Genomic DNA, 57,671 nt, shown 5'->3' with positions numbered 1-57,671 from the left:
TGGCATCTATTACTTTGGGTATTTTAATTTTATATTTAAAAAATTCGTTTTCTTCTTCTGCTAGAATTGATTGAATTATTATTTCATCTTTTTCGTTATAGAATGTGTCAATTTCATTAAAGCTTATTTTCTTTGTTTTTTTTGTACACCCTATAAAAATCATTATTAATGATGTTAAAATGAATAATTTTTGAACTGTTGACACTTTTACCATAAAGACATTTTTCTCCGTATATTAAGTTTATTCTACTATTATTATAATTATTATATAATATTTATGATAATAATTGATGTGATTTGTTTTTCATTTTATTTTATTTGACTTCAATTATTTTTAGTTAAATCTATGTGGGAGTTCTGTGATGCTTGACTTGAAGTTTATAAGAGATAATTTAGATCTTATTCAAAAAAATATTAAAGATAGAGGGCTTGAGTTAGATATAGATCTGCTAATTTCTCTTGATGATGAGCGCAAAAAACTTGTTACTAAGATAGGGGAGTTAAATGCTATAAGGAATGGGAATGCTAACGCTATGAAAGGAAAAATAGATGATTCCCATAGGCATTCTTTAATAGAGACTGGAAAGGTTTTAAAGTCTGAAATTGCTATATTGGAAGAAAAATTGAGTCATATAACATCTAAACTTTTAATTGAGCACAAGCGGATTCCAAACATTTCTGCTTCTGATGTTCCTGTTGGTGATGGTGAGAATGGAAATATTGTGTTAAAAGTGTCAGGAAGTATTCCAAATTTTGATTTTAAACCAAAAGATCATTTGGAAATTGGACTTGATTTGGATCTTTTTGATTTTAAAAGGGCATGTGAGGTTAGCGGTAATAAGTTTTATTATCTTAAAAATGAAGCTGTTTTTTTAGAGCTTGCACTTATTAATTTTGCTTTAAATAAACTTAAGCTTAAGGGTTTTGATTTATTTATCACACCTGATGTTGCAAGGGAATTTATAGTTGATGGAATTGGCTTTAATCCGCGTGGCACTGAAAGTAATTTTTATAAAATTGAGGATACAGATAAATATCTTATTGGTACAGCTGAGATTACTCTTGGTGGATATTATTATAATACTATATTAGATCTTAAGTCTCCACTAAAGATGGCAGGACTTTCTCATTGTTTTCGTAAAGAAGCAGGAGCAGCTGGACAATTTTCTAAGGGACTCTTTAGGGTGCATCAATTTAGTAAAGTTGAAATGTTTTGTTTTTGTAAGAGTGAAGATTCTGCTCGTATTCATAATGAGTTTTTGGCATTAGAAGAAGAAATTTTTACTGAACTTGAGATTCCGTATAGAGTCTTAAATGTTTGTTCTTTTGATCTTGGTGCACCAGCTTATAAAAAGTACGATATTGAAGCTTGGATGCCGGGTAGGGGAGATAAGGGCGAGTATGGAGAGATTACTTCAACTTCAAACTGTACAGATTATCAGTCAAGGCGCCTTAAAATTAGATATAAGGATGATGATCAGAGTAAGTTTGTACATATGGTAAATGGTACAGCCTTAGCCTCAACAAGAACAATCATTGCTATACTTGAGAACTTTCAGGATGCAAGAGGTGGCGTACGAATACCTAAGAATTTGGTCAACTATACAGGTTTTGATTATATATCTCCTAAGAATTAGATTTTAAAGTATCTTCTCTTAAGTGTTCAATTGCGTTTAAGAGTATTTCATGATTTTTAAGATTTCTAGGAAGAGGTGCACTTAAGATTTGTCTAAATTTGCGAGCATTTTCTTTTGCAAATACTATTTTCATTATGTGTTTTAGTACGATATTAATTGAAAGGTGTTCATTATATTCTTTGATATATTCTACCATTTTTAATAATACTTCTTCTCTTGTTGGAATTTTTTCCTTTTCTTCTAAGAATTCTCTTGAAATTTTGGCAATGAAATATGGATCTTTTGCTGCAGCTCTTCCAATCATGACAGAATCCACATAAGATAGATGTGTTTTTATGTTTTTACTACTGATAATTCCTCCATTTATTTCAATAAATATATTTTTATGATCTTGTTTCAATTGGTATACAAGTTCATGTCTGAGTTTTGGAATATTTTGATTATCTTTAGGAGAATATCCATTTAGTACAGCTACTCGTGCATGCACGATAAAATTTTTTATTTCATATTCTATAATTTTTTCTACAAATTGTTTAAGTTCTCTATAGTTTGTTTCATGATATTCTCTTTTATTGTATCTTATGCCTATTCTATGTTTGATTGAGATAGGTTTATTTGTGTTTTTTTTCATGGCTTGCAGGATTTTACCTACCTGGGTTGGAGTTTGCATTAAACAGGCCCCGTATTTTGCGTCTTGAATACGAGATGATGGGCAGCCAACGTTGAGATTATATTCATCAAAGTTAAATTTGTTTTCAAGGATTTCTATGGCTTTTGCGGCGTCGTTTTCACAGTTTGTTGCTATTTGAATTGCAATTGGTGAATCAGTGGGAGTTTGTTTTACAATTGTGTTTAACTTGCCCATAATAATTGATTTTGCAGAAATCATTGGGGTGTATAGAGTAACTTTTTTTGATAATAATCTTATTATATATCTAAAGTGTTCGTCAGTAATTGCTACCATTGGTGCTATTGCGATTTTTCGGTTTATTAACATGGCATAATATGTTAAAATAAATTGTTTAATTTGACAATATATTTGTTTATGGGTTTATAAAAAATTGGGAGTTGAAAATTATGTTGGCAAAAAAGTTATTATTTTTATTGCCATCTTTAGTTTTTGTGATAAATTCATTTATCATGTCTAGTGGTATAAAGAATATTGGGATAAAGAATGGAAATTACATTACTGTTAAGGGATTAAGTGAAAAAAGAGGTACTCTCAACTTCCTCAAGTTGGAATTTGTGGTATGAATTAGGTGGAAATATTATAGATGAGATTAATAAGTTAAATAATGCAAATTTTTTAGCGATAAGAGATTTTTTTGTTAGCTATGGGTTTCATGAAGATGAGATGAGCATGAAAAATATGGATTTTCATATTGCAAACTATAGTGATACTCTTTATAAGTACAATGCATATGTATCTTTAGGTATTTATACTAAAGATATTGATAAAATGGAGCAGGTAAGCAAAAATATTATTAAACTTTACAATAAAGGAGTACTCTTTACTGGTAATGGTGAACCAAGTTATTATTTTGATAAAATCAATGATGTTAAACCTGAAATGCTAGCAGATTCTATTAAAAATGTCTTGGGTGCGGCTTTGGAGTTTTTACATAATTCTGATGCTATTTTAGAAAAAATTAAGACCGTAAATCAAGGATACTTTGAATTTCTTTCAGTTGATAGAAGTTCCGAGAATCATGAGCGTTATTCAAATAAAATATTAAGGGTTGTTATTACAGTTTCTTATTATTTAGATTAAATTTGTTGAAAGGAATGGTGATGGAATTTTTGTGTTCTAATAAAGAGAGTGATTTAAAGAGAAATTTTTTTGATTTTTTTTTAAAAAATATTAGTCAAGATGATTTTACTAGTATTGGAGTTTGTGGTGGTCGAAATATTATTTCTTTTCTCAATGTCTTTGATGAACAAAATTATCCTCTTAAAAAATCTCATTTTTTTTTAGTAGATGAGCGTTGTGTTGCTTTAAATAGCGAGTACAGTAATTTTAGGCTTTTGAGAGAAGGATTTTTTTCTAAAATGATGAAGAAAAATTTAATCTGTGGTTCTAATTTTCATCCATTTATTTACAGTGAATTTGATGAAACATTGTCTATTTATAATTATAATGTTGAATTTAATTCTAGATTTACAAGATTGGATCTTAGCATTTTATCTGTTGGTGAAGATGGGCATGTTGCTTCTCTTTTTCCCTCAAGGAAACTTTTGTTTTCTGAGATGGAAGGATATCAATATGAATATGATGCACCAAAGCTTCCAAGTAAGCGAATGAGCTTAACCCCTAAGTCTTTACTTTTGTCTAAGGCTTCTGTTTTACTCTTTATTGGTTATGAAAAAAAAGGTGCTTTAGAAAATTTTTTAAGTTCGGAAGTTTCTCTAAGAGAATGTCCAGCTAAAATTTTCAAGGATCATGTTCGTTTATTGGTTCTTACAAATATTGAGGGAGTCTATGCAGGATCCTAGGCTTTCTAAATATCAGAATTCAAAAAATTTGGGAGGAAAGACCTTTAGAGAATTTGAAAAAAAAGAGTCACATAATGATTTGCCTGAAATACAAGGTTCTCTGCTTAAGTCATGGGTCAATCTGATTAAGAGGGGCAAAAAAGAGGGTTTCAGCAATTCAAGTTCTCTTAGCAAAGAAGTTGGGAAGCCAGGATTTATTCGCAAAGAGAGTAAAATATCAAAAATAGCAAAATATTTCTTAGCTATTGGTCTTGAAAAATCGTCAAAAATTATGGCTGAGCTTGATGATGCTGATATAATTGCAATTACTAGAGAAATTACGAAAATTAGATACATTACCCCTGATGATAAAAAACGAATTATTCAAGAATTTGAAAATTTAGTAAAAAGTGAGAAAAAATATTTAAAAATTGATGATAAATTTACTTATGAGTTATTAAATAAATCTTTAAGTAAGGCAAAAGCGAAAGAAATTTATAGAAAAGTTACAGGAATTGATCCGTTTTTGCCTTTTGATTACTTGTCTGGTATTGAGAATGAACAACTTTGGGTTTTAGTTAAAGATGAAAATATTCAAACACTTTTGATAATATATAATTATTTAACCAAAGAACAGAAAAAATATGTTTTTTCTATGTTGGAAAAAGATATTAAGAAACAGTTTGTTAAGGAACTTGCCAAGCCGAGACAGTTAAATATGGATATGATTGAGATTATCTCTGATAGACTCAAGAGTAGATTTGCAATACAGGGTAAACTTAAGACAGAAAAACTTGATGGTTCTAAGATACTTGTTGATATTTTGAGTTATATGGATTCTGAGGATGAAAAAAATCTTTTGAGTAATATTGATATGAAAGTTTTAAATCCTGTTAAAGATAGTGAGATTAAAGAAAAAATATTTGATATCAATGTAATACTTAGAATTACAGATAATGATATGCATAATATTTTAAGAGAATTTACAGATAACGATATTGCGATTATTATTAAAGATAAAAGTGATGAAATTAGAGATAAAATTCTTTTCAATGTTTCAAGAAGACGTAAAACTCTTATTTTAGAAGAAGAGTCTTTTTTGAAAGAGGTAAAAAAGAGAGATATAAAAGCAATGACTACGTCCTTTGTTAATTATATTAAGGAGTTAACTTTAAAGGGTGAGTTAATTATATATAGAAAAAATGAGGAGTTTGTTTAGTGAAACTTGATGAACTACGTAAAAAGTATATAGAATTTTTTAAGAGTAAGGGACATTGTGAGATTGCAGGCAAGTCTTTAATTCCTGATAATGATTCTACAGTCCTTTTTAATACAGCTGGCATGCAACCGCTTGTACCTTATCTTCTTGGAGAAATACATCCGTCTGGAGATATGTTAGTTGATGTTCAGAAATGTTTAAGAACAGGAGACATTGATGAGGTGGGAGATCTGAGTCATTTAACTTTTTTTGAAATGCTTGGAAATTGGTCTCTTGGTGCTTATTTTAAAGAACTTTCAGTAAAGTATAGTTTTGAGTTTTTAACTTCACCTGATTATTTAAATATTTCAAAAGATAGGCTTTATGTTAGTGTTTTTGAAGGTGATGAGAGTATTCCACGGGATACAAAGACAGCTAGTGTTTGGGAAAGTCTTGGAATTCCTAAAGATAGAATATTTTATCTCTCAAGAGAGCATAATTTTTGGGGACCTGTTGGAAATGTAGGGCCTTGTGGGCCGGATACTGAAATCTTTGTAGATACAGGCAAAGAGAAGTGTTCTAATGAATGTGATATTATATGTTCTTGTGGTAAATATTTTGAGATTTGGAATAATGTTTTTATGCAATATAAGAGGGATGAGAATGGAAATTATGAAGAGTTGGATCGGAAATGTGTGGATACAGGCATGGGTATTGAGAGAACAATTACATTTTTGCAGGGAAAGTCTTCAGTTTATGACACGGATGCATTTAGACCGATAATTGATAAGATTGAAAAATTTTCTGGCAAAATTTATGGACAAAATTTAGAGGATGATAAATCTATTCGAATAATTGCTGATCATATTAAGGCCAGTTGTTTTATTTTGGCTGATAATTTTGCAGTTCTTCCGTCTAATATAGGACAGGGATATGTTTTAAGGAGAATCATTAGGAGAGCTATTAGATATGCAAAAAAACTTGGGATGGAATCTCATGTTTTAGTAAATCTTGTTGATCCTGTTGAAGAGATTTATAAATCTTTTTATAAAGAATTAACAGAAAAGAAGGATTTTATTAAGGCTGAGTTAAATACAGAGGAAGAAAGATTTTTTAAAACTTTGCGTCATGGTGAACAAGAATTTATTAAATTAATTCAGCATTTATCATCGAAATTAATTCCTGGTGAGATTGCTTTTAAACTTTATGATACTTATGGTTTTCCTTATGAAATAACGGAAGAACTTGCAACTGAACATGGATTTAGTATAGATAAGACAGGCTTTGAAGAGCATTTTAGGAAGCATCAAAAGGTTTCTAAGAAAGGAGGTGATAAAGTCTTTAAAGGGGGACTTGCAGATTGTACATATGAGACTATCAAGTTACATACAGCCACTCATTTGCTTCATAAGGCACTTCAATTAGTCTTAGGTGATCATGTGAGGCAAAAAGGTAGTAATATTACTGCTGAGAGACTAAGGTTTGATTTTAGTCATCCTTATAAAATGATGGATGATGAGATAAAAAGAGTTGAAGATATGGTTAATTTACAGATAAAAAATAAATTATCTGTAAAGCGAACTGTAATGAGTCTGGATGATGCCTTGGCTAAGGGTGCTATGGCTCTATTTGGTGAGAAATATGAAGAGATTGTGAGTGTGTATGAAATTGATGGTTTTTCAATTGAAGTTTGTGGTGGTCCCCATGTTAAGAACACTGATGAACTTGGGATTTTTAAGATACAAAAGGAACAGGCTTCATCATCAGGGGTAAGGAGAATAAGAGGCATTTTGATCAATTAATATTGGAGGATACTTTATGTTTAAACATTTAGGCGATTATTTATTAACTTTACATCCTATTTTTTTAGGATTTTTAGGTTCTACTTTTACTTGGTTTACCACAGCTTTTGGGGCGGCTGCTGTTTTTTGTTTCAGAAAAGTAAACAATAAAATAATGGATGCCATGCTTGGCTTTTCAGCAGGAATTATGATTGCTGCTAGTTTTTTTTCGCTTATTAAACCAGCAATAGAGATGGCGGAAGAGCTTGGTTATATTGCATGGATGCCAGCAGTTTTTGGTTTCCTATTAGGAGCATTTTTTATATATATTGTGGATGTATTTGTGCCAGATCTTGATAAACTAGCATTTATTGATGAAGATTTAACAAGACATGGTAAAAAGGATTTTTTGCTTTTTACGGCTGTTACGTTGCATAATTTTCCGGAAGGACTTGCTGTTGGTGTTGCTTTTGGAGCTTTAGCTTCTTCTCCTGACATTCATACTTTAGTTGGAGCTATGATTCTTACATTAGGAATCGGTATTCAAAATATGCCAGAAGGTGCAGCAATTTCTTTGCCTTTAAGGAGAGGTAATGTTCCTTTATGGAAGTGTTTTAATTATGGTCAGATGTCAGGTTTGGTAGAAATTGTTGGAGGATTTTTAGGATCTTATGCAGTTTATACTTTTACTAGGATTTTACCTTTTGCTTTATCTTTTTCTGCAGGGGCAATGATTTATGTTTCAATTGAACAATTAATACCTGAAGCTAAGAGAAAAGATATTGACAATAAGATTCCAACCATATTTGGAGTTGTTGGATTTGCTTTAATGATGTTCCTTGATGTGTCTTTGGGGTAATTAGCCAAACTTGCCAGTAATATATTCTTCTGTCTTAATATTTTTAGGATTGAAAAATAATTCATCTGTTTGGCTTTCTTCTTCAATATAGCCATTTAGGAAGAATGCAGTTCGATCAGATATCCGTCCAGCTTGTTGCATATTATGAGTTACAATTATGATTGTGTAGCTTTCTTTTAAATTTATTATTAGTTCTTCAATTTTTCCTGTTGAGATTGGATCAAGAGCAGAAGTAGGCTCATCCATTAATATTACATTTGGTTCGATTGCAAGAGTTCTTGCAATGCAGAGTCTTTGTTGTTGTCCCCCTGAAAGGCTTAAGGCATTTCTGTTAAGTTTATCTTTTACTTCATTCCATAGTGCAGATTTTATTAGAGATTTTTCAACTATCTCATCAAGTTTTTTTTTATCTTTAATTCCATGAATTTTAGGTCCATAACTTATGTTGTCATAAACTGACATTAAAAATGGATTAGGAGTTTGAAAAACCATTCCAATTTTTCTCCTAAGTTCTAGTACATCAAAATTGTTTGAGTAAATACTTTTATCTTCATACATAACTTTTCCTTCTATTTTAACTCCTTCCACAAGATCATTCATTCTGTTAAGCGTTCTAAGAAATGTTGATTTTCCACAACCTGATGGACCTATTAAGGCTGTGATGCTATTTCTTAGTATTGATATGTTAATATTATTTAATGCTTTAAAATCTGTATAAAATAAGTTTAGATTTTCTGTTTTAATAATTGCTTTGTCTTGGCTCATTTACTTAATCCTATATAATTTATTGATTAGAAATTTTGATGTTAAATTCATTAAAAGTATCATTATTATAAGTATTGATGCTGTTGCAAAACCTTTGTCTAAATATCCTTCTTGAAATAATAATAGTAGATGTACAGTTAAACTTCTTGAAGGTTCATTTAGGGAACTTGCAAGTCCTAAATTTGTCCCCATTGTAAAAAGGAGTACAGCAGTTTCTCCAAGAGCACGTCCTATTGCAAGCACTATCCCTGTCAATATGCCTGGACTAGAAGCGGGTAGTAAAATTTTGATTATAGTTTCTGTTTTATTGGCACCTAGAGCAACTGAGGCATATTTGTATGATTTAGGAATTGATTTTAGTGCTTCCTCAGTTGTTTTAATAATCATTGGTAAGATCATTAAAGAACTTGTTATTGCTCCTGAGAGTATTCCCATGCCAAAGATTGGCACAAAAAAGATAAGTCCAAAGAGTCCAAAAATGATAGCAGGGATGGATGATAAGATATCAACACTCATGGATACTGTTTTATAAAATATTTTATTTGCAGTATATTCTGCAAGCATTATTCCCGTACCAATTCCTATTGAAATTGATATTATTGCTGTTAATATTATGACGTAAAATGTGTTGAGGATTAAATAAGAAATGCCCCCGTATTTTCCAGAATTTCTTGGAGTAGATAATATGAAATTTAAGTTTAAAGGCATTTCTTTTTTCATATAGTATAATTTGAGAAAAGGAGCATCACTTTTATAGAAAGAATGCCAAGGCACAACTGCAATTGTGCCTTCATGTTCTTCTACTGTTTTTATTGCATTTTGATCATAATCTGAGTATTTTATGATATTTAATTTAATATTTTTAGATATTAAGTCATTCCAGTCTTTCTTTTCTATGAGTAATTTTTTAATCTGATTAAGACTTAGTATGTTAATAATTTCATTTTCACTTTTTTGTAGTGTTTTTTTGCCTACTAAAATAGACATGGATTTGATTTTTAGGGATTTAATTTCTGAATATTTTTTAAAATCTAATTTTTCAAGCTCTTCTTTTGTTAAGTAACCAATAGCCCCTGTTGTTTTATTGACAGTTTCTATTATCTTTTCAGTTGATTCTACAAGCTTTATATACCTGTTATTAAATTTATTGTCTTTGGTAAAAGTTTGTAGCATGACTGTACTTGCAAGATTTGACTGTGAACTTGCAATTGGAACTATGTCAATACTTTGATCTGATATGCTTCCCCAATGTGAAATTTTATTATTGTATATATTGTAGATATCTTGCGTAGTAATTTCTTCCACTTTTATGCTTTTATTAATAATAAATGCAATTTTGATTATTTTGTTTTTCAATGTGGATGGTAAAAAGTGTTTTGTTTCATCTAAAAATAATGTTTGTTTTTTGCTTGTAAAGAATAGTGAATTGTATACTATATACGATATTAGAAAAAATAGTAGTGTTATTAAAAAATAAGAAATGAATCTGATTATGCAAAATGAAATTTTATTGAATAATTTATTTGTTTGAATTGTATTCACTTGATTTTTAGCCTTTTAGATGAAGATAAAATAAAGTGTTTAATTGAATTTATTATTATGACTAATAATAGCAAAACCAAAGCTGTAGAAAATAAGGCTTCTTTGTGTGTTCCAGATGCATATCCCATATCTATTGCAATGTTTACCGTTAGTGTTCTAATAGGTGAGAATATATTTTGTATAAATAGAGGTGAACCCCCACCAACCATTAAAACTGCTATTGTCTCACCAATAGCTCTTCCAATTGCTAGTATTACTCCTGCTAAAATTCCTTTTCCAGCTGAAGGAATCATCACTTTATATATTGTTTGCCAGTCTGTTGCAGCTAGTGCAAGAGATGCTAGTTTATATGATTTTGGAACAGCTTTAAGTGATGTGTATGAGACGCTAATTATTGTTGGGAGTATCATTATGCTTAGAACTATTACTGAGGTTATTAAATTATATCCTAAGTTATCTTCTCTTCTGAAAGTGTTCTTTATAAGGGTTGCTATAAATGTGCTTCCAAAAAACCCATATACTACGCTTGGTATTCCTGCTAAGAGTTCTATTATTGTTTGTAATGTTTTTTGGTAAATGCCTTTGGTTTTCTCAGACAGGTAAATTGCAAAACCAAGTCCAATTGGTAGTGCAATTAGAACTGAAAAAAATGTTGTTAAAGCTGAATTTATAATAAAAGATAAAATTCCGTAAGATTTTTGTAGTCTGCTAGTAGGATCCCAATTTGTGCTGAATAGAAAATTAAAAATTTTGATTTTATTATTAAGCAAGGGTGCTATTCCATTTTTAATTATAAATAAGATTAATAGTAATATTGTCAAGGTACTAATTGTTGCGGATGTAAAAATAAAACAGTTGAAAGCCAATCTAACAATATTTCTTTTTGTCTTTAAAGTTAATTTCATGCCTTAAAAGAGTTCCCCTATAGAAATCGAATTTTGTTAAATTTATATTTAACTTAAATTCTTAAGACAATTTTGTCATGGTTTTAGTTATTTTCAGTTGTATGAACCTTTATGAACCCTTGTTCTTCAACAATATCTTGTCCATTTGGACTTAGCATAAAGTTAATAAAATCAAGTATATTCTGATTCTCAGAAATACTGTTTGTGATCGCTATTAGCCTTCTTTTTATATTATATTTGTCCTTTGTTATTGTTTCTTTTGTAGGATATATGTTATTTATTGAGAGTGTATGTAGACCTTTTTCTATTGCACCTCTTGCATATCCAAAACTAATGTAACCAATTGAGTGGGGCGTGAGACTTATTTTTTCAATTACTTCACCATTGGATTTGACCATAATACTATCTTGTCTGAATTGAGCTTCCTCAGGATTTTTTAATATTTTATCAAGAACCAGTTCTCTTATAGATGAATGAGAGCCTGATGATGAATCTCGATTTATGAAATTAATTTTAGCATCATGTCCACCGACTTGTTGCCAATTTCTAATATTTCCGTTAAGTATTTTTACTAAGTTTTCTTCTGTAATATTTGTGATTTTGACATCAGGGCTTGTAATGAATATTAAAGCGTCATAAGCAATAATTGTGATTTTTGCTCCTTGAGCTATTTCTTCTTCAGTTGCGTCTCTTGAAGAAATTGCCATTTTATAAATACCATCGAATAATCCTTTAATGCCAACACTACTGCCTTGTGCATCATAAGTGACTTTGAGTTGATTATTTATTTTTTGGTATCGTAGGATCATTTCGTCCATAATAGAGGTTGTCGAGGTAGATCCACCAATTGCGATGACATTTTCTTTATCTTTGTTTGTACAATTGCTAAATAAAAAAGTTAGTGAGATAGCAAAGAGCACTTTGATAGCCTGCATTAAATTAACTCCTTTTACAACTATATATAATATCATTAATCTTAGATAAGTCAATGAATAGTAAATATTTTGATTTTTTGATATAAGTTATTATATACATTAAAAATTTGAGGTATTAGATGGGTACGATTAAATCGGGAGATATTGAAAAAGGTACTTTTTTGCTTTTTAAAGGCATGCCACATATTGTTCTTGAGAGAGAGTTTTCAAAAATGGGTAGGGGAGGTTCTATTGTAAGATTGAAGCTTAAAAATCTTAAAAACAAGTCTGTTGTTAAGGAAACTTTAAAGGGTGCTGATACAGTAGAAGAAATTGAAGTGTTAGAAGTTGGTTCTCAGTATCTTTATAAAGAGAATGAAAATCTTATTTTTATGGATCTAGAAACTTATGAGCAATTTGATGTGAACTTAAGAGGGATTTCGAACATTGAGGACAAGGTTCTGTTTTTGCAAGAAGCTGAGATTTATTCTCTTATTAAATGGGATAATGAAGTTATTGATCTTAAATTGCCTCCAAAAGTTGCCTTTGAGGTTGTAGATGCTGAGATTGCTGTGAAAGGAGATACTGTAACTAATGCAATGAAGAATGTTACCCTTCATACGGGATTGGTGGTAAAAGTACCTCTTTTTATTAATGTTGGAGATAAAATTTTAGTTAATTCCGAAACTAAAGAGTATGCTGAAAGAGTTAAAGAATAACATATTGTTATTATTTTTTATTTTTTTTTGTTCCTGTGAGATGAACTATCCTGATATAAGGGAAGTTGATTATGTGATTAATTATTATTTCGCTAAAGATAAATTCGATTATTTTATGACTTTTGATTTTGCCGTTAAAGTTTTAAATTCTAATGATGTGATCAAATTTTTTGTTGAAAACATGGATAGTAAGGAGTTTATTGAAGTAGCTAAGGATAAATATACTTCTTCTTTTATAGATTCTGTTCTTGGGAAAAACGTTCTTTATTGTAAAGATTTAAGGTTTAATGTTTTTGATAAGAGTTTTGAAAATTTTGTGGCACAAGTTCATCTTATTGATTCTGGAATGAGGGTATATAGTAGAGATATTGTCATAAGTTTAAGCTTGTCGGAAGAAGAATTGACTTTAATTCATTATTATATGTATAACTCAAAAGATAAGCTTAAGTTAAATGAAATTAGTGGTAATAATTTATATTTGATTAAGACTCCTAAGGATGAAATTGATTTTTTCTATTCAATTGTTAAGATCGAAGATTTAATGAACATTCAGCTAGATGATGATAACTTGGATGCTTATTTAGGGTTTTATTACTTGGGGAAGAATTCTAATTTATTTTTTAAATTAAACTAGTTTGGGCCTACCAGGACTTGAACCTGGGACCACCCGATTATGAGTCGGGTGCTCTAACCAACTGAGCTATAGGCCCCATATAAGTAAAGATAAGCTAAAAAAGTTCTTAAAAGTGATTAAACATTTTTAATGCCAATTAAAGCTTAGAAATACCTTAGATCATTATATTGATTTTTTATTGATTGTCAAGTTCGTCAATTTCATTTTGTATGATTTCTATTTTTGAATTTAATTCGTTTAATTTGGCCTCAATTGATTCTTTATTTTTGATGAGTTGTTGCATTTTTGATTTCACTTTTACAATTTCATCTATTTTTATTGCTTTTATCAAATCTGTGTTCAACTTGGATATCTGTTGATTTAGATTTTTTATTGTTTCTAACAATGAATTAATTGTTACGGTTTTATTTAATCCCTTTTCTGTTTTTGATATCTCAACAAATTCTTCGGCAATTTTTTTTAAAATTAATTCTTTATTTGTTTGAACAGCGTTAATAGTACATTCTATTTTATTTTTACTATTAATGTTATCTTTTATACTTTTATGTTTTATTTCATTGTTTATTTTTACGATTTCTGTTTGAATTTCATTCATTAACCTATATTCTTCAACGATTGCTTTGCTTAAGTCTTTGTTTCCTATAAATTCATCAATTAAATTTTCTAGATTGTCTGAAAATAAATGTTCTTTTAATATTTTTTTCTCGAATTCTTTTGATATTTTTTCTATGTTTATTTTATTTATGATGTCTTTTAGTATTAGTTTAATGTTTATGATAAGTTTTTTGAAGAAATTAATTTTTTCATTGAGTTTTGTTATTTCTGTTGTTTTATATTTATACTTTTCAAGTGTTGATTTGGTAAAATTCATTTTGTATTCTAAAATTGCTGAAAGATTATTTGGATATTTGTTTATTATTATTTCAGTAATTTTTTTAAGTTTTTTTTCATGTGCTTTGAAGATGTGTTTTTTGCTTTCTCTATAGTCTTTGACCTTTTTATATAATTCTTTTAGTTTACTCTCATTATCTTCTATTTTATTTAGGCTTGCTTTAAGCTGAGATATTTCTTTTTCAATTAATTTTAAAGATGTGTAAGATTTTAATTTTTTAAGTTCTATTACGTTGCTGTGTTTAAGTGCTTTGCCAAGTTCAACTAGTTTTTTATCTCTTTGTGTGATCATTTCTTGAATTTTGGATTTAATATCTTTTATCATAAGCGGCTTTCATGTTCATTTTATTTTCTGTTAACATTTTTTTCAAGCTCAAATTTGGAAATTTTATGGTAAATTTTTCTTCCATGTGGGCAGTATTTTAGTTTGAGATTGAAAAATTCATTTATTAAAAATTGACTAAATTCAGAACTTATTGTATCATTGCATTTAATAGCTTGTCTACATGCAATGGTTGCATATAAATCAGTTTGCAGCGAATCAATTGTTTTACTTTTTCTTGTTTTAAAAAATTGAATGATAAGATTTTCATATTTGTTGCAGATATTGGGAATTGATTCGAGTTGGTAGGTTTGTTCCTTTATTTTGGTAACTATGATATCTAATTTTTTATATTCTTCCAATTCACTTGCTAATATTTTATCTGTATCTTCACAGTCTACTTGAAATTCAATCGGTATTAGAAGTTTTTGAGTAATTTTTTCTGAATTTATTAAAGTTTGATATATGATTTTTTCGTGAAGTGCATGCTGATCTATGAAGAAAACCTCATTATCTTTTTCTACTATTAAAAATTCTGAAAATAGTTGTCCCCTATATTTAAATTTATGTTTTGTTATTGGTTTTTGAAAATCATTTGGCATTGTAGAAGTTTCTAGGAGAATATTTTGGATGTAGCTTTTGAATGATGGTTTATCTTTTTGAATTGGGTTTTGACTTTCAAATTTTACCTTATCTTCTATTATGTTTGTTATTTTATTGTTTTTAGGTTTATCTAGAATCAATGATTCGTTTTGTATGATTTCATAAGCTTGAAAATTTGAATTTGTTAGATCATCTTCAGGGTGTAATAGATGAGTGTCATTTGTTATTTGCCTTTTGATTATTATGTTATGGTAATCTTGTAAAATTTCTTTTCGTTCTCTGTCAAAAAATTCGTTAATATTGCTTGAAACTTGCTTAGGAAGAAATGGTAAGTTGAAAAATCTTACTTCTTTTTTTTGAGGATGTATATTAAAATCGACGTATCTGGGATCTATTTCTAGAAATAAATAACATATTGGGAAATTTCTATTAGTGAGTATTCTGCTATGTCCATCAATTATTGCTTCAGATAGATTGTGCTCTTCAACAGGTCTTCTATTTAGGAATATTTTTATGTTTCGTCTGTCTCTTCTTGAGAAGTTGGGTGGAGCAAAAAAGATTTTCATTTGTACATTTTCATATTCTGTTTCTATTTTCCCAAATTTATTGTTTTCTATTATTTCTCCATATACACTCTGAACTCTATTTATTAAGCTTTCTTTAAAGTAAACTTTTCTTAGTTCATTGTTTAGACTTAATTTAAAGTCAATGCCAGGATGAGTAACAGCCTTTTCTTCAAAGACTTTTAAACACATTTTTGTTTCGATAGAGTCTTTTTTTAAGAATCTTTTTCTTGCTGGGAAATTGTGGAATAGATTCGTAACATCTACTATTGTTCCATTTATTGCGGATTGTTTTTTAAAATATTTTTCAGTTCCGTTTTCAACTTCAATTTGGTAGCTGTCTTCTCCTGTAGTTGAACTTGTGATTGTTAAATTTGAACAGATGGCAATACTTGAGAGAGCTTCCCCTCTAAATCCTAGTGTTTGGATTTTTTCAAGGTCTTTCTCTTCATTTATTTTTGAAGTGGTATGGGATAGGTAACATATTTTTAAATCTTCTTTGCTTATTCCGCTACCATTGTCTGTTATTAGTATTCTTCGAATCCCACCTTCTTCAAGAAAAACCTCAATTTTATCTGCTCCGGAATCTATTGAATTGTCAAGTAATTCTCTTAAAATTGAACAAGGTCTATCTATTGCTTCTCCTGCTGCTATTTTTTGTACTAGACTTCTATCTAAAAATTTTATTTTATTCATTTGCCTATAATTTTTATTATTGTTTTATTTTGTTTGTAATTGGGAAATTTGTTGATAACTTCTTTAAGTATTTTATCATTCCCATTATCATTATATTCTATTATGCCTAATGCATGTAGAGCTTCTGGGTTGTTTGGATTTATTTTAATGTATTCTTTTAATTTTTCCATAGCTCTTTTATTATCTTTAATAGCAATCAAGGCAGTTGCAAGATTGTATTTTGCTTCAAGACTTGAGTGAGCTTCTGCTTTTTGAAAAATTTCTATTGCTTTTTGATAGTTTCCTTGATTTTTATAAAGTATGCCAAGATTGTTTAGTGCTAATAAATGATTTTTATTGCTAATTTTCTCAAGAGTTTCAATTGCTTTTGGTTCATTGCCTGATTTTTCGTATGCTCTTGCTAGATTGATATGAGCCGTAATATTTTCAGAATTTTTTAAAATTACACTATTGTAGAGTGGTATTGCTTCATTATAATTTTCTTTAGTCAAATAAATAGATGCTTTTAAATATAAGTACTCAGATTTTTCTGGATTTATGTCAAGGGCTTTATTGATACTTATTAGTGATTCATTAAGATTATCATTTTCAAATTTTGCTATTGCTAGATTATAAAACATAATATCGTTTTTTTCTTTTATCGAAGTACTTGCTTTGTCTAGATATTTTTCGCTGTTTTTAAAATCCCCAATATAGTTTGCAATAATTCCTGTTTTTAAAGCGTAATGAGGATTTTTTGTAATCTCATAAGCTTTTTTGAAACTTAAAAAAGCATTTTGTTTGTCATTGTTTTGTTCTTCTGCTATTCCTTTTTTATAGTAGGCAGTATCATAATTTGGGTCGATTGTAATTGCCTTTTTGAAAGCTTCAATTGCTTGTTTTGGTTTATTTGACAATATTAAGCTTGTTCCTTTATTTGTATATGCTTTTTTATGCTTTGGATTTAATGATATTGTTTTATCAAATGCTTTTATTGATTCTTCATATTTTTTAAGTTTAAATTTCATTATTCCGACTTTGTAGTGATCTTCTGCTTTGTTTGTAATATTTGCAATTTTTTCATAAATTTCTTCGGCTTTTTTGAAATCTTTTTGTTCTTCATTTGTTGATGCTAGCATTTTAAGAGATTGTAATTCTATTGAGGTTTGACTAATATGGTTTGCATGTATTTTAGGTTCTTCTTTCATTTTTATTTGATTATCTGTTAAGTGATCTTTTATAGGGAATTTTTCTTCTTTGGGTTGTTTTTGCTTTAAAAGCTCCTTTTTGGAAGGAGCTTTTTCTATACTTATTGAATTTGGCTCTATATCTTGTTTTATTAATCTAATTAAGAGATTGGCCGCTTCTTGGGTTTGTAGTTTATCAATTAAGTCATTAACTTTATTGAATTTGTAACTCAATCCTTTTTTAATAAGTTCATTAAGTCTTTCTTTGGCAAGTGAGGGATTCCCGGTATTAATGTTATCTAATATTTCATAGAGTACTTTTTTTATTACATAACTATAAGGTCTCTCTATTTTTTCGATTATTTGATTTTTATGAGCATCTTTTGTGTTTGGGGTCTCTTTTTTATTTTTTGGTTTGATAGAGGGAGAAATTTCTACAACTTTGTCAATTTGTTTTGTTTTATTTTCCCTAGAGCCATCTGTATTCTTTTTTATAGGTTTATCTTCATTTTGTTCGTGTGTTTTTATGACTTGTTTTGTAGTGTTGAACTGAGTGGGCTTGGTTTGATTTAATTCTTTGTTGAGATTTTCTTTTAGTTTTTTTAAGTTAAATAGATTTTTTTTATTCTCAATAGATTTATCGTTGTTTGGACTTGATTCTTGTTGTTTTGCTATTTTATTTATGTTTTTTCTTAAGTTCTCAGGTATTGTGTTTTGATTAAATTCTAAAATGTCTTCGTTTTCAATTCCAGTATCATCTTTCCTATCAGCGTAATTTTCTATTTTTGTAGTATCTTTTATATATCTATTGTTAAAAGCAATTTCAGAATTTTCATTGTTAATAGGTATTGATTGTTGTTTTCCTTGTATTTTATCTAATATTTGATTAGCCGTATCTTTTTGTAAATCTTTTGATTCAAAAGGACTGTTATTTGCAAGTTCGGAAAGAGTGTTTTCAAGCATTGCAATATCTGCATTGTGCGGGTATTTATCTTTTAGAATTTTTGTTATTGAGTGTGCTTTTTTATAATTTCTGTCCATAACGCTGTTTTTTACTTCATTTAGCATTATTTCTTGATTGTTTTTATTTAGGCGTTCTTTATATACGTAATAACCAAGTCCTCCAAATGAAGCAATAAGTAATATTATTAAAATTATTAGTATGGGTAAATTTTTTCTTTTATTCATCTATATTCAACTCCTCTTGCCAATTAATTTTGTCTAGTTCAATTAAAAAATCTGTTTTTAAATTATCTTCAAATTTGTTTTTTAACATTGTTTTTTTCTTTTCATGTTCTTGTTTGTTATCTTTATCATTTTTGCTCATATGTTCTTGTTTGTTATCTTTATCATTTTTACTCATATGTTCTTGTTTGTTATCTTTATCATTTTTACTCATATGTTCTTGTTTATTATCTTTATCATTTTTACTCATATGTTCTTGTTTATTATCTTTATCATTTTTACTCATATGTTCTTGTTTGTTATCTTTATCATTTTTACTCATATGTTCTTGTTTGTTATCTTTATCATTTTTGCTCATATGTTCTTGTTTGTTATCTTTATCATTTTTACTCATATGTTCTTGTTTGTTATCTTTATCATTTTTACTCATATGTTCTTGTTTGTTATCTTTATCATTTTTACTCATATGTTCTTGTTTATTATCTTTATCATTTTTACTCATATGTTCTTGTTTGTTATCTTTATCATTTTTGCTCATATGTTCTTGTTTGTTATCTTTATCATTTTTGCTCATATGTTCTTGTTTGTTATCTTTATCATTTTTGCTCATATGTTCTTGTTTGTTACCTTTATCGTTTTTACTCATATGTTCTTGTTTGTTATCTTTATCATTTTTGCTCATATGTTCTTGTTTGTTATCTTTATCATTTTTGCTCATATGTTCTTGTTTGTTATCTTTATCATTTTTACTCATATGTTCTTGTTTATTATCTTTATCATTTTTACTCATATGTTCTTGTTTATTATCTTTATCATTTTTACTCATATGTTCTTGTTTGTTATCTTTATCATTTTTGCTCATATGTTCTTGTTTGTTATCTTTATCATTTTTGCTCATATGTTCTTGTTTGTTATCTTTATCATTTTTGCTCATATGTTCTTGTTTGTTATCTTTATCATTTTGCTGTTCTGTGGCAATGTATTCATTTCTGTTTTTAAGACTTTTGTCAAGTTCTTCAAGAGCGGCTTTTTTATTTCTTAACAGAGCGATCATGTGGAGAATAGCATTTTTTTTTTCACTTTCATATCTTAATGTAATAAATTGTGAATAATCATGGATTGCCATAGTGTATGAATCCCATGCATTTTTGTAATTTTTTTCCTTAAAATTAATTTTTCCTTGTTCAACATAAGAATTTGCTCTGTTAAGAAGTGCTTTGTCATAATTGGGCATATTTTTAACTGAATTGGAATAATATTTGATTGCTAGGTTGTAATAACCCTCACCTCGTTTGAACATTATGTTACCCAGTTCAAAATATAACTTATAATCAATGTCTCCTCCTATTGCAATTCCATCAAGCAGAGCTCCTTCTGCTTCTGTTAGTTGATTATTTTCTCTATAGGCTATTGCTAGAAAATAGTAGCCGTTTTGTACTTTTGGATATTTCTGAATGGCTTCACTTAGGATTTTTATTGCTTGTGAATAATTTTTATTTTTTATCTCTTCTTGTCCAATTCTAATTAATCTTTGAGAGTATGCCAAATCTGAATTAAGTAATAAAATAAGCAAGACAATCAGCTTTTTAAGCAATAATAAACATTTATTCATATCTTTTATAAGTACTATTTTATTACTTTAAAGTAAATATTTCTATATTTCATAGTGCCTTAAAATCAAATTTATTTTATTCTTTAGTTAAAAATGTAATAAATTTCATTATTTCTTCTTTTTTTTCGGATGATATTGTTTTTTCTTCTTTTAATGCATTTGGTTTGGAATAACAAATAATATAGCATATGGCAGGTAGTAATGTTTCAATTTTAAATTCTTCTAGTTTAAGTAGCAATGCTAGTTTAATGTTTTTATGTAATATTTTAAGTACTCTTGTTCTTAAAATTAATGATTTGACAAAAATGTATGATTTACGATAATTTAATCTGTAAGGACTTATTTCTTGCATTTTTATTATTTCTTGAGGTATTGAAATTTTATCTTTATCGAGGTGTATCATTATTTCTGATATGAATTCAAAATGTTTTTTATCAATATTTGGATAAAAGGATAAAAAATATACAAATATTTGATTTTGAATTTCAAGTTTTTTGTTCTCAAAAAAGTTTTTTATATCTTTTGAGAATTTTGCTTTGTCATTTTTATCTGCGTAAATATAAAATGCAATCCATCCGTATGTATCTATTTTTGTTGAGTTGTTTTTTATATAATTTATTACATTTTGTAAAAATATTCTTTTTATATTTTTATTTTGAAATATTTTTGAATTTTTGTATGGATTGAAGTTCATTTTTTCAAAAGATACAAAAAATTCTTCTGCTTTAAATTTTGCTATGATGATATCTTTGATATTTAAACTTAGGTTGAGCAGTTTATGTGTTTCAAGATATTCAATTGCAAAGATGAAATCTTCCCATTCATTTGGTACTTTGTTTTTAAAAAACCATTCTAGATATTGTTTTATTGCAGTTTTTTCGAGTGAAAATAAATAAGTTTTTAAAGTGTTTTGAAAATCTTTAGGGGTATATTTCATAAATTCACTAAAAAAATAGTTGAAATTAGAATTTTTATTTGATCCTTTATAAAAAATTTCATTAAGACTGAAAGTTTTAATTGTTTTTAGGTATTTTAGGATCTCATCATACTTGAGAGTTAAAACTTCATCTATTATGTATTTGTAATGTTTTGTTAAGATTTTATTGAAAAGTGATTTGGATAAACATCCTACTGGCCAGTAGGTTAATATGAGTAATTTTTTTAGTTTTATTACTCTACTTTGTTTTTTTCCTAAACTTGATTTAAATAATCTTTGAAATGATTGATTATATTTTAGTATGCCTTTAATTTTTTCCTTGTTTCTATGTTTTACAGCTATTAATATGTCTATTGTTGGTTCTAGATTTTCTATTTTTAAGTTACTAGAGAAATTTAATATTAATTGTTTATATAATTCTTTTTTTTCTTGTGTGTATTTGCTATTATTTTGTATTTCAATTATTTTTAAAAAGTTGGTGGAATTTAATTTATATGTTATCCCAGATCTTTTACTGATAAGATTTGTTTCTTTTTTTATTTGTAATGAATTTTTTTCTCTAATTATTTCTAGTATCCAATTTTTTATTTTTTTGTCTTGTATTTTTTCATAATAATATTCTTCAAGTGTGATATTGATTTTGTTTTTTTTAAGTTCATAATCTTGACTTATTTTTATAAGATTTTGAATTTCTTCTTCATTGAGCTTGTAAAGTTTTGATAAAATGCTATATTTTAAAATTTTTTCTTCTATGTTTATATTTATATATTTTTTTAATATGCTAAGAGAATTATAAAATTCTTGATATTTTGGTACTATCTTCATTTAGTTCCTTAGTGAATCTTTAATGATTTGTAGTAATTTATCATCACGTTTTGCAATTTTGATTATCGCTTCTAAATATCCCCCAATATCGCCTATATCAAGTCTTTCACCTTCTATTTCTTTGTATAATACTTTGTTCTCAGACATGAGTTTTCTTAAGGCATAAATATGATGATATTCTCCTTTTTGGTGAATTTTAAAACCTTCTTCTAAAAATTTGAAAAATTCATGGGTATATAAGAATCTTCCGATAGATGCTTTGTTGCTTGGTTCTTTTCCAATTTCTGGCTTCTCTACTATGTCTTTGACATGAATATTGTCTTTATTTAATTTTATTACTCCATATCTGTTAATGTCTTTAGGATTTTCAATAACAGATAATATGTTTTTTCCAGTTTTTTTATGCAATTCTATTAATTGTGTTGTTAAGGATGGTGATCCAACATGTAAATCGTCAGGGTATGCGACTATTACATTTTCAGTTCCTATCCAGGGTTTTGCATGCAGTAGAGCATGACCTGTGCCCATCATTTCATTTTGCCTTATAAAGCTAACATTAATGTCTTTAAGTTTGATTTTTTCTAGCAAGTCTTTTTTACATTCTTTGGTAAATACAATTTCGAGTTCAATTTCTCTATCAAAATAATTGTCTAAAACACTTTTTCTTCTTGAAGTTATTATTAGTATTTCTTTGATTCCAGAACTAGTAAATTCTTCAATAATGTAATCAATTGATGGTTTGTTTAAAATTGGCAGCATTTCTTTTGGAATAGTTTTTGTTATGGGTAAGAACCTTGTTCCATATCCCGCAGCTAAAATAATACCTTTCATGTTTTTTCTCTCTTAATTAAAATTATATCAAAATTTAAATTGTAAATATTTAATTTTTTTTGGAAATGATTTAAAATCTATTTTTATGCATGTAAGTGCAGGTAAATATAAGGGATGGAAGGTTGATTTTCCTAAAATAGTTGGTGTGCGTCCTGTGATGGCTATTGTTAGAGAAGCATTTTTTTCCATTTTTTTAAATCAGATTTTAGGATCAAATTTTCTTGATGTATTTGCAGGGACGGGAATAATGTCTCTTGAAGCTCTAAGTAGGGGAGCTAATCTTGCTCATCTTGTTGATTGCAATAAATTTTCTAAAAATGTTTTGATTAAGAATTTTGAAGTTGTGAATGAACCTTACAAATTTTTTTTCAGGAAGGCTGAATTATTTCTTAAAAAGAGTTATCTTTTTTATGATTTTATTTATCTTGATCCGCCTTTTGGATATTCTTTGAAAGAGAATTTACTTAAAATAATATCAGAAAATGAAAGTTTAAATAAAGATGCAAAAATTATTATTCATTATCCTTCGAGAGAAAATTTGGACAACAATATTTTAAGACTCTATAAATATGATTTTAGAAAGTATGGGGGGTCAAAACTTGATTTTTTTAAAGTTCAGTCTTATGTGTAGGCTTATTAACCTTGCATAGGAGTCAAAAGTTGAAATTCATCACTTTTAAGTTCTTCAATGTTGTGTCTTAATTCAAATTGATCTGTATTTTTGAATGGACTTGTTTTAATGTCTCCATTTTGTCCCTTTGTGATGATTTCTCTAGATTCAAGGTTTAGTAGTATATCTCCAATTTTGTAAAATTTTTCCTTGTGTTTGATAATGGACATGATGGGAAAAATACCTATTGTATACTTTAAAACAACTGCTTTAAATAAAGGTTCATTGCAATCTTTTATGTATACATCTACTATTGCTCCATAATCGAATGGTGCGAGGATTTTTAGAAAATTTTTTAGCATTTCTACGTCGAATTTTTTGTTTTTTAAGTATTCTTCTGGGTTATCTTTTGTCCAATAGTATTGTTCACTGTTTTCAGTTAAAAATTTAATAGCTTCTAAGGGATTAACGGGTTCTTTGATTATAATTGGATTAACCATTTCGTCATAAGTATCTATTATGCAAAAAATTCTAATAAGCTCATGAGTGAATTTTTTTTTGGTTGTTTCTGCACGATTTTTGATGTTAAGATAGCTTTTTTGTCCATTTATTATCATCTTTGTAATGGCAGAAATATCTTCTCTCATTCGGAATAGATTTTTAGAGATATTAATACTTTTTTCTAAAATTTCTATTTTAGACATATATTTTTCTTTTGTGTTTTTGTCTTTAAGACTGATCTTTTCTCTTATTTTTTGTAATATTGTGATATGCATAAATCCAATTGGGTGTAATAGTACTCCAAGTGCAGCTTGCAGTATAATGTCATTATCGTAGAAAAATTCTGTGAATTCTGTGTAGTGCGATTTGTAGATAAAGAATTTTGATGTTGATCGTGGAGCATCTTTGGCAGCCCTTTCTTTATTTAATTGTGCAATAGTTGTTAAAAAGTAGATCGTAGTATCAATTGCATGTATCAATATGGAGTCGCCTTCTGTTTTTATTTGTTCCCTGCAAAATTCATAATCTCTTCTAATTGAATGTAGATATAATTTTTTTATTGTTTTTGTATTGTTAAGATTGTTTTTCTCTGTGATTTTTTGGAAATCAAAATGATCATAGATTTTTAGTAATATCTTTTGAATAGATATTATTTTGTGTTTTGGTAAAATCTTAAAACTGCCCTCAATTATTTCCTTAAAATAGATAGGATCGGGTTCTTTTTCCATTAGTGTATTTAAATTAATTAATGTTTTTCTTCCAGAGATTGTAAACATTTTATCTTTTTCTGAAAATGGTTTATATATATCTTTTAATGCTTCTATTAGCTCTTCCTTTAGGAAATTTATTTCATTGTTTAGAAGTTCTTCATTAATTGTATTTATTAGTTTGTCATGTGGAATATTTTCGTAATTATTGATTACTGGTATGTGTAAAACGTTACCTTTATTTAAAAATTTGATTATTTTTTCATTTACTCTTGTACTTAATTTGGCCATATTTCCAATATTTGAAAAAATTATATCCTTTTCTGTTAAATCTTCTACTTTTTTTATTTCTTTGAAAATCATTGAGAGCCCTCTTAAAAGCTTTAAGTATTATTGTCTAAGACAATTGAATGCACGAGTTAGGAATTTTATCCTATTCTTTATCAATTGAGATGCAGCTATGCTTGTTATATAATCTTATATAGCCTCTTAACAGCTGATACCTAAAGTTTATCCTTCCTTTTTTTAAGTGGGCTGCATTGTATAGACAAAATCTTTTAACTTATATTGCCACCGAGGAGAATCGAACTCCTGACACAAGGATTTTCAGTCCTCTGCTCTACCAACTGAGCTACAGCGGCTAAAATTTTTGACATTGTAATTTTTTATTAACAGAAGTTATTTTTTCATAAACAAAGTTTTTTGTCAATAAAAAATTATTTGTAATTTTTTGGGTGAGTAATTTTTTTGTCAATTTTAGTTATTATCAAACATAGTAAATACTAGTTTTCAGTCTTTGGGACATTATAATAAAGTATATGATAAAGATAATTGTATATTTTATGGTGATAATTATTGTTTTAACTTTTACAGTGTTTTTACTAAAATTTGTTATTTGTGAAATTATCTTTACTTTTTAGTATTTGCTGAAATGGGACACAATACAATCAAGTATTTGTCCCGTTTCATAATTTATTTTTTATTATGTAAGTATCTGAAAAAATCCATATTTGTTGAGAATATTTTTCGTTTGTCTTTGAGTGTTGTTTTGTAACTCTCTAGTGCTTGCCAAAATTTGTAAAATTCAATGTTTTTGCTATAAGCCTTTGCATAGATTTGTGCAGCCTCATGATCCCCTTCAGCTTTAATTTTAGCTGCTTCAGCTTTTGCCTCACTTAATAATTTTAGCTTTTCTTTTTCAATGCTACCAAGGATTTCCGTTTGTTCAGCAATTCCTGTACTTCTTTGTTCTTCTGCAATTTGTTGTCTTTCTGAAATCATTCTGTTATGTACAGAATCAATTAAACTTGGATCATAACCAATTTTTCTAATAAGAACGTCAACAATTTCAATACCAATGTCTTTTGTATTTTTGTTAGAAACTTCAATTATTTCATTTTCAATTATTTTGCGACCTTTTGTGATCTTGTAAGTTGTGTTATCTGTAATTTCTTGTGGTGTTAAAACCCCATCAGATAGACGTTGAATTGGATCATTTGAACTTCTGATAATTTCAAGCAAAGGATACTTGGCAATAACACCTCTGACTGCAGGTTCAATAGCTGCATTAATTATTGTAGAAGCTCTATTCATTGTTTTAATTGCTGTATAGAATTGATTAATGTCGACAATTTTCCACCTAGCAGTTGTATCTATCCAGATTAATTGTTTTTCTTCTCCTCCTGTTGGAATCCTTTGAGGTTCTCCATCCCATCTAAGTATATTTTTGGGAAATATTTGTACATTTTCAATAAATGGAATTTTATATTTAAGTCCTGCTTTATTTTCAGTTCTTTCAATTTTACCAAGTCTTGTGGTGATTGAAATTTCATTTTCTTTTAAAATATAGAGGGGTTGCATTATAGCTAACGATATTAAGCTAAATATTAATGTAAAAGCTAAAATCTTGGCAATAGAGAATAAAAATTTTAGTATATATTTCATTTTATTTAACCTCCTTAAATGGGAGAAAATTATTTAAGTTTTTGTCAATTATTTCAATGTTGTCTTTACTCTCAAGGATTTCCTTCATTGCTTCGTTGTAGATTCTCTCTCTTGTAATTTCTGGATCTTTAATGTATGCATTTAGGATTGCATTAAAAATGGCGGTCTCAGCTAATGCGGTATTTATTCTGTTTTCCTTATATCCCTTGGCTTCTTCTATCAGTTTGAGGGCTTCTCCTCTGATTTTTGGGATTATTTGATTGAATTTTTTTCTTCCCTCGTTAATGAATTTATTTTTATCCTGAATTGCGATATTAACATCTTCAAATGCCTCATAAACTTTTCCTTTTGGTGGCATAGCATTTCGGATTTGTACTTGAACAATATCAATTCCTAAATCATATGTTTTTATGATTTCATTCATAGAGGCTTTTACTCCTTCTGTGACACCAACTCTATTATCATTAATTATTTCAAAAATAGTATTGTCCCCAATTAATCTGTTCATTGATGATTTTGCAATGTCTGTTATAGTTTTTGCAGGATCTTCTACTTTGAACATAAAAGAATATGGATCACTGATTTTATATTGTACTAACCATTCAACCTTAATTATATTTAAGTCACCAGTAATAATGATTCCGTCATCTTCGTTCAAGTTAAGTCCTGTGTTATTATTTGTATTAAAACCAAATTTAACTTCTTGTACGATCTTTACTGGTACAATTAATTTTTCTTCAATTAATGGAATTTTTATATGTATGCCTGGTTCGAGTATTCTATTTAACTTGCCAAGACGAAGAACTATAGCTTCATCAGATGGTCCCACCACAAAAATATTTGCAATGGTTATTAGTAATGCGATTACTAATACAATTAGAATTATCATATATTCATATGTTTTGTTGAAAAATTTTAAGATATCATTTAACATTTTGTCTCCTTTTTGTTATACATTTTTACTCCTTTTCAAGTTTTGTAAATGTTATTTTTTTTATTTTATGATTCTGGATTTCCTCTATTAAATATTTTCCATGTTCTGTGCTAACCTGTTCTCCTCCCGTGGGTATTTTATCAAGTAAATCCATTATGTATCCTCCAATTGTGTTTATATAATCTTTGTGTTGAATTTTTATTCCAATTGTTTCTTCAATCTCATCAAATGTAGTCTCGCCCGATATTAGGTAGATATTTTCATTTTTTTTAGTAATTAGTTGTTTCTGTTCTTCAAAATCATATTCATCAAATATTGCACCAAAGATTTTCTCTACTATGTCTTCTATTGTAAGTATTCCTGCAAATCCTCCATACTCGTCGATAACGATGGCCATTATTTTTTGTTTTTGTCTCATGATATCTAGTATATCTTTTATCCTTTTGTTTTGTTGTACAAAAACGGCAGGTTTTACAAATTTAATAATGTTTTGTTCAAGTTTTTTTTTACTTATTTCAATTAGGTCTTTAGTTATTAAAATTCCTATTATTTGTTCTCTATTTTGGCCTTTATATACAGGAATTCTGGAATATCCTTCTTTTTTAATTAGTTTGATCTTATCTTTTAATTGTGATGTGCTTGAGAGTGAGAATACTTCTGTTCGGTGTGTCATAATCTCAGAAGCCCTAACTTCTCCTATGTTTAGCATTTTTTGCATGAATATTCTGTCATCATTTTCTAAAATTCCTAATTTTTCGGCCAAAAATAACATGTTTTTAATGCTATCTTTAGTCATTTTTTGACTTGCTTTTATTTTACATAGACTTAGTAAAATTTTAACTATTCCATTAATTACATATATTGCTGGTGTGAATAAGATTGTTAATATTTTGAGTAAGATTGAGGTTGATAAAACTATGCTCTCATTATTTAGAATTGCAATCTGTTTAGGGAATATTTCTGAGCATATAAGCACTATTATTGTTATGATTCCAGTTGATAAAGCAAGTGCATTGTTTCCATATTTGTCGAGGACCAATTTTGTTGTAAGGGCGCTTGCTGTTATGTTGGCAATATTATTCCCAATTAGAATTGTCGTTACAAGCTTTGATGGATTTTGTGCTAAGTTGTATACTATTATTCCTAATTTGCCTTTTTTCTTTATGTCTTGGAGTTGAATTAGGCTTAATGATGTGTAGGCTGTCTCTGATGCTGAAAAAATTGCCGATAATATTATGAATATTAATATAATTGTTAATTCTAACATAAGTATTATTTTAATTTATCTTCAAAGCATTTTCTTTAGTTTTATTTGTCTTTGTAAAAAAAATTGCATTGGCTTTTTACTTAAGGATTACAAGGCGCCGACCGGAATCGAACCGGCGAATCAAAGTTTTGCAGACTTCTCCCTTAGCCACTTGGGTACGGCGCCATTTTGAACATTAGTTAGTTTATTAAAAAATATTTAAATTGTAAACAGTATCTTTTATGATTGAATTATTGTGATTGAACTTTTTTAAATATTTTCTTTATATGTTTTTCTATAAAAATAATTTTTATTTTTGTAATATTTATGAATATGAATAAAAAAATGCTTAATAATGTTTTATCTAAGTTAGATAAGGATTTTGTAAAGGAAATTAAAGGGTCCTGTGAAGTAGAAATTTTGGGTCTTACATATGATTCAAGATGTGTTTTATCTCATTTTGTATTTTTTGCTCTTCCAGGACTTCATTTTGATGGTCAAAAATTTATCAATTCGGCAATTGAACGAGGTAGTAATGTTATTGTGCATACTAATGATATTGATTTTTATGATCCCAATGTGACATATATTAAAATTGATTCTTGTAATATAAAAAAATTTATGTCAAGATTTGCTCATATTTTTTATAATGAACCTTCAAAAAATCTTAAGATTATTGGCGTTACAGGAACTGATGGTAAAAGTTCTGTTTGTTTTTATATCTATACTCTATTAAAATCTATGGGTGTGAAAGTTGGTTTTATTTCAACGGTATTCTTTGAAGATGGAAGTGGAACTCTAGTTAAGAATCCTTATAGGCAGTCGACTCCAGAGTCAACAGAAATTCATTTAGTTCTTAGTAAAATGGTAAAAAATAATGTTGAATATGCTATTGTTGAATCGACTTCGCATGGCCTTGATGTTAGAACATCAAGACTAATTGATATTGCGTACTCTGTTGCTGTTTTAACTAATGTTAGTCATGAACATCTTGAATTTCATGGTACTATGCAGCATTATTTAGATGCTAAACTTAATCTTTTCTCTTCTGCAGATGCGAATGGTGGTTTTGGTATTGTCAATATGGATGATAAAAATTTTTCTACCTTTTTAGATACTATTAATAGGGCTTATACGTATAGTTTAGAGAATAAAAATGCTGATTTTTTTGTAAGTAAGATTAATGAACAAATGGGTTTTACTGAATTTGAGTTTTATCATAAGAATGTTAAATATGATGCTAGAGTTAATTTGACTGGCAGTTTCAATGTTGAAAATGTTATGGCTGCTTTAATTGTTGTTAGTCAAGTTATTAACGTTGATGTGTCAGAACTTATTGATAAGCTTGTAAATATTGAGGGTCTTTTTGGACGAATGCAAAGTGTTGATTTTGGGCAGGATTTTTCTTTAATTATTGATTATGCGCATACACCCGGAGCTTTTCTTAAAATTTTTCCTGTCTTTAAAAGACTTTCAAAAAATAGATTGATTTCTGTTTTTGGTTCTGCTGGAGAGAGAGATCTTCTTAAGAGAAAGTTGCAAGGAGAAATAGCAGATAGATATTCAGATATAATAATACTTTGTGATGAAGATCCAAGAGGTGAGGATAGTATGCAAATAATTGGAGATATTGCGGAAGGAATTTCAGGAAAGACTTTAAATAAAGATTTATTTTTTATTCCTGATCGAAAAAGTGCAATTGAAAAGGCAATAAATATTGCACATACTGACGATTTGGTGGTTACTCTTGGAAAGGGGCATGAAAACTCAATAATATATAAAGATCGAAGTATATTTTGGGATGAGCAAGCTGTTGTTAAAGATATAATTTCGAGAAATAGGAGTTGATTTGATGAAAAAAAATCTTATGTTAATATTTGGAGGAGTTTCTTTCGAGCATGAAATTTCTCTTAGATCTGCTTGTGGAATTTATTCAGCTCTTATGAAGCTTGATAAATATAATGTGTTTCCAAGTTTTATTGATAAAATTACTGGGATTTGGTACTTATTAGATTCTGTTCCCGATGATCCTAAATTAATTAAAAAAGATAGTTCTGCTATTATTAGTTTAATTCCTGGTTATGGAATATTTATGAATAATAAGGATCTTAAAATTGATGTTGTGTTTCCTATTGTTCATGGGAGAACAGGTGAAGATGGTGCTATTCAGGGATTTTTAAAAATTATGGATATTCCTTGTGTTGGTTCTGGAATTTTAGGAAGTGCTATTTCTATTAATAAGTATTTCTGTAAGCTTTTGCTTAAAAGTTTTAATATTCCTTTAGTGCCCTTTATTGGGTTTAAGAAATATGATTATCTTTTAGATAAAGAGGGCATCAAAAAAGACATAAAGCAAAGTTTAGATTATCCTGTCATTGTTAAACCAGCTATGCTAGGTTCTTCAATTGGAATAAGTATTGCATATAATGATACTCAGATTGAAAAATGTATTGAAGAGGCTTTTGTATATGATTTAACAGTTGTTATAGAGAAGTTTATGAAGGCAAAGGAGATTGAATGTGCTGTTATTGGAAATGAGCAGATTAAAATATTTACTCCTGGTGAAATTATTATACGGGATTTTGTATTTTATGATTATGATGCTAAATATTCCACTGCTCCTGGTAACTCAGTTGTCTTTAATATTCCTGCTCATCTTGATACCAAACATTTGTTAGACATTAAAGAATATGCATTTTTTACTTATAAATGTTTGGAGCTTAGGGGTATGGCAAGGATTGATTTTTTGATAGAAAAAGATACTGACTTAGTTTATGTTAATGAAATAAATACAATTCCAGGATTTACAGATATTTCTATGTTTTCTAAGATGTGTGAACATGATGGTCTTGATTATGGAGCTTTGATTGATAAATTGATAGCTTTAGCTTTTCAAAGTTATGCAAAGAGGAAGGAGAGGATTGATTTTAACCGTCTGGAAAACTAATTTAGTTTCAAATTTTTTAAATTTTCAATTTCTTTGTCATTTTGAAGTTTAAAAAAGGGATTTTGATTGTATTTTGCAGATTTTGGAAGTATTCCAGAATACTTTATTGTGTATGAATAGTCTATATTAATGTTTTTAACTTCTTTTTTGGTTTTTTGATCGTATATTTTGACGTAGTTTTTATTGATGTCAGAGTAAGCAAAAACATCATATTTAATTTTTTCTTGAGATTTAACCGTAAAAGTTATATTTGTTGTATTTGATTTAATATTGTTTATTGTAAATATTATATTGTTGGATGCTATTTTATATGGTGTATTGCTTTGGTATATGATAAGTTCAGATGCATTTTTTAAAAATAGATTAATTTGTTTTGTAACCTTATTTGTGGTAATTTTAATGTCATAGATAGTTCTCTCAGCTATATCTATTTTTTGAAAAAATAAATCTATTAAGTTTTCTTGTGTTTGAATTTCCTTTTCTGTGTATTTTTTATTTTTTTCTAAGCTTAAATTAAAATCTTTTGTTGAAATTTGAATTGTATTTCTGTTGTCTTGTAGGTATTCTACTCTAATTTTGTTAGTTTTTTCTGGAAAGCTTATTATTTGATCTATTTTTATTGTTGAAATTTTTTCTATATCGTGTGATATTATGGTAATGGCGCTTATTAGAAAAAAAATGATAGATTCAATCTTTTCAAATTTTGTAAATTCTTGTCTTATTGTCTCAGTTTTATATTTTAAATGTTCTACGATGTTGGTAAGTATTGCAGAGAAAAGTGAAATTGATATGAAATAGCTTAGTGCAACTGGTTTTGTCGTCATTAAGGTTGTTTGTATTGACGTTATTAGTATGAGATTTGTTATCCAAATAAGCATTATTACTATCTTTTTTAGAATTTTTGTCTTGTTAGGAATGCTTAATATTAGTATATTTTTTAAAATTATGATTAAAATAAATTCTATTTTGATATATAACATTATGATAAGTTCAATTATAGAGATTGATATTGCTAAATATTTAAGTTCTTTAAGGCTTAAATGTATTTTAAAGTTATATGTGAAATAAGATATAAGATTGAAGTTAAATAATGTTAGAAAAAAATTTACTAGATATATTGGATTTATAATCTTATAGTCTATGAAATTTTCATATGCTGTTAACATTTTATTTGTGATTAGAGTAGAGATATATGTACTTAGGAATAATATGAAAAATAGTTTTATGATTTTATGGTAATTTTCTTTCGTTTTTCTAAGTATGATACTAGTTTTTTTAAATTTTGTAATGAACACTAATATAATGAAATTGCAAATAGCATATATTATTATAATAAGTGTATTTTCATTGATTATCCACTTTTTAAATGGCATATTTATAATGATATAGTGTAGTTCATTTTCACTTTGATTATTTTTTTTAGTTTTGACTGTCTCTTCAATTGATTTATAAATGTCACAAAGATTATTATTTTTTACATGTTTTAAGAGTGAGTATTCTTTATTGTTGCTTATTATTAAAATTGGAATTTCTTCTTTTAAATACAAATTGTATATTCCATTGATATGTTTGTCATTTATTTTTGATACGTTAAAGTTTACTTTATTATTTTCAAATGTTTTTATAAAATTTTCTAAAAAACTTAGACTTGTTTTTGAATTTATTATGTTTGATTGATTTTTAAACTCTATTAGGTTATTTTCTTTGTCTTCATTTAGCATCAAATATATTGTGTTTATATTTTTGTCAAGTGCATTATTATTTAATAACAATCTACTGCTTATTGTTGATATTTGTTTATGTGAGTCGTCTTCTATAAAATAAATGTTTAGGTTATTCTTTATCTCTTTGTTCTTGAAATTATTTATTAGTGTTATTACAATAGCAATTGCTAAGTTGTTTTTTAGAGCATATTGTGCTTCTATTGGGACAATGATATTATAGTTAATTTTTTCTGTGCCTTTTATTTTCACGTGAATTGTTTTTTGGGAGTATCCAATAAATCCAATTTCTTGGAGTGAGTGTTCTTTGTGGTAAATCTTATTTTCTAGAAAATATTTTTTTATGTAATCATAGGTATTTTCTATTCGTTTTATCTTTTCTAAAGATCTGTTTAGTTCATTAATTTTTGTGATATGTTTTCTTATTTGTTTGCCACATTGTTCTATTTCGTCTGCGTTTATTATTTTATGTAAAATAAATGTTTGTATTAGGATTAAGAGTAATGTCTTAATTATCATAATTTTTTATGTCTTCTTCTACTTGCATTATTTGGAGAACGTTAGGATTTTCTTTAAGTGAAGTAAAAATCATTGATACGTTTTTTGCATTTGATGAGATAATTATGTTAATTATTCCATGTCCATTTCCGCAGTCTTCTATTTTTTCACTAATAAGTCTTACGTCGAAAGTTGTAAAAAGATTATCTAAATAATTAAAAAGATCTTTTAAATTTTTTAAGAATATTATGATATGATATACTTTCCTTGTTGGTGTTGCTTCCCATTCTACTTCTACAAGGTGGCTTTTTTTCTGATGTGCAATTTCTCTACAATGTTCTTTGTGAACTACTATTGTATCTTTTTGTATTATCCCAATGATATCTTCACCTGTTAGTGGGTTACAATCAGAGGCTATTGTAATACTTTTTATTTTGGATTTCGTTAGAGCTTTAAACAAGCTGAAGAGTCTTTTTTGTTCCTTATTTTCTCCAATAAGGTATGCAATTATGTTATTATCTACAAATATTGTATTGTCATTTTTGTTAAGCCAAGATCTAATTTTTGAGCGTGCTTTTTTTGTTCTAACACTGTTAAGCCAAATTACATCAGGTTTTGCCTCTGGAGAGGTAAATATTTCAACAATTTGTTCATTTTTTAATGGTTTGGTTAGTGAGCTAATTTTACCATTAATTTTTGCATAAAGTGCTTGATCCCCAATATCTGTATGTATTGTGTATGCGAAGTCAATTGAGTTTGAGCCAAATGGAAGTTCTACTATTTCTCCTTCTGGTGTATAGACATATATAAATGTGTTTAAAAGTTCTTTGTGTATGTCATGCATTGAGTATTGATTTTTGTTAACCGATTCTTGTTGCCATTTTTTGATTCGGTTGATAAATGATATATCATCAGCCTTTAATTCGACTTGTTCTTTGTAAAGCCAGTGAGCAGCAACACCATATTTAGCAATTTTATCCATTTCTTCTGTTCTAATTTGTATTTCTATCAATTGATTATCTTCAGGTATTCTTACAGTGGTATGTAGAGATTGGTATTTGTTTTCTTTAGGGATTGCTATGTAATCTTTTAGTCTTCCAGGTATTGGTTTCCAAACTTTATGTACAATTTCTAGTATTTCATAGCATTCTTTTTGTTGTTTACAAATTATTCTTATTCCCAGGGTATCAAAGATTTGAGAAATATTATTATTTCTTGTTTTCATTTTTCTAAATATTGAGTAAAAGTGTTTTGAACGTACTGTGATTGTGACATCGATGCCAATTTTTTTAAGTTCTTTCTCTATTATTAGTTTTCCCTTATATAATTTTTTTTCTCTTTCTATTTTTGTTGCGGATAAAAAATTTTTGATTTCTTTATATTCTTTTGGATGAAGATATTTTAATGATAAATCTTCAAGATATATTTTAAGTGATGAGATACCAAGTCTTTCTGCAATTGGTACATAAGTAGCAAGACAGTCTTTTGCAATTCTCTCCCTCCTATTTTTAGGTAAGTGAGAAAGAGTTGCCATATTATGTAATTTGTCTGCAAGCTTGATGATTATTATTCTAATATCATGAGTCATTGCAAAAAACATTTTTGAAATGGTATTTGCTTCTTTGATTGCTCTTGTTTTATTGTGTAGGTCGTGAATTTTGGTTACCCCATCAATTAGACTTAAAATTTCTTGATCAAATTCTTTAATTATTTCTTCCTTTTTAACACTTGTGTCTTCAAGAACATCGTGTAGTAGCCCAGCTATTATTGTTTTAAAGTCTAGTTGAAATTTTATAAGAAATAGTGAAACCATTATTGGATGTATGACATATGGTTCTTTACTTTCTCTATATTGTCCATAGTGTAATTGTTCTGATATTTCAAGAGCTTTAAATATTAATTTTTTTTGAATCTCATCTTGATAGATATTATTGACAGTTTTTCTAAAAATGTTTTTTAGTTTATCAATATCATTTATTTTAAGTAAGTATGCAATTTCATAGACTTGTATCATTCTTTATCCTTAAGACCAATGCTCTTTCTCTGCTTTCAATGTCATATATAGTTTTTAAATACTCAAACCCTTTCTGGATTGCAAAATTTTTTAAAGGGTTTGTTTGCCAAGGAGCCATTTCTATTATTAAGAGTCCATTTTTGGTAAGCTTGTGTTTTGCCTGTCTTATTATTTTTTTTGGAATTTCAAGCCCGTCTTTTCCAAACCCTAAAAGAGCCGCTCTTGGTTCTTTTGTTAATTTTTCCTTTGTTTTTAGTTCATCTTTATTTAAATAAGGAGGATTTGTGATTATTAGCTCAAACTCTTTACTTATGTATTTTAACAGATCTGAATGTTGTATTTCTATATAATTTTCTAATTTTAGTTTTTGTGTGTTTTTTAATGATACTTTTAATGCTTTATTTGAAATATCCGATAGTGTTACTTTGCACTTAATATAATGTGCAATTGTTAAGCCAATGCATCCACTTCCGCAACATAAATCTAAAATTTTATTTAAGTTGTGCTTTTTAATTTGAATTAAAGCTTCTTCTACTAAACATTCTGTATCTTCTCTAGGAATTAGTACATGTTTGTTTATATAGAACTCAATACCCATAAATTCTTTTGTTTTAAGTATATAGTTTATGGGTGTGCCTGATCTTATTCTGTTTATTTGACACAATAATTTATGTTTTTCTTGTTTTGTTAAATTTTTATTTATATTTGCAAGAATTAATTCTTTTCTACTCTTTAAGATTTTTTCAAGTAGTAATAAAATCTCAAGAGTATTTAAATTATATTGTTTTGAATTTTTTATTGCTTCGTTTATTGTCATTGAAATAAATTATAATGAGTTATCTTTTAGTGCTTGTTCTTGTAATTTTAGGGCTAGTGTGTCGAGAAGAAGATCAAGTTCTCCCTGCATAATGTCTTCTAGTTTATAAAGACTAATATTTGCTCTATGTTCTGTTACTCTATTTTGTGGAAAATTGTATGTTCTAATTCTTTCAGATCTATCGCCTGAACCTACTTGTTGCTTTCTGTCATTTGAGCGTTGTTCTTGTTTTTTGAGGTCTTCAAATTTATAAAGCCTTGCTCTTAATATTTTCATAGCCTGATCTTTGTTTTTGTGCTGACTTCTTTCATTTTGACATTGTACTACAATTCCTGTAGGCAAATGTGTAATTCTAACGGCAGAGTCTGTTGTGTTTACATGTTGTCCTCCAGCACCAGAAGATCTGTAAACATCTATTCTTAAATCTTTTTCGTTGATTTCAATGTCGGTTTCTTCAACTTCAGGTAGTACAGCAACGGTTGCTGCTGAGGTTTGAAGTCTTCCATTGGATTCTGTTATAGGAACTCTTTGCACCCTGTGTACCCCGCTTTCATGTTTCAATTTTTTAAATACCTCTTTACCTTTTATTTCAAAACTTACTTCTTTAAATCCACCAAGTTCTGTTTCATTAAAGTTAATAAGCTCTGTTTTCCATTTTTTTTTCTCAGAATATTTTATGTACATTTCGTAAAGATTATGTGCAAAAAGTGCAGCTTCTTCTCCCCCTGTTCCAGCTCTAATTTCAATAATTGTATTTTTACTGTCATTTTCATCTTGGTTCAAGAGTAATATTTTGATTGTATTTTCAACTTCGTCTTTTTTGAGATTTAGATGAGCTAATTCTTGTTTTATTAATTCTTTCATTTCTAAATTTTCTTCTTCGGACAAAATTTTTTGATTCACATCGATTTGGCTTATTATGTTTTCATATTCATCTTTTTTTTCTTTGATTTTTTCTAAATAGTTATATTCTTTTATTACTTTTGCATATTCTTTTTGGTTTTTAATTAAATTGGTATCTTGTAATTTTTCTTCAAGTATTTTTATTTTGCTTTCGATGGGATTTAATTTTTCTAAAAACATCTTAATTTTCTCCTAATAAAGTAGTATTATTTTATACTACTTTTGAGTTTTTTTGTTATAATTGGTCATGAATTTTATTTTATAGGCTTTATATACGATTTAAATAAATAAGTTTAAGTTTACGAATTTAAGTATATTTTTTTAATTTTTTATATAATATGTTTATTGAGATTGGATATTAAAGATTTATTAATATCTTGATATTTTTATATATAAATTATGATCTTATATGTTTTTTTAAATAGCATATATGAAGTGAATGTTATGTCTTTAATAAACCAGTTAAGAAGGGGTATTTATGTTAGACAAGAAACTTTTAGGTGAGTTTGGGGATATCTCGCAAATTTCTGATAATGAGCTTCTTGATATTACTGAAAAATCCAAAAGGGGATATCAGTTGATAAAGGAAGAGAGACTTCCTGAAGCAGAGGCATTGTTTAATGATATCTTACAAAAGGATTATAATAATAATTATGCTCTTGTTGGACTTGGAGACATTGAAAGGAAGAAGCGAAATTTTGATAAAGCTATAATTTATTATCAAAAATGCCTTGCTAAACATTCAAATAATAATTATGCACTTTTTGGATTGGGAGATTGTTATAGAAGTTTGGGTGATTATAAGAAGGCTACAGATGTATGGGAAGAATATTTGAAATATGATCCTGAAAATATTACGGTTCTTACAAGAGTTGCTTCTTCTTATAGGAAATTAAAAAATTTTCAAAAATCTAGGCAATCGTACTTAAGAGTATTAGAACTTGTACCTGATAATGATTATGCTCTTGTTGGTATTGGACATCTATATTATGACTTTAAGGAATATAAAGAAGCGTTGAAATATTGGCTTAGGATGTATGAAATAAATCAGGTTAAGATTGATGTTCGTGTTTTAACTTCAATTGGAAATTGTTATAGGAAATTAAAGGAATTTAGCAAGGGAATTTATTTTTTCAAAAGAGCTTTGGAAATTTCTCCTAATAATTTTTATGCTATTTTTGGACTTGCTGATTGCTATAGAGGAAGTAAAGAGTATCATGAAGCCTTAAAATATTGGCTTACAATAATAGATAAGGATCCAAAGAATAGTCTGGTTTTAACAAGAGTAGGTGATACTTACCGGTACTTGAGAGAGTATGAAAATTCACAAATTTATTATAAAAAAGCTCTTGATGTTGATTTTGACATGTTTGCTATACTTGGTCTTGCATTACTTCAAAAGGAGCAGGGGCAGTATGGAGAGGCATTGTCAGCTATTAAAAATTTGATAAAAACCAATCCTAAGAACTCAATATTATATGTAAATGCTGCTGAATGTTATGAGTCATTAGGTCAGATTGAAAGTGCTATAGATATTTTGTCAAGTTTCTTGCAACTTGGAATGAAAAATGTTACTATCATTGACTACATTACTAACCTTAAAAAAAAGATGGATTCATGAATCTTAATTTTGAAAGATCTATTTTTTTAGAAAAGTTGATAGATACTCACGTTCATTTTAATGAACTTAAGAAAAATTCTATTGATATTCATTATCTTATTAATGAATGTTTTAAAAATGGATTTTCTTATTTTCTTGATATTGGATTGTATCCTAGTGATTTTTATGAGAGAAAGCAACTTTTAGATGCTTATCCTAATATTTCACTAACAGTTGGAATACATCCTTTAAGTAAGGCTTTAAGAGATGATTTTGAATTGATTGAGAGTATTTTAGCAAAGGAAAACGTTGTTGCTGTTGGTGAAATTGGACTTGATTACCTTAAAGGAGATAATAAAAGGGAGCAGATTGAAACTTTAAATATTCAATTGGATTTGGCTAGTAAATATAAAAAGCCCGTCATTTTGCATGTAAGAGAGGCTTATGATGATGTTTACAATATTATTAAATCTTCCAATTTTATAAGTAGAGGCATATTGCATTGTTATTCAGGTAATTATGAGTATGCTAAAAAATTTCTTGATTTTGGATTTAAGATATCTTTTGCAGGTAATTTAACTTTTAAAAATTCAGAGCCTTTAAGAGGAGTTTTAAAGAAATTAAATATTGAAGATATTTTAATTGAAACAGACAGTCCATTTTTGGCTCCAGTTCCTTTAAGGGGCAAGATTAATGCTCCATGTTTTTTAGGATATACATGTCTTGAGATTGCAAAAATTAAAAATTGTGATGTGGATAGCGTTATAACTGCGTTGTATGGTAATTTTAAGGATTTATTTAATGATTTAATTTAACAATTATTTTCTCTCATTAGTAATTAATATTTTTTGTTTGTCAATTGTTGCTTATCAATTCACTTAAATGTATGTTAATTTATAATTAGATTTATATTGTTTTTTCATAGATGTTGAATTCGTATTGAAAATCTTTATTAATTTTTTTTGTTATTTCAAGCAAATCGAGTTCATTCATGCTGATTATGTATTTTGTGTTAATTTCTTTTAAATCTTTTTTATTACTTCCAATCAATATAAATTCTATTTTTTTAAAAAAGGATGATTCTGATAATTTTTTTAAAAGAACGTGATTATTTTTCATTGAGAATAGGATCACTTTTGTTATTTTTGGAGTAATCAAATTTTTTAAATACAGAATATTTTTATCATTTATTGTAGTAATGTTTATATTTTGTTCTTTTGCACTTTTTTCCAAGTGTTTTGAATCCGTTTGATTTAGTGTGTTGTCTTTCATTATTAATGAGTTTGTTAAATCTATTGAGGGGTTATTGAATATAAAATCTATTGCTTTTTTTAATGAAAATTTTACTTTAGATAGATAAAAAGTTTTTTTTTTAATTTTATTGATATTAAATATTTCATTGTTTGATTTATGTGTTAAAAGTATCTTTTTTACATTATTTAGTTTGTCTTTAATAATTTCGATGTTTTTTTCATTGATAAAGAGTGTTTTATCTTGTATGAATGGAGAATTTTTAATTTTGAAAAAATACTCTGTGGCGTCTGAAAAAATTATGACATAACTAAAATTTTTATCTGTGATTTTATTGTTTTTACAACTTAAATTTAGAATTAAAATAATTGCAATAATAAAAGTCTTTATTGTATGTATCATTATTTTACAGTTCCAATGGCTTTCTTGTTTACGATTGTGATTCCTAATAGTATTATTAATGTTATTAGAGCGTAAATTTGTGCGTTAGTTAAAATTAATACTTTTAAAAATGTTATAATTGCTTCTAAGATCAAGGTAGGAACAAAAATTAATTGATATCCATTTATGTTTTGTGTTATATGAAGACGTATTCCTTTTTCGCATATAATTGCTGTGAATATTAGTTCTAATATATGTAGAAGCGGTATTTTAATATACTCATATGTGCCAAAAACTTTACTGTTTGTTATGATGAGTGCTAGATTTTTAGAGAGTATTAGTCCAAATGCAAAATATATTAAAAATATTGGATTTTTTTTAAGCAATGAGTTGGGATTGAATGTAAAAAAAAATGTGAATATAAATAATGGAAAAACATAGTAATATATTTGTTCTTTAATAAATATTGAATATGCTAAACTGAATTTTGTTTGGTAATTTATGAGCAAGCTTTTATATAATATGAATTCTTCTATCAAATATAGTAGGGAAAAAATGGTCATTGCAAATAATATTGATGTTGCATGAATATAATTTTGCTTAATTAACTTTAATTGAGGATGTTTTATTATCATGTATAGTTTAAAAACTAAAGGTAGGCTTGTTAGTAAAAATATATTCATAATGGGTAAATTTTACTTTTAAATGACTTATTAATCAATTAAATTTTTACTTTTTATAATTTTTCAAAAATTCTTTTTATTATTGTGTTTAAGAGATATGTGTTCGAATTTACTTTTTAGAGAAGGTATATTAAAATTAGTTATTGATTAATGCTGTTTGAGGAGTTAGTATTTTTAAATGATAAATAGAAGTTCCGGTAAGGATAGATCAAGATCCGGTGATAAAGAATTGAGAATTAATCATAAGATTAAGGCCCGTGAGGTTAGGGTTATTTTTGATAATGGAACTCAATCTGTTTTGCCAATTGAAGATGCTATTAAGTGTGCTAGGGATGCTGAGCTTGATTTGGTTGAGGTTTCCCCAAATTCAGTGCCACCTGTTTGCAAGATAATTGATTATGGGAAATATAAATTTCATCAGGAAAAGCGTCAAAAAGAGCAAAAAAGAAATCAAAAAATAGTTAAACTTAAAGAAGTTAGGATGCAGCCAAAGATAGATACTCATGATCTTGATTTTAAGTATAGAAATATTTTAGGATTTCTCAAAGAGGGTAATAAAGTAAAAGTTACTATAAGATTTAGAGGACGTGAACTTGCTCATACTCATTTGGGCTATGGAATTTTAGAGAGTATTCTTGAGAGGGTAGGTGAGTCTAATTATGTTTTAGAGTCCCCTGCTAAGATGGAGGGCAAAACAATGTTTTTAATTATTGCACCTAAGTCTAAGAAGTAGTGATTAAGGAGATGTAAATGTCAAAAATGAAAACATGTAAAAGTGCAAAAAAAAGATATGCTTTTACTTCAAAAGGTAAAATTAAATATAAGAAGCAAAATTTAAGACATATTTTGACAAAAAAGTCTTCAAAGAGAAGAAGGAAGTTGGGTAAGTCAGGTTTGGTTTCAAGTTTTGAGATTAAGAGAATCAAAACCTTATTGCCTTATGCTTAAATATTGATTTAAGGAGATTATATGGCTAGAGTTAAGAATGGGATAGTTCACGTTGCAAGACGAAAGAGGATCTTAAAGAAAACCAAGGGTTTTTGGGGTACTAAGAAAAGTAATTATAAGAAAGCCAAAGATACTCTTCGTAAAGGCATGATGTATGCTACAAGAGATAGAAAGGCTCGTAAGAGGGATTTTAGAAGTTTATGGATTGTGAGAATTTCTGCTGCTTTAACTGGTATGGGAATTAACTATTCAAAGTTTTTTGAAGGTTTGAGAAAGTCTAATATTAAACTTAATAGAAAAATTTTATCTAATTTAGCAATTGAAGATATTGAAACTTTTAAAAAAATTGTTTACGAAATAAAAAATTAAAAACTTCCTGGGAAGTTTAATTGTAGGGATTAGAGTTATTTTTTGCGACATCTCACTAAATTGGGGGATTTAAGTATTTTTTTAACGGATAGTTGCATAGACGTATTAAAAGTTAAAAATGAAAGTCCCATCTTTGAAAATAGCGCTAAATGAAAATATTCCTATGTTGGCTTCTCGGGATTTTATTTAAAGGAATATTATTTGTGAAATTTATTTCTCTTGATAATATCAGTAAGCAAGATAGTCTTATATATTATAGAAGAGTATATTTTGCTGACGCTTTTTATGAATATAAGGGTTTTAGTGAGACTAAGCAAGTGAAGTTTACAATAGAAGTAACTCCTTTAGGTGAGAAACATATCACTATTGATTTTATAGATCCTTTAAATTATCCTGTTCTTAGTTTGATGGTTGCAATCAAGAGGCATGTTATTGATCTTGATATAAAAGGTGAGCTTCCTTGACATTATCTTTTGAAACAGAAAAGGAAATGATAAACTTTTCTAAATCTTTTTTTAATCCCTTGCCTATTGGTAAGATATTTGGTCTTTGTGGTGATATGGGAGCTGGGAAGACAACCTTTTTAAAAGGTTTGGCTTTAAATCTTGGCGTTTCTTACTTTACAAGTCCAACTTATAATATTGTTAATGTTTATGAGTTTGTAGATTTTAAATTTTATCATATTGATTTGTATCGTTTGAATATTTTAGATGAGTTTCAACTTATTGGTGGAATGGAGATTATCTTAGATATGTCAGCTATAATAGCTATTGAGTGGCCAGAGATAATTATTGATGTTTTGCCAAAGAATAGGTTGGTGTTTTTAACATTTAAAATAAAAAATACTAGTAGGATTTTAGAATTTAGCAATGAATACCCTTGCAATTGAATATTCACATAAAGCTTTGTTGGTTCATTTTGAAATTAATGGTGAGGTCTTTTCTTTAATTAAGGGTAAAGATAAGATTAATTATGCTCTTAGTATTCCAAAATTATTTAATGATTTTGTATTAGAATGTGGTATTGATCTAAATAAACTTGATTTACTTATTAATTCTTCTGGTCCTGGTTCTTTTACAGGCTTGAGAATTAGTTTAAGTTTTCTTAAGGGGCTTTCTTTAGGTCTCTCAATTCCTTTTGTGAATGTACCTACATTTGATGTTTTTGCGAGATTGGTTAATACAAGCGCAGATACGCTAACTTTAAGTTTTACAGCAGGTAAATATTTCCTTGGGTGTTATAAGAATTCTAAATTTTGCGGGAAAATTTTTTGTTTTTCTGAATCAGAGTTATTTGAATATTTAAATAGTTTTGACTTTAAATTTGTTATTGTGGGTAATGGTATTGAATTTATTTATGAAAAGCTTAAAAATAAGTTTGAGATTATCAGTGATATGGATTCTTTTGGTTCGGTTTTGACGGAGCTTGGCAAGTTTAAATATTTAAAAAACAGACAGGGAGATGATATTTTGTCAGGACCTTTTTATGTAAGACTTAGTGATGCAGAAATTGAATCTTATTTACTAAAATAATCAAATAAATTTTTAATTTTATGTATATTATTCTTGTCTTGTAGTATTGATTTTTTGTTTTCTTCTTTGATGATGTCATAAATTTCAGATCTAAGTATTTTGATATTTTCAGGGGCTTTTATAGCTATTTTAACGCTATCTTTTTTTATTTCTAATATTGAAATTTCAATGTTAGAGTCTATTTTTATGCTTTCGTTTGCTTTTCTTGATAATACTAGCATATTTATTCCTTCTTAAAGACTCTATATCTAAGATAATGCTCTTCATTTGTAGATATGGCTTGTTTCCCAATTAATTTCTTTTTGTTTAATATGATTGGAGCTTTTAAATTAGCCGTTATTTTTCTATAGTTTTTTACATGCATGTTAATTATACATAGTATGACTTTTTCATCTTCATTTTCTGTTTGGATATCTAACCAATCTTCTTCCTCTATATTTGGCAAATATTTTTCTAAAAAATTAAAGGGCGATGTTACTAAAAAGTTTATTTCTCCGTTTATCGATTGCATTATAGAGAAAGGTTTGTGTTCAGAATCTTTGATTATAAATTCTTTAATCTCTTCAAATCCCAGTATTCCTTTAGGAAAGTTAAATTTTATACTAATTTCGTTTTTCATTTTATTTTAGAAAATCTAATAATGTTGTTTGCATGATTCTTGCGGAAACCCCTAAAGATACTTGATAAGCTAAACTTGTCATGTTAAGTTCCGTTATTGCTTTTGTGACATCAAGATCGGTATATTTAACCATATCATCTCTCATATCCATTATTTCTTTAGTTATCCTTTCATAACTTCTATCAAGCCTATTTTCTTTAGTGCCAAGATCAGCTAATGTTGCAAAAATTTTATTTAAACTTGCATCGATTTCTGCTAAACTTCTACTTCCAATAATTTCTTCTCTATTTTCTTCTAGATTATCTCTTAACTCAATTAAGCTATCAAAAATTGTTTTATTTCTAACCTCAGCATTGTTTGCAATATTATAGGGAGGTTCTTTGGTATCATTATTTTGGGTCAGAATACCTAGCTCTTGTAGTACTGTTGAACCTTTCTCTTCTGTTATCCATATTTGGTGAGGTATTGTTGTTTGTATGACTATTGAATTTAAAATACGATCAAGATTAGCTTCGACAGGAGCAGATGATTCATTTATCTTGGCAATAATGTCAGCAGCGGTATCACCTGCTGTTAATACTATTTCAATGTTATCAATATAAATTTTTGTGTTTTCCTTGACAATAAATCCATTAACATTTTTTGATGATGTTATGTAATGATTGTGAGAAAAAAATATTTCGCTTCCAGGATAGTTATTTGGGATATAAATTTCATTATATATTTCAGTTGTTTGTTCTGTTTGGTTTCCATTGTAGTCTATTCTTACTATTTGAGTTTCTGCTTTATCTTGAGTTAGTTTGTTTATCCTGTTTTCTCTAATTACTTTAAATGCTTCATTATCAATTTTAGTTCCTGCAAATATGCTATATCCATCTGATCCTTTTACATTTGCTATTGCAACGACATCTTCAAGTATTGCATTTATTTCTTTTGCTATTATCTTTTTATCATCAGCTTTGTATGTACTGCTTGCACCTTGGACAGTTATTTCTTTTGCACGAGTTAAAATATTTGCAAGGGATTGTAAATACCCTTCCATATATCTTAATTTTCCTTTGGCGCTGTTGATATTTTTAACATAGGTATTAAGCTTAAATATATCACTGTCTAATCTTATTGCATGAGTGACACCTGTTGGATCGTCTCGCAAATTTGTAATTCTTTTTCCACCTTGGTATAGGCTGCCTAAAAGTTTTGTTATTTTTACTTCTTTGTCTGTTGAAGATGTCTTTAAGTTATCATATGTCAAAGGATGACTTACTCTGTTTATCATACATTATACTCCCATTTTATTTATGATTGTATCTATTAATTCTGCAGAAACTGTGATGAATTTGCTTGCGGCAATAAATGATTGTTGAAATTCTATCATGTTTGCTAATTCTTCATCTTTATTGACACCAGATATTGATAGTCTTAAATCAGTTAAACTTTTAAGTATTTGTTCTTGACTATTTTTTGTAATTTCTGCTGTTTGTCCTTTGATTGCAATATTGGAAGCCGTGTTTGCGAAGTAGTCATTTAGTGTTGCATTCTTTCCAATCATGATTTGTGAGTTTACAAAAGATGCAATACGTAACGCTGCCTTATTGTCTCCAATAGGAGCGTTGTTTGTTGGAGTTTTAATTCCCGATACAATCTTTGATGGATCGTCTGCAATTTCTCTAGATACTTTAAGCCATGCAGCTGGATTTTTGAGAGGAGCTATTGAGTAGCTAGCTGTATTTATTAGTTGGTTGGTAGTATTAATGTCTTGATAGTTATAAGCACCCTCAGTTCCCGATGCATTTAAAATGCCTGTGTAAGTTGTTAAAAATATCCCAGAATCTTCAATATATCTAATTCTAAAAATAGCATTGTCGTTTTCTTCTTCTTTGATTGCCTTAATTTCAAATTTTCCTTCTGCATTAATTCTTGCAGTGACTTGTGAGTTGGAGTTATTTATTTTATTTATTACGTCTTGGACGGTATCTGTTGTATTGTAGGATATTTCTATAAAATCATTTTTATTGATTGCTTGAAATTTGAGTATTCCTGAAAATCCTAGATTTTCTTCTGGAAAAATTTCATTTGTACTATTTATTTTAAATATATGAACAGAATCAAATTGACCATCTCCATTGCTGTCATGTCGTCCACGCTCATCGGTTAGCTTGTATTCTTGGTCGAAGAAAATTCTTCCGTTTTTTTGATCAAGGCCGTGTCCTGACACATGAACTTCATTTACAAGCTCTGTGATATTAATTGCCATGTTATCTATTTCATTAATTTCGTTTTTAATTTCGTTATCTCTTACATTAATAAGAGCCCCTAATTTTCCCGTATTAATATTAGCCGGTTCTCCATTATTCCATAAAATATTCCATTTAGTTCCTGTAGGGCCATTGGCTGCTTCTAATATAAATTCATTTGCAATTGCACCTTGAATTAGATGTTTTCCTTCTACATAAATTAAAAATTCATTAGGGTCTCGCTTATTTTCTATGGAGATACTGATTAAATTGCTTAGTTTATCAACTATTAAATCCCGTTCATCCATTAAATCATTTGGCTGATCTTTCATGGCGATTGATTTTGCAATTTGCTTATTAAGCTTACTGATATTCCTAAGGTAGTTATTTATCTCTTCAGTAGTGATTTTTACTTCGTCATTTGCCATTGTGTATATTCGTTTAAGAGAATGAAATCTGCTGTTTACTACTTCTGCAAAAGATTGTCCGCGTTCTAGTATAATATTTCTTTCAGCTAGTCCTTGGGGCTGTTTTGATAAATCTTGCCAGCTGTCCCAAAAATCATTTAATCTTTTTCTGATTGATTGTTCTTCCGGTTCATTATATACATTTTCAAGCAGAGAGATAAATTTGTCTTTTGAACTCCAATAGCCAAGTCTATGTGATTCTTCAGCTATTTTTATATCAAGCAAGTCGTCTCTTACTCGTTCTATGGTTTGAACCATTATTCCTTGACCTAGTTGACCAACTTTGTTTGTTCTATTTAATTGAGGAGCATAAATTGGCATTTCAGTTTTCATTATAACTCTTTGTCTTGAATATCCGGGTTTTGACGTGTTAGTTAGATTATGTCCAATTGTGTTCATAGCATCTTTGTGTGCAAATAAACTTTTTTTCCCAATTTCTATTCCTGAAAATGTTGAATCCATTTAAAACTCCTTAAGTAGTTAAAGTTTTTTGTTTATTAAAACGGATGCTTCATTTAAGTTTCCGCTTTTTGGTCCATAGGGATTTTTATAAGTTATGTTGTCTACGCTTTCTTGAGCGTCTTTAAATATTAGATCTAAAATACCAAGAGATGTTTCTGTGTAGCTTGATATTAAGTAATTTAAGTTCTGGATATTCAATATCCCTATTTTTAATCGATGAAAATAATTATATATCTCTTTTTTATAAACCGAACACAGTTTTTCTATAGCCTTGTAAGTTGATTCAAATTTTTCAGGAGCTGTAAAATTTTTCCAAAGCTCATCTCTCTTTTGTTCTATATCTTTAAATTTGTGAAGATAAATGTTTGTTTTATTTATTGCTTCTTTAAACATCGTTTCGTTTTTTTCATCAAGATATCTTTTTATATTTAGGTACATATCATATATATCTTCTACTAAAAGAACTTCTTCTTGTAAAGTATTTTTCAGTTCAGTTTCTAATTTGGTTTTCATCTTTATAAAGTAAATTATAAGTGAAATTCATAATATTTACAAATTTAGGTCATTTATTTATGTAATTGTATTTTTGAATTTTTTCTTTTATTTTTAGTCTTTGCCATTTATGCTATGTTATAATTTTTGTAGTCTATGAGCAAGTTTTTTCACAGAGAAGATGATATTGTTGCACTTGCTACTCCTTTACTTAGTAGTGCTTTGTGTGTGATTCGTAGTAGTGGGATTTCTTCAATTGAAAAATTTTCTAAAATATTTTCAGATCCTAAGCGACTGCTTGAAGCGTCTGGTCATACCATTCATTATGGGTATTTAATAGATAGAGAAATTTGTGAAAAATTGGACGAAGTTGTTGTTTGTCTTTATAGAGCTCCAAAAAGTTTTACAGGTCAAGATTCAATAGAGGTTATGGCCCATGGCTCCCCTATTGGTATAAAGAGAATTATAGGCTGTTTTTTGAAAGTGGGATTTAGAATGGCTGAGCCTGGTGAATTTACTCTTCGTGCTTTTTTGGCTGGAAAACTTGATCTTACTAAAGCAGAGGCAGTAAATGAGTTAGTTTCTGCTAAAACTAATAAGACCCATGCTCTTGCTGTTAACAAGCTTTCAGGTTCTTTGTTTACTAAAATAGATTTGATCAAAAAAGATATTTTAAATTTTCTCTCAGCACTTAGTGTTCATCTTGATTATGAAACAAGTGAATATGAGGTTACCATTCCTTTTGAGGTTATTTCAAAAAGCAGAGATGAACTTAAGAGATTGATTGATTCTTATAATACTGCAAGGAAACTTGATCATGGAATTGCATTAGTTTTGGCCGGTTCTGTTAATGTTGGCAAATCTTCTCTTTTTAATTTGTTACTAAAGGAAGATAGGGCTATAGTTTCCTCTTATGCTGGCACTACAAGAGATTACATTCAAGCAAGCTTTGAATTTGATGGTATTTTATTTAATGTTTTTGATACAGCAGGACTTAGAGAGACTAGTGATTTTGTTGAACAGTTGGGTATCGTTAAAAGTAATTCTTTAATTAAGGAAGCATCTTTAGTGCTTTATGTTATTGATTTGAGTGCAAGATTAACAAATGACGATTTAAAATTTATTGATTCTTATAAGGGACATTCTAAGGTGATTTTTGTTTTAAATAAGATGGATTTAGAATCAAATAAACAAACAGTTGAATTTTTTAATTCGGATAATATAAATTCATCAAATTTAGTAAAGATTAGTACTAAGACTTTATTTGGCATAGATTCTCTTTATGATAAGATAAGGTCATTGACATGCTTTGATTATATTGATATTGATGATTATGATGTTATCGTATCATCAAGTCGCCAAGTAGAACTTTTAAAAAAAGCTTATACCTTAATTATTGAGTTGTTAAATAAGATAGAAAAAGGTATAAGCTATGATATGTTGGCATTTGATGTTTATGAAGTTCTTAATTTTTTAGGCGAAATAACGGGTGAGGTTACTAGTGAAGATGTACTTGACAATATGTTTAAGAATTTTTGTTTAGGAAAATAGATATAGATATGGATTTCGATGCTATTGTGATTGGAGGTGGACATGCTGGTATTGAAGCATCCTTAGCTCTTGCAAGATTAAATTTTAAGACGCTTCTAATTACTCAGAATTTAGATACGATTGGTAAACTTTCTTGTAATCCTGCTATTGGTGGACTTGCTAAGGGAAATATGGTGCGTGAAATTGATGCTCTTGGAGGAGAGATGGGATGCCTTATTGACTTTAGTATGATTCAATTTAGAATTTTAAATAAAAGCAGAGGGCCTGCTGTTCAGGCACCACGTGCTCAGGCTGATAAATTGGCGTATCAGGTTAAGGCAAAAGAAACATTGGAAAGGCAAACCAATCTTGATCTTTTTCAAGATACCGTTAGTGACTTTTTGCTTAATTCTATGAGTAATAAAATCGAAGGTGTTGTTACAGAGAGGGGAAATAAATTTACATCTCGTGTTGTGGTTCTTACAACCGGAACTTTTCTTAGAGGTAAAATATTTATTGGTGAATATAGAGCTTGTATGGGGAGAATTTCTGAACCTGCTGCCTATGGTCTTGAAAAAATTTTACTTGAACTTGGATTTGAGATGGGTAGACTTAAGACAGGTACTCCTGCTAGGGTTCATAGAAAGAGTATAAATTTTGCAAAGACAGAAATTCAATTTGGAGATTCTGATATCATTCCTTTTTCCTTTTCAAATACTAAGATAGATAAAGTTCAACTCTCTTGTTACATTACTTATACAAATAAAAAAACCCATGCAATAATTAGTGACAATATGCATCTCTCTCCGCTTTATTCCGGTGAAATTATTGGGAATGGGCCAAGATATTGTCCTTCAATTGAAGACAAGATAGTAAAATTCAAAGATAAAGATAAACATCAAATATTTATTGAACCTGAAGGGCTGAGTACTGAAGAGATGTATCTTAATGGTCTAAGTTCATCTTTGCCCGAGGATGTTCAAAAAAGATTGATCAATAGTATTTATGGACTTGAAAATGCAGTTATTACAAGACCTGGATATGCTGTTGAGTATGATTATATTAATCCTATTGAATTATATGCAAGTCTTGAGACTAAAAGGGTTAAGGGACTTTTTGTTGCAGGACAAACTAATGGATCATCAGGATATGAGGAAGCCGCAGCTCAAGGATTGATGGCTGGAATTAATGCAGCACTTAAGTTGCAGGGGAAGGATCCAATGATACTGCCAAGAACAAGTTCTTATATTGGGGTGCTTATTGATGATCTTGTTACTAAGGGTACTAAGGAACCTTATAGAATGTTTACCTCAAGGGCTGAACATAGGCTTAATTTAAGACATGATACTAGTGATAAGAGGTTGATTAAGTGGGGATATGAAGTTGGGCTGGTTAGTGAGGAAAAATATTCTAGATATTTTTTCAAGGAGAAGCAAGTAGAAGAAATTAAGGAACTTTTGAGGCAGAGGCGTCTTAAGGAAAGAGAAGCTAGCACTTTACAGTTAAAGAAACATATTAGTAAAGATTTTTATCATATTATAAAAGATCCGTATATCAATTTAAGTGATCTTATTAATATAGATCCTAAATTGAATGCTTCAAAAGTGATTCTTGAACAGGTTGAATTAGATATTAAGTATGAAGGATACATTAATAGACAAAGAGATTTAATTAGAAGAATGAATAACCTTGAGCTTATTAAATTACCCCTTGATTTCAATTATGAAATTGATGGTTTATCCAGAGAGGCTAGGGAAAAATTTGTTAAAATCCAGCCAGCTAATCTTGCTCAGGCAAGTAGGATTTCTGGTGTTAGAAATACGGATATTCAAGTTTTACTTGTATATTTTTCAAGTCCTAAAAATAAAGTAGTGCTTAATTTGGATTTATGATGAATGATTTTGAACTTTCTTTGAAAATTTTAGGAGTTCCTTTTACTTCAAAAAGCATTGATAAATTAAGATTTTATATAGACAAAGTTTTATTATTTGATACTAGGTTTAACTTGGTGTCAAATAATGATCGAAATTTTGATGCAGTGCTTTTACATGTTCTAGATTCTGTAGCGGGATTGCCTATTATCAAAGATAATAATCCACGGCAAGTACTTGATGTAGGTAGTGGAGCTGGATTTCCAGGGATTGTTTTGGCTATTTTTGATAACTTTAGAAAGTATATTCTTCTTGAACGTAGCAATAAAAAAGCTACTTTTTTAAGGATGATTAGTTTAGAACTTGGTTTAGACAATGTTGAAGTATTAGAACGTGATGTTGATAAAGAGCAAAATAAATACGAATTTATTACAATCAGGGCTTTTAGAGATATAAGAGAATATGCAAGGATTTTGAAATTGATTTTGAAAGATGGGGGTTTGATTATGGCTTATAAGGGTAAATTAAATAAGATTAAGTTTGAAATTAGTCATATTGAATGCTTGTTTAACAAAATAGAAATAAGATCATCAACAATGAGTGATGATAAAGAGAGGAATTTTCTTTTGCTTTATAAGTAGTTATTTTATTTTTTCATTTTATCTTTTATATTTTATTTTTGATGAAAAATTTTAGTACGATAGGAGTGGTATGAAAAGTAGTTTTCAAATAGATTCTGAAGTAGAGAATGCATTAGGTTTAATAAATAAGTTTAGAAGAGAAGTTGCAAGTAGAATCCTTGGTCAAAGGGAAATGATAGATGCTATTTTAATGGGAATTTTGACTGAAGGTCATGTTTTGCTTGAAGGTGTACCAGGCCTTGCTAAAACATTGACGATTCAAACAGTTTCAGATGTTCTTGATCTTGGGTTTAAGAGATTACAATTTACTCCGGACCTTTTGCCTTCTGATCTTACAGGTAATATGGTATATAAGAGTACGACAGGGACTTTTAAGGTTAGAAAGGGGCCTGTATTTTCAAATATTATTTTAGCGGATGAAATTAATAGAGCACCTGCAAAGGTTCAATCAGCACTTCTTGAGGCAATGAGTGAGCGTCAAGTAACTCTTGGAGATGAGACACATAAGCTTCCTGATCCATTCTTTGTTCTTGCAACACAAAATCCAATTGAACAAGAGGGGACTTATAATTTGCCAGAAGCTCAACTTGATAGATTTTTGTTAAAGATTAATGTGAAATATCCTTCTATTCAAGATGAAATTAAGCTTCTTAAAATATTCTCAGTGGATGGCGGACTTGAGAATATTAAAGTTGCAAAAATAATGAATGCTTATTCTTTAGCAGATCTCAAGCGTACAATTGGAAAGGTTAAGGTAGATGATAAGATAATGCTTTATATCGTTACTTTAATAGCGGCTTCTCGTGAAAATGACAAAAAAACTTATCCATTTACTAAATATATTGAGTTTGGAGCATCTCCTAGGGCATCACTTAGTTTGCTCAAATGTGCTCGTGTTAATGCCCTTTATGAGGGGCGATTGTTTGTTCTTCCTGAAGATGTTAAGTCAGTGGCTTATAATGTGTTGAGACATAGAATTACTCCATCTTATGAGGCAGAGGTTGAGGAGATGAATACTGATGATATTATTAAGATACTTCTCTCAGCTGTGGCGCTTCCTTAAGGGTTTAAATTTCATATGCAATATGATAATGAATCAAATGCTAGTACTAAGACTAAGATAAAAGCTTTAAAATTTTTCTCCAGAAAAATGCTTTTGGAGCTTAATTTTGGTGGATATCGTTCTATTTTTAAGGGTCTTGGTCTTGAATTTCATGAGTTTAGACCTTATGAGGAGACGGATGACGCTAGATTTATTGATTGGAATGTTAGTTCGAAAGCGGATAGCATCTTCTCTAAGGTTTTTAGAGAAGATAAGGGAATGAATCTTCATTTACTTGTTGATAATTCTCTTTCAATGAGTCTGGGAAGCTTGACTAGTAAAAAGGAAATTCAAGATTTATTAGTTTCTATTTTTGCTCATATGGCATTTTTTAATAATGATAAGATAGGTATAACTTTTTTCTCAAGTGAAACGGATAAGTTTATTTCATCTCGAAAGGGGCATTCACATTTAGGGCGAATTTTAAATGAGACAATAAATAGGCGCCTTAAGAGAGGAAGTAATTTAACTTATGTATTTAAAAATACAGCTGAATATTATAAGAAGAGATCTTTAATTATCATTATTTCAGATTTTAAAGCCAGTAATTATTTTAAATCTTTAACTGTTCTTAGTAAACGTCATAATATTATTGCAATAAGGCTTACAGATTTTTTTGATGAAAATCTTCCTCAATATGGATTTTTAACTTATGAAGATATTGAAACTTGTGAAGATTTTTTGACCTCTGGATTTAGTAAAACGATATTGAATAGTTATAAAAATTATTGGACATTAGATAAAATCAAATGGAGAAAAGAATGTATAAAAAGAGGTATTAATTTTATAGAAATTAGTACTAAAGATGATGTTTTTAGAAAGCTAAAAGCTCTTTTAAAAAAGGAGAATGATATTTGAAAAACACAATTGTCTTTGTCATGTCTTTTTTGTCTTTTTATTTATTCTCTTATGAGATAAAAAATGAGATATTTATCCCAACTCGTTATTATGTGGGAGATACTGTTGAGCTTAAATTTTCGTTAATTCTTGGTGAGAATGAAAAATTTATCCCTGCTGAATTTGAGGAAATTAAAAATGAGTTTGTTGAGGTTAATTCACTTCTTTACAGACCTGAGAGCGGGGAGGTAATAATATATTTTGTTTCGTTTTATGTCGGAAGCAATACTCTTCCGCGTATTTATGTTGGAGATATTATCAGCAATGATAAATCTTTTAAATTAATTCTCAATAATGTCAAAATAAATACTAGTAAGTTAATTGCAGATGATGATGTTCTTAAAATTCAGGATATAGAGGGAGTGCTTTTTCTTCCAGGAACAAGTACGTATCTTGTTATTTTTATTTTAGCTCTTGTAGTAGTTCCTTACTTTTTTATTAAATTTTTGAAGCTTGTCAAGCAGTTATTAGTGTTTTTAATAATGAAGCATAATTTAAGAAAACCTTATAAAGTGTTTCAGAAACAAATGATTATTTTGTCTAATTATATTAAGAGTCACGAAGAACAGGTTATTTTTTATAATTTATTGAATTCATCTTTAAGGGTTTATTTGTCTAAAAAAACAGGTTTTGATTTTAATGCAATTACTACGACGGAAATTTCTGAAATTTTGCAAAATTTTAATGTTCCTTATGAAATTCGTTCAACTTTTGTTAATATGCTTAGGCTTTCTGATTTTAGTAAATTTAGTGGAATCAATTTATCAGGTGGAAATTTATCACTTATTTTAGATGATTTAAGGAAAGCAGCTTTTAATTTTGAAGAATTTAATAGAGGGGATAATGTTAACATTCAATGAGCCTTTATATTTATTTTTACTTATAATTCTTCCATTAATAATTTATTTTAGCCATTTTTTTAAGAGTAGAGGAGGAAAAGTTAAATTTCCAATATCTATTTATGGAAACTTTGGTTCTATAAAATTAAAGGATTATGGATTGAATTTGCTATATTTTATGACTTATGCTTTATTTTATTTAGCAATGACAGTTATGATCTTAACCTTAGCAGGTCCTTCTATTTCGAAGAAGAAAACGACTTATCTTAGTAGTGGAGCTGATATTGTTATTGTTCTGGATATATCTCCTAGCATGGGTGCTATTGAATTTTCATCTAAAAATAGACTTGAATTTGCAAAAGAATTGATTAAATATTTTGTTTATCAGAGAGAAAATGACAATATTGGATTGGTAGCTTTTGCTAAGGAAGCTTCTTTGATAGTTCCACTTACAATTGATAGAGATTTTTTTTCTAAAAAATTAGATGATATTTATATTATGGATCTTGGCAATGGTTCTGCTTTGGGCCTTGGTATTTCCATTGCTCTTTCTCATTTAAAGCATTCGGAAGCACCTAGGAGATCAGTGATTGTTTTAACAGATGGTGTAGTTAATTCGGATGAAGTTTATAAGGATCAGGTAATAAATCTTGCTCAAGGATTAAATGTTAAAATTTACTCTATTGGAATTGGTAGCAGTGAAGAGCTTAGTGTTGGGTTTAAATTGAGATCTGGTAGGTTTTATCAAGGTACTTTAAGAGAGATTTATGATTCTAGTATGATTTTTGAGATTTCAAGTAAAACAGGAGGACTTTTTTATTCTGTAGGCGATGATTTTTCATTTAAACTTGCAATACAGGATTTTTCGAAAAAGGAAAATGTGGAGAGAAAGGTTAAAATTTCGGTTGATAATGATGGTGTTCACAATGAATTTTTATTGGTAATATTTTTCTTATTAATCCTTTACTTCATTTTATCTAAGGTCTTTTTAGAAGAGGTGTTATGAGTATAGGCAATTATTATGCTTTTTACTTGTTTATAATTTTATTTTTAGTTCTTTTTTTATATATTTATAATTTTAGAAAAGCGCTTCCATTGTTTAAGACTTTAAGTCTTATGTATGTTAATAATGCTTACATTAAAAATTATTATATAAAAAAAATTCTTATGATGTTCTTTTTTGTATTGAGTCTGGGTTCTTTAATTGTTTCTATCTTGGATATTTCTTGGGGGCAAAAAGCTACTGAGGATAAAAGATCAAATTTAAGGATATCTTTTGTTGTTGATATTTCTCGTAGTATGTTAACCTTTGATGAAGGAAAATCGATTAATAGGCTTGAGAGTGCTAAGAATTTTATTGGTTTGATTTTAAATAATTTTGAGAATGTTGAGTATTCACTTACTGTTTTTAAAGGTAAATCCTTGTTAGTGTTGCCATTTTCTAAGGATAAAGCTAGCTTACATAAGATGTTAAATTATATTGAGCCTAATTTAATAAGTTTTCCTGGTAGTTTTTTAGGTGAAGGAGTTTTTAGTACCATACAGGGAATAAAAGATGGTTCTTATTATAATTTTTTGGTAATTTTAACAGATGGAGATGAATGGGGTGAGAATAATTATTATATTTTTCCTAAGTTGGTTGATGCACTTAATCTTACAAGCTTTGTAGTTGGGATTGGAAGTAATAAGCCATCTCCTTTGATTGATAATAATTTAAGTGTTAAGGATAAAAATGGCAATGTAGTGGAAGCCATGCTTGATGAGGATAATTTGTATCTTTTAACGTCTTCTCTTAAGGGTTCTTATTATAATTTATATTTAAAAGGTACTAATTATGTTATTAATGAGATAAGG

Annotated in this window: 53 protein-coding genes, 3 tRNA genes and 1 pseudogene (2 of these 57 running past the window's edge); 27 read left to right on the top strand and 30 right to left on the bottom strand. The window is 28.3% G+C overall.

Annotated features, from left to right (window positions below):
• A protein-coding gene (locus tag bpuSUM_RS01115) for a hypothetical protein (RefSeq protein ID WP_247065409.1) crosses the window boundary here: on the bottom strand, positions 1–214 show its start. Its footprint begins 503 nt before the window's first position; 214 of the gene's 717 nt are visible here — the first part of the coding sequence; it begins with the start codon at positions 212–214; the stop codon falls past the left edge of the window.
• A 148-nt stretch (positions 215–362) separates the two neighbouring features.
• On the opposite strand from bpuSUM_RS01115, the gene serS reads away from it, so the two are divergent.
• Complete coding sequence (gene serS / locus bpuSUM_RS01110) at positions 363–1,637, top strand: serine--tRNA ligase (RefSeq protein ID WP_247065408.1); 1,275 nt, start codon at positions 363–365, stop codon at positions 1,635–1,637.
• Here serS and dusA read toward each other — a convergent pair.
• On the bottom strand, positions 1,627–2,634 hold the full coding sequence (gene dusA, locus bpuSUM_RS01105) for a tRNA dihydrouridine(20/20a) synthase DusA (RefSeq protein ID WP_247065407.1): 1,008 nt from the start codon (positions 2,632–2,634) through the stop codon (positions 1,627–1,629). The genes serS and dusA overlap by 11 nt on opposite strands.
• A gap of 207 nt (positions 2,635–2,841) precedes the next feature.
• On the opposite strand from dusA, the gene bpuSUM_RS01100 reads away from it, so the two are divergent.
• From bpuSUM_RS01100 to bpuSUM_RS01080, 5 genes are read left to right on the top strand one after another with little or no spacing between them, the layout of a single operon-like run.
• Positions 2,842–3,408 (top strand): SIMPL domain-containing protein, encoded by a 567-nt coding sequence (locus bpuSUM_RS01100; protein ID WP_247065406.1) that lies wholly within the window; start codon positions 2,842–2,844, stop codon positions 3,406–3,408.
• Positions 3,409–3,428: 20 nt separating this feature from the next.
• Entirely contained in the window at positions 3,429–4,130 is a 702-nt protein-coding gene (locus tag bpuSUM_RS01095; protein WP_247066222.1) for a 6-phosphogluconolactonase, read from the top strand.
• Positions 4,117–5,328: a flagellar motor switch protein FliG gene (locus bpuSUM_RS01090; protein ID WP_247065405.1), complete on the top strand. Its 1,212-nt coding sequence runs from the start codon at positions 4,117–4,119 to the stop codon at positions 5,326–5,328. Before bpuSUM_RS01095 ends, bpuSUM_RS01090 begins: the two co-directional genes overlap by 14 nt.
• The gene (locus bpuSUM_RS01085; protein ID WP_247065404.1) at positions 5,328–7,109 is read left to right on the top strand and encodes an alanine--tRNA ligase; all 1,782 of its coding nucleotides are present in this window, start codon (positions 5,328–5,330) and stop codon (positions 7,107–7,109) included. The genes bpuSUM_RS01090 and bpuSUM_RS01085 overlap by 1 nt, the downstream gene beginning before the upstream one ends.
• Positions 7,110–7,125: 16 nt before the next feature.
• On the top strand, positions 7,126–7,947 hold the full coding sequence (locus bpuSUM_RS01080) for a ZIP family metal transporter (protein WP_247065403.1): 822 nt from the start codon (positions 7,126–7,128) through the stop codon (positions 7,945–7,947).
• On the opposite strand, the gene pstB is transcribed toward bpuSUM_RS01080, so the two are convergent.
• The 4 genes from pstB to bpuSUM_RS01060 all read right to left on the bottom strand — a co-directional run bounded on the left by pstB (position 7,948) and on the right by bpuSUM_RS01060 (position 12,094).
• A complete protein-coding gene (gene pstB / locus bpuSUM_RS01075; RefSeq protein ID WP_247065402.1) occupies positions 7,948–8,712 on the bottom strand; it encodes a phosphate ABC transporter ATP-binding protein PstB in 765 nt (254 codons plus the stop codon). It lies immediately after the preceding gene.
• On the bottom strand, positions 8,713–10,254 hold the full coding sequence (pstA, locus tag bpuSUM_RS01070) for a phosphate ABC transporter permease PstA (RefSeq protein WP_247065401.1): 1,542 nt from the start codon (positions 10,252–10,254) through the stop codon (positions 8,713–8,715). It abuts the gene before it with no gap.
• Entirely contained in the window at positions 10,251–11,159 is a 909-nt protein-coding gene (gene pstC / locus bpuSUM_RS01065) for a phosphate ABC transporter permease subunit PstC (RefSeq protein WP_247065400.1), read from the bottom strand. The genes pstA and pstC overlap by 4 nt, the downstream gene beginning before the upstream one ends.
• 83 nt (positions 11,160–11,242) lie before the next feature.
• Positions 11,243–12,094: a substrate-binding domain-containing protein gene (locus tag bpuSUM_RS01060; protein WP_247066220.1), complete on the bottom strand. Its 852-nt coding sequence runs from the start codon at positions 12,092–12,094 to the stop codon at positions 11,243–11,245.
• A 119-nt stretch (positions 12,095–12,213) separates the two neighbouring features.
• Between bpuSUM_RS01060 and efp the strand changes: the two genes are divergently transcribed.
• Positions 12,214–12,792, top strand: coding sequence for an elongation factor P (efp, locus tag bpuSUM_RS01055; RefSeq protein WP_247065399.1), 579 nt, complete (start codon positions 12,214–12,216; stop codon positions 12,790–12,792).
• Positions 12,770–13,426 carry a hypothetical protein gene (locus tag bpuSUM_RS01050; protein ID WP_247065398.1) on the top strand — a complete coding sequence of 219 codons (657 nt, stop codon included), beginning with the start codon at positions 12,770–12,772 and terminating at the stop codon, positions 13,424–13,426. Before efp ends, bpuSUM_RS01050 begins: the two co-directional genes overlap by 23 nt.
• A 2-nt stretch (positions 13,427–13,428) precedes the next feature.
• Here the strand turns inward: bpuSUM_RS01050 and bpuSUM_RS01045 are convergent.
• From bpuSUM_RS01045 to bpuSUM_RS01015, 7 genes and pseudogenes are all read right to left on the bottom strand, one after another.
• Positions 13,429–13,502, bottom strand: a tRNA-Ile gene (locus tag bpuSUM_RS01045).
• A gap of 99 nt (positions 13,503–13,601) precedes the next feature.
• The gene (locus bpuSUM_RS01040; RefSeq protein ID WP_247065397.1) at positions 13,602–14,642 is read right to left on the bottom strand and encodes a hypothetical protein; all 1,041 of its coding nucleotides are present in this window, start codon (positions 14,640–14,642) and stop codon (positions 13,602–13,604) included.
• Between the two features lie 20 nt (positions 14,643–14,662).
• Entirely contained in the window at positions 14,663–16,501 is a 1,839-nt protein-coding gene (gene mutL, locus bpuSUM_RS01035; RefSeq protein ID WP_247065396.1) for a DNA mismatch repair endonuclease MutL, read from the bottom strand.
• Positions 16,498–18,855 carry a tetratricopeptide repeat protein gene (locus tag bpuSUM_RS01030; RefSeq protein WP_247065395.1) on the bottom strand — a complete coding sequence of 786 codons (2,358 nt, stop codon included), beginning with the start codon at positions 18,853–18,855 and terminating at the stop codon, positions 16,498–16,500. Before bpuSUM_RS01030 ends, mutL begins: the two co-directional genes overlap by 4 nt.
• Positions 18,856–19,827: 972 nt before the next feature.
• Positions 19,828–20,464: pseudogene (locus bpuSUM_RS10045) on the bottom strand (tetratricopeptide repeat protein); the annotation flags it as partial.
• A gap of 76 nt (positions 20,465–20,540) precedes the next feature.
• Positions 20,541–22,226 carry a BB_0208 family protein gene (locus tag bpuSUM_RS01020; RefSeq protein WP_247065393.1) on the bottom strand — a complete coding sequence of 562 codons (1,686 nt, stop codon included), beginning with the start codon at positions 22,224–22,226 and terminating at the stop codon, positions 20,541–20,543.
• Complete coding sequence (locus tag bpuSUM_RS01015; RefSeq protein ID WP_247065392.1) at positions 22,227–23,057, bottom strand: UTP--glucose-1-phosphate uridylyltransferase; 831 nt, start codon at positions 23,055–23,057, stop codon at positions 22,227–22,229.
• An 85-nt stretch (positions 23,058–23,142) separates the two neighbouring features.
• Between bpuSUM_RS01015 and rsmD the strand changes: the two genes are divergently transcribed.
• Positions 23,143–23,688 (top strand): 16S rRNA (guanine(966)-N(2))-methyltransferase RsmD, encoded by a 546-nt coding sequence (gene rsmD / locus bpuSUM_RS01010; protein WP_247065391.1) that lies wholly within the window; start codon positions 23,143–23,145, stop codon positions 23,686–23,688.
• A 5-nt stretch (positions 23,689–23,693) separates the two neighbouring features.
• Here rsmD and bpuSUM_RS01005 read toward each other — a convergent pair whose 3' ends face one another.
• The 6 genes from bpuSUM_RS01005 to bpuSUM_RS00980 form a co-directional block, all read right to left on the bottom strand.
• Positions 23,694–25,238 carry an HD-GYP domain-containing protein gene (locus tag bpuSUM_RS01005; RefSeq protein WP_247065390.1) on the bottom strand — a complete coding sequence of 515 codons (1,545 nt, stop codon included), beginning with the start codon at positions 25,236–25,238 and terminating at the stop codon, positions 23,694–23,696.
• A 205-nt stretch (positions 25,239–25,443) separates the two neighbouring features.
• Positions 25,444–25,516 (bottom strand) — tRNA-Phe (locus bpuSUM_RS01000).
• A 331-nt stretch (positions 25,517–25,847) separates the two neighbouring features.
• Positions 25,848–26,819 carry a protease modulator HflC gene (hflC, locus tag bpuSUM_RS00995; protein WP_247065389.1) on the bottom strand — a complete coding sequence of 324 codons (972 nt, stop codon included), beginning with the start codon at positions 26,817–26,819 and terminating at the stop codon, positions 25,848–25,850.
• Between the two features lies 1 nt (position 26,820).
• Positions 26,821–27,753, bottom strand: coding sequence for an FtsH protease activity modulator HflK (hflK, locus tag bpuSUM_RS00990; protein WP_247065388.1), 933 nt, complete (start codon positions 27,751–27,753; stop codon positions 26,821–26,823).
• A 25-nt stretch (positions 27,754–27,778) separates the two neighbouring features.
• Complete coding sequence (locus tag bpuSUM_RS00985; protein ID WP_247065387.1) at positions 27,779–29,020, bottom strand: hemolysin family protein; 1,242 nt, start codon at positions 29,018–29,020, stop codon at positions 27,779–27,781.
• A gap of 92 nt (positions 29,021–29,112) precedes the next feature.
• Positions 29,113–29,185, bottom strand: a tRNA-Cys gene (locus tag bpuSUM_RS00980).
• 147 nt (positions 29,186–29,332) lie between these two features.
• On the opposite strand from bpuSUM_RS00980, the gene bpuSUM_RS00975 reads away from it, so the two are divergent.
• Both bpuSUM_RS00975 and bpuSUM_RS00970 read left to right on the top strand, forming a co-directional pair.
• Positions 29,333–30,847 (top strand): UDP-N-acetylmuramoyl-L-alanyl-D-glutamate--2,6-diaminopimelate ligase, encoded by a 1,515-nt coding sequence (locus bpuSUM_RS00975; RefSeq protein WP_247066218.1) that lies wholly within the window; start codon positions 29,333–29,335, stop codon positions 30,845–30,847.
• 1 nt (position 30,848) lies between these two features.
• On the top strand, positions 30,849–31,946 hold the full coding sequence (locus bpuSUM_RS00970) for a D-alanine--D-alanine ligase (protein ID WP_247065386.1): 1,098 nt from the start codon (positions 30,849–30,851) through the stop codon (positions 31,944–31,946).
• Here the strand turns inward: bpuSUM_RS00970 and bpuSUM_RS00965 are convergent.
• From bpuSUM_RS00965 to prfA, 4 genes are read right to left on the bottom strand one after another with little or no spacing between them, the layout of a single operon-like run.
• Complete coding sequence (locus bpuSUM_RS00965; protein ID WP_247065385.1) at positions 31,943–34,186, bottom strand: hypothetical protein; 2,244 nt, start codon at positions 34,184–34,186, stop codon at positions 31,943–31,945. The two genes, bpuSUM_RS00970 and bpuSUM_RS00965, sit on opposite strands and share 4 nt — an antisense overlap.
• The gene (locus bpuSUM_RS00960; RefSeq protein WP_247065384.1) at positions 34,176–36,179 is read right to left on the bottom strand and encodes a RelA/SpoT family protein; all 2,004 of its coding nucleotides are present in this window, start codon (positions 36,177–36,179) and stop codon (positions 34,176–34,178) included. Before bpuSUM_RS00960 ends, bpuSUM_RS00965 begins: the two co-directional genes overlap by 11 nt.
• On the bottom strand, positions 36,163–36,996 hold the full coding sequence (prmC, locus tag bpuSUM_RS00955; protein WP_247065383.1) for a peptide chain release factor N(5)-glutamine methyltransferase: 834 nt from the start codon (positions 36,994–36,996) through the stop codon (positions 36,163–36,165). The genes bpuSUM_RS00960 and prmC overlap by 17 nt, the downstream gene beginning before the upstream one ends.
• A gap of 9 nt (positions 36,997–37,005) precedes the next feature.
• The gene (gene prfA, locus bpuSUM_RS00950; protein WP_247065382.1) at positions 37,006–38,079 is read right to left on the bottom strand and encodes a peptide chain release factor 1; all 1,074 of its coding nucleotides are present in this window, start codon (positions 38,077–38,079) and stop codon (positions 37,006–37,008) included.
• Positions 38,080–38,377: 298 nt separating this feature from the next.
• Between prfA and bpuSUM_RS00945 the strand changes: the two genes are divergently transcribed.
• Together bpuSUM_RS00945 and bpuSUM_RS00940 are read left to right on the top strand one after the other, a co-directional pair.
• Positions 38,378–39,520: a tetratricopeptide repeat protein gene (locus bpuSUM_RS00945; protein ID WP_247065381.1), complete on the top strand. Its 1,143-nt coding sequence runs from the start codon at positions 38,378–38,380 to the stop codon at positions 39,518–39,520.
• Positions 39,517–40,314, top strand: coding sequence for a TatD family hydrolase (locus tag bpuSUM_RS00940; protein WP_247065380.1), 798 nt, complete (start codon positions 39,517–39,519; stop codon positions 40,312–40,314). Before bpuSUM_RS00945 ends, bpuSUM_RS00940 begins: the two co-directional genes overlap by 4 nt.
• A gap of 91 nt (positions 40,315–40,405) precedes the next feature.
• On the opposite strand, the gene bpuSUM_RS00935 is transcribed toward bpuSUM_RS00940, so the two are convergent.
• The gene (locus bpuSUM_RS00935) at positions 40,406–41,152 is read right to left on the bottom strand and encodes a hypothetical protein (protein ID WP_247065379.1); all 747 of its coding nucleotides are present in this window, start codon (positions 41,150–41,152) and stop codon (positions 40,406–40,408) included.
• Positions 41,152–41,814 (bottom strand): hypothetical protein, encoded by a 663-nt coding sequence (locus bpuSUM_RS00930; RefSeq protein WP_247065378.1) that lies wholly within the window; start codon positions 41,812–41,814, stop codon positions 41,152–41,154. Before bpuSUM_RS00930 ends, bpuSUM_RS00935 begins: the two co-directional genes overlap by 1 nt.
• A 178-nt stretch (positions 41,815–41,992) precedes the next feature.
• Here bpuSUM_RS00930 and infC point away from each other — a divergent pair, with 178 nt between their 5' ends.
• From infC to tsaB, 6 genes are all read left to right on the top strand, one after another.
• On the top strand, positions 41,993–42,547 hold the full coding sequence (gene infC, locus bpuSUM_RS00925; RefSeq protein ID WP_247065377.1) for a translation initiation factor IF-3: 555 nt from the start codon (positions 41,993–41,995) through the stop codon (positions 42,545–42,547).
• A 17-nt stretch (positions 42,548–42,564) separates the two neighbouring features.
• Entirely contained in the window at positions 42,565–42,762 is a 198-nt protein-coding gene (gene rpmI / locus bpuSUM_RS00920; RefSeq protein WP_025375227.1) for a 50S ribosomal protein L35, read from the top strand.
• Between the two features lie 21 nt (positions 42,763–42,783).
• The gene (gene rplT / locus bpuSUM_RS00915; RefSeq protein WP_247065376.1) at positions 42,784–43,131 is read left to right on the top strand and encodes a 50S ribosomal protein L20; all 348 of its coding nucleotides are present in this window, start codon (positions 42,784–42,786) and stop codon (positions 43,129–43,131) included.
• A gap of 203 nt (positions 43,132–43,334) precedes the next feature.
• Entirely contained in the window at positions 43,335–43,595 is a 261-nt protein-coding gene (locus tag bpuSUM_RS00910; protein ID WP_247065375.1) for a hypothetical protein, read from the top strand.
• Positions 43,592–44,020, top strand: a complete 429-nt coding sequence (gene tsaE / locus bpuSUM_RS00905) for a tRNA (adenosine(37)-N6)-threonylcarbamoyltransferase complex ATPase subunit type 1 TsaE (RefSeq protein WP_247065374.1) — start codon at positions 43,592–43,594, stop codon at positions 44,018–44,020. Before bpuSUM_RS00910 ends, tsaE begins: the two co-directional genes overlap by 4 nt.
• Positions 44,001–44,663, top strand: coding sequence for a tRNA (adenosine(37)-N6)-threonylcarbamoyltransferase complex dimerization subunit type 1 TsaB (gene tsaB, locus bpuSUM_RS00900; protein ID WP_247065373.1), 663 nt, complete (start codon positions 44,001–44,003; stop codon positions 44,661–44,663). Before tsaE ends, tsaB begins: the two co-directional genes overlap by 20 nt.
• On the opposite strand, the gene csrA is transcribed toward tsaB, so the two are convergent.
• The 5 genes from csrA to bpuSUM_RS00875 are packed head-to-tail and all read right to left on the bottom strand — an operon-like array spanning position 44,648 to position 48,958.
• Positions 44,648–44,884, bottom strand: a complete 237-nt coding sequence (gene csrA, locus bpuSUM_RS00895; RefSeq protein WP_247065372.1) for a carbon storage regulator CsrA — start codon at positions 44,882–44,884, stop codon at positions 44,648–44,650. The genes tsaB and csrA overlap by 16 nt on opposite strands.
• 2 nt (positions 44,885–44,886) lie before the next feature.
• Positions 44,887–45,282: a flagellar assembly protein FliW gene (gene fliW, locus bpuSUM_RS00890; protein ID WP_247065371.1), complete on the bottom strand. Its 396-nt coding sequence runs from the start codon at positions 45,280–45,282 to the stop codon at positions 44,887–44,889.
• A gap of 1 nt (position 45,283) precedes the next feature.
• Entirely contained in the window at positions 45,284–46,558 is a 1,275-nt protein-coding gene (locus bpuSUM_RS00885) for a flagellar hook-associated protein 3 (RefSeq protein WP_247065370.1), read from the bottom strand.
• Positions 46,559–46,561: 3 nt separating this feature from the next.
• Entirely contained in the window at positions 46,562–48,445 is a 1,884-nt protein-coding gene (flgK, locus tag bpuSUM_RS00880; RefSeq protein WP_247065369.1) for a flagellar hook-associated protein FlgK, read from the bottom strand.
• Between the two features lie 18 nt (positions 48,446–48,463).
• Positions 48,464–48,958, bottom strand: a complete 495-nt coding sequence (locus tag bpuSUM_RS00875; RefSeq protein ID WP_247065368.1) for a flagellar protein FlbF — start codon at positions 48,956–48,958, stop codon at positions 48,464–48,466.
• 135 nt (positions 48,959–49,093) lie between these two features.
• Here bpuSUM_RS00875 and mnmE point away from each other — a divergent pair, with 135 nt between their 5' ends.
• The 8 genes from mnmE to bpuSUM_RS00835 all read left to right on the top strand — a co-directional run.
• A complete protein-coding gene (gene mnmE / locus bpuSUM_RS00870) occupies positions 49,094–50,488 on the top strand; it encodes a tRNA uridine-5-carboxymethylaminomethyl(34) synthesis GTPase MnmE (RefSeq protein WP_247065367.1) in 1,395 nt (464 codons plus the stop codon).
• 8 nt (positions 50,489–50,496) lie between these two features.
• Positions 50,497–52,359, top strand: a complete 1,863-nt coding sequence (mnmG, locus tag bpuSUM_RS00865; RefSeq protein WP_247066216.1) for a tRNA uridine-5-carboxymethylaminomethyl(34) synthesis enzyme MnmG — start codon at positions 50,497–50,499, stop codon at positions 52,357–52,359.
• Entirely contained in the window at positions 52,356–52,979 is a 624-nt protein-coding gene (gene rsmG / locus bpuSUM_RS00860) for a 16S rRNA (guanine(527)-N(7))-methyltransferase RsmG (RefSeq protein WP_247065366.1), read from the top strand. The genes mnmG and rsmG overlap by 4 nt, the downstream gene beginning before the upstream one ends.
• A 70-nt stretch (positions 52,980–53,049) precedes the next feature.
• Complete coding sequence (locus bpuSUM_RS00855; protein ID WP_247065365.1) at positions 53,050–54,042, top strand: AAA family ATPase; 993 nt, start codon at positions 53,050–53,052, stop codon at positions 54,040–54,042.
• Between the two features lie 15 nt (positions 54,043–54,057).
• Positions 54,058–54,939: a DUF58 domain-containing protein gene (locus bpuSUM_RS00850; protein ID WP_247065364.1), complete on the top strand. Its 882-nt coding sequence runs from the start codon at positions 54,058–54,060 to the stop codon at positions 54,937–54,939.
• Complete coding sequence (locus bpuSUM_RS00845) at positions 54,936–55,838, top strand: hypothetical protein (protein WP_430644642.1); 903 nt, start codon at positions 54,936–54,938, stop codon at positions 55,836–55,838. The genes bpuSUM_RS00850 and bpuSUM_RS00845 overlap by 4 nt, the downstream gene beginning before the upstream one ends.
• Entirely contained in the window at positions 55,822–56,823 is a 1,002-nt protein-coding gene (locus tag bpuSUM_RS00840) for a vWA domain-containing protein (protein ID WP_247065363.1), read from the top strand. Before bpuSUM_RS00845 ends, bpuSUM_RS00840 begins: the two co-directional genes overlap by 17 nt.
• Positions 56,820–57,671 carry the 5' portion of a vWA domain-containing protein gene (locus bpuSUM_RS00835; protein ID WP_247065362.1) on the top strand. The gene runs 138 nt beyond the window's last position, so the window shows 852 of its 990 coding nt (coding positions 1–852); the start codon lies at positions 56,820–56,822; its stop codon lies beyond the right edge, outside the window. The genes bpuSUM_RS00840 and bpuSUM_RS00835 overlap by 4 nt, the downstream gene beginning before the upstream one ends.

Source organism: Borrelia puertoricensis, assembly GCF_023035875.1.
Lineage (GTDB): Bacteria > Spirochaetota > Spirochaetia > Borreliales > Borreliaceae > Borrelia > Borrelia puertoricensis.
Note: the sequence above shows the minus strand (reverse complement) of the source record. Positions and strands in the feature narration are given on the sequence as shown.

Excerpts from the sequence above, each read along its gene's own strand:
- bpuSUM_RS01050 (WP_247065398.1), top strand. The coding sequence starts at position 12,770 with ATGCTGAAAGAGTTAAAGAATAACATATTGTTATTATTTTTTATTTTT.
- hflC (WP_247065389.1), bottom strand. The coding sequence starts at position 26,819 with ATGAAATATATACTAAAATTTTTATTCTCTATTGCCAAGATTTTAGCT.
- bpuSUM_RS00960 (WP_247065384.1), bottom strand. The coding sequence starts at position 36,179 with ATGATACAAGTCTATGAAATTGCATACTTACTTAAAATAAATGATATT.
- prmC (WP_247065383.1), bottom strand. The coding sequence starts at position 36,996 with ATGACAATAAACGAAGCAATAAAAAATTCAAAACAATATAATTTAAAT.
- hflK (WP_247065388.1), bottom strand. The coding sequence starts at position 27,753 with ATGTTAAATGATATCTTAAAATTTTTCAACAAAACATATGAATATATG.
- efp (WP_247065399.1), top strand. The coding sequence starts at position 12,214 with ATGGGTACGATTAAATCGGGAGATATTGAAAAAGGTACTTTTTTGCTT.
- bpuSUM_RS01020 (WP_247065393.1), bottom strand. The coding sequence starts at position 22,226 with ATGAAGATAGTACCAAAATATCAAGAATTTTATAATTCTCTTAGCATA.
- fliW (WP_247065371.1), bottom strand. The coding sequence starts at position 45,282 with ATGAAAAACGAAATTAGTATAAAATTTAACTTTCCTAAAGGAATACTG.
- bpuSUM_RS00885 (WP_247065370.1), bottom strand. The coding sequence starts at position 46,558 with ATGATAAACAGAGTAAGTCATCCTTTGACATATGATAACTTAAAGACA.
- bpuSUM_RS01090 (WP_247065405.1), top strand. The coding sequence starts at position 4,117 with ATGCAGGATCCTAGGCTTTCTAAATATCAGAATTCAAAAAATTTGGGA.
- dusA (WP_247065407.1), bottom strand. The coding sequence starts at position 2,634 with ATGTTAATAAACCGAAAAATCGCAATAGCACCAATGGTAGCAATTACT.
- bpuSUM_RS01030 (WP_247065395.1), bottom strand. The coding sequence starts at position 18,855 with ATGAATAAAAGAAAAAATTTACCCATACTAATAATTTTAATAATATTA.
- mnmE (WP_247065367.1), top strand. The coding sequence starts at position 49,094 with ATGAGCAAGTTTTTTCACAGAGAAGATGATATTGTTGCACTTGCTACT.
- bpuSUM_RS00875 (WP_247065368.1), bottom strand. The coding sequence starts at position 48,958 with ATGAAAACCAAATTAGAAACTGAACTGAAAAATACTTTACAAGAAGAA.
- rpmI (WP_025375227.1), top strand. The coding sequence starts at position 42,565 with ATGTCAAAAATGAAAACATGTAAAAGTGCAAAAAAAAGATATGCTTTT.
- bpuSUM_RS01095 (WP_247066222.1), top strand. The coding sequence starts at position 3,429 with ATGGAATTTTTGTGTTCTAATAAAGAGAGTGATTTAAAGAGAAATTTT.
- bpuSUM_RS00935 (WP_247065379.1), bottom strand. The coding sequence starts at position 41,152 with ATGATACATACAATAAAGACTTTTATTATTGCAATTATTTTAATTCTA.
- infC (WP_247065377.1), top strand. The coding sequence starts at position 41,993 with ATGATAAATAGAAGTTCCGGTAAGGATAGATCAAGATCCGGTGATAAA.
- csrA (WP_247065372.1), bottom strand. The coding sequence starts at position 44,884 with ATGCTAGTATTATCAAGAAAAGCAAACGAAAGCATAAAAATAGACTCT.
- bpuSUM_RS01005 (WP_247065390.1), bottom strand. The coding sequence starts at position 25,238 with ATGATTTTCAAAGAAATAAAAAAAGTAGAAGATTTAACAGAAAAGGAT.
- bpuSUM_RS00850 (WP_247065364.1), top strand. The coding sequence starts at position 54,058 with ATGCAATATGATAATGAATCAAATGCTAGTACTAAGACTAAGATAAAA.
- mutL (WP_247065396.1), bottom strand. The coding sequence starts at position 16,501 with ATGAATAAAATAAAATTTTTAGATAGAAGTCTAGTACAAAAAATAGCA.
- rplT (WP_247065376.1), top strand. The coding sequence starts at position 42,784 with ATGGCTAGAGTTAAGAATGGGATAGTTCACGTTGCAAGACGAAAGAGG.
- prfA (WP_247065382.1), bottom strand. The coding sequence starts at position 38,079 with ATGTTTTTAGAAAAATTAAATCCCATCGAAAGCAAAATAAAAATACTT.
- bpuSUM_RS00945 (WP_247065381.1), top strand. The coding sequence starts at position 38,378 with ATGTTAGACAAGAAACTTTTAGGTGAGTTTGGGGATATCTCGCAAATT.
- bpuSUM_RS00975 (WP_247066218.1), top strand. The coding sequence starts at position 29,333 with ATGAATAAAAAAATGCTTAATAATGTTTTATCTAAGTTAGATAAGGAT.
- bpuSUM_RS01060 (WP_247066220.1), bottom strand. The coding sequence starts at position 12,094 with ATGCAGGCTATCAAAGTGCTCTTTGCTATCTCACTAACTTTTTTATTT.
- flgK (WP_247065369.1), bottom strand. The coding sequence starts at position 48,445 with ATGGATTCAACATTTTCAGGAATAGAAATTGGGAAAAAAAGTTTATTT.
- mnmG (WP_247066216.1), top strand. The coding sequence starts at position 50,497 with ATGGATTTCGATGCTATTGTGATTGGAGGTGGACATGCTGGTATTGAA.
- rsmD (WP_247065391.1), top strand. The coding sequence starts at position 23,143 with ATGCATGTAAGTGCAGGTAAATATAAGGGATGGAAGGTTGATTTTCCT.
- pstC (WP_247065400.1), bottom strand. The coding sequence starts at position 11,159 with ATGAAATTAACTTTAAAGACAAAAAGAAATATTGTTAGATTGGCTTTC.
- serS (WP_247065408.1), top strand. The coding sequence starts at position 363 with ATGCTTGACTTGAAGTTTATAAGAGATAATTTAGATCTTATTCAAAAA.
- bpuSUM_RS00965 (WP_247065385.1), bottom strand. The coding sequence starts at position 34,186 with ATGATAATTAAGACATTACTCTTAATCCTAATACAAACATTTATTTTA.
- bpuSUM_RS00930 (WP_247065378.1), bottom strand. The coding sequence starts at position 41,814 with ATGAATATATTTTTACTAACAAGCCTACCTTTAGTTTTTAAACTATAC.
- bpuSUM_RS01040 (WP_247065397.1), bottom strand. The coding sequence starts at position 14,642 with ATGATAAAAGATATTAAATCCAAAATTCAAGAAATGATCACACAAAGA.
- bpuSUM_RS01015 (WP_247065392.1), bottom strand. The coding sequence starts at position 23,057 with ATGAAAGGTATTATTTTAGCTGCGGGATATGGAACAAGGTTCTTACCC.
- bpuSUM_RS00940 (WP_247065380.1), top strand. The coding sequence starts at position 39,517 with ATGAATCTTAATTTTGAAAGATCTATTTTTTTAGAAAAGTTGATAGAT.
- bpuSUM_RS00855 (WP_247065365.1), top strand. The coding sequence starts at position 53,050 with ATGAAAAGTAGTTTTCAAATAGATTCTGAAGTAGAGAATGCATTAGGT.
- bpuSUM_RS00840 (WP_247065363.1), top strand. The coding sequence starts at position 55,822 with ATGTTAACATTCAATGAGCCTTTATATTTATTTTTACTTATAATTCTT.
- tsaB (WP_247065373.1), top strand. The coding sequence starts at position 44,001 with ATGAATACCCTTGCAATTGAATATTCACATAAAGCTTTGTTGGTTCAT.
- bpuSUM_RS00985 (WP_247065387.1), bottom strand. The coding sequence starts at position 29,020 with ATGTTAGAATTAACAATTATATTAATATTCATAATATTATCGGCAATT.
- bpuSUM_RS01080 (WP_247065403.1), top strand. The coding sequence starts at position 7,126 with ATGTTTAAACATTTAGGCGATTATTTATTAACTTTACATCCTATTTTT.
- pstB (WP_247065402.1), bottom strand. The coding sequence starts at position 8,712 with ATGAGCCAAGACAAAGCAATTATTAAAACAGAAAATCTAAACTTATTT.
- rsmG (WP_247065366.1), top strand. The coding sequence starts at position 52,356 with ATGATGAATGATTTTGAACTTTCTTTGAAAATTTTAGGAGTTCCTTTT.